At 61.7% G+C, this 57671-nt stretch carries 50 protein-coding genes, 1 tRNA gene and 1 pseudogene (2 of these 52 running past the window's edge); 16 read left to right on the forward strand and 36 right to left on the reverse strand.

Translation table 11 applies throughout. From position 1 onward, the window contains the following. The 3 genes in view from ABCV34_RS01335 to ABCV34_RS01345 are tightly spaced (at most 29 nt apart) and all read left to right on the forward strand, a layout consistent with a single transcriptional unit that may run on beyond the window. Positions 1–229, forward strand: partial view of an AAA family ATPase gene (locus ABCV34_RS01335; protein ID WP_345797459.1) — the 3' portion only. It extends 521 nt beyond the left edge of the window; only the last 229 of its 750 coding nucleotides appear in the window; its start codon lies beyond the left edge, outside the window; it ends in the stop codon at positions 227–229. Beyond that, positions 226–696, forward strand: a complete 471-nt coding sequence (locus ABCV34_RS01340; RefSeq protein ID WP_345797460.1) for a CYTH domain-containing protein — start codon at positions 226–228, stop codon at positions 694–696. The genes ABCV34_RS01335 and ABCV34_RS01340 overlap by 4 nt, the downstream gene beginning before the upstream one ends. 29 nt (positions 697–725) lie before the next feature. Further along, positions 726–1238, forward strand: a complete 513-nt coding sequence (locus ABCV34_RS01345; protein ID WP_345797461.1) for a histidine phosphatase family protein — start codon at positions 726–728, stop codon at positions 1236–1238. 77 nt (positions 1239–1315) lie between these two features. On the opposite strand, the gene ABCV34_RS01350 is transcribed toward ABCV34_RS01345, so the two are convergent. The 13 genes from ABCV34_RS01350 to ABCV34_RS01410 all read right to left on the reverse strand — a co-directional run bounded on the left by ABCV34_RS01350 (position 1316) and on the right by ABCV34_RS01410 (position 16194). Beyond that, a complete protein-coding gene (locus ABCV34_RS01350) occupies positions 1316–2404 on the reverse strand; it encodes an SDR family oxidoreductase (RefSeq protein ID WP_345797463.1) in 1089 nt (362 codons plus the stop codon). A gap of 25 nt (positions 2405–2429) precedes the next feature. Then, on the reverse strand, positions 2430–3068 hold the full coding sequence (locus ABCV34_RS01355) for a 3-oxoacid CoA-transferase subunit B (RefSeq protein ID WP_345797464.1): 639 nt from the start codon (positions 3066–3068) through the stop codon (positions 2430–2432). Further along, a complete protein-coding gene (locus ABCV34_RS01360; protein ID WP_345797465.1) occupies positions 3065–3739 on the reverse strand; it encodes a 3-oxoacid CoA-transferase subunit A in 675 nt (224 codons plus the stop codon). Before ABCV34_RS01360 ends, ABCV34_RS01355 begins: the two co-directional genes overlap by 4 nt. After that, the gene (locus ABCV34_RS01365) at positions 3736–4683 is read right to left on the reverse strand and encodes a hydroxymethylglutaryl-CoA lyase (protein WP_345797466.1); all 948 of its coding nucleotides are present in this window, start codon (positions 4681–4683) and stop codon (positions 3736–3738) included. The genes ABCV34_RS01360 and ABCV34_RS01365 overlap by 4 nt, the downstream gene beginning before the upstream one ends. A gap of 25 nt (positions 4684–4708) precedes the next feature. Further along, complete coding sequence (locus ABCV34_RS01370) at positions 4709–5437, reverse strand: enoyl-CoA hydratase/isomerase family protein (RefSeq protein ID WP_345797467.1); 729 nt, start codon at positions 5435–5437, stop codon at positions 4709–4711. Positions 5438–5481: 44 nt separating this feature from the next. Beyond that, positions 5482–7428 (reverse strand): acetyl-CoA carboxylase biotin carboxylase subunit, encoded by a 1947-nt coding sequence (locus tag ABCV34_RS01375; RefSeq protein ID WP_345797468.1) that lies wholly within the window; start codon positions 7426–7428, stop codon positions 5482–5484. A 35-nt stretch (positions 7429–7463) separates the two neighbouring features. After that, positions 7464–9086 (reverse strand): carboxyl transferase domain-containing protein, encoded by a 1623-nt coding sequence (locus ABCV34_RS01380; RefSeq protein ID WP_345797469.1) that lies wholly within the window; start codon positions 9084–9086, stop codon positions 7464–7466. Between the two features lie 84 nt (positions 9087–9170). Next, positions 9171–10037 carry a branched-chain amino acid ABC transporter permease gene (locus ABCV34_RS01385; RefSeq protein ID WP_345797470.1) on the reverse strand — a complete coding sequence of 289 codons (867 nt, stop codon included), beginning with the start codon at positions 10035–10037 and terminating at the stop codon, positions 9171–9173. A 138-nt stretch (positions 10038–10175) separates the two neighbouring features. Beyond that, entirely contained in the window at positions 10176–11375 is a 1200-nt protein-coding gene (locus tag ABCV34_RS01390; protein WP_345797471.1) for an ABC transporter substrate-binding protein, read from the reverse strand. 87 nt (positions 11376–11462) lie between these two features. Further along, positions 11463–13025, reverse strand: coding sequence for a class I adenylate-forming enzyme family protein (locus ABCV34_RS01395; RefSeq protein ID WP_345797472.1), 1563 nt, complete (start codon positions 13023–13025; stop codon positions 11463–11465). 58 nt (positions 13026–13083) lie between these two features. After that, the gene (locus ABCV34_RS01400) at positions 13084–13794 is read right to left on the reverse strand and encodes an ABC transporter ATP-binding protein (RefSeq protein WP_345797473.1); all 711 of its coding nucleotides are present in this window, start codon (positions 13792–13794) and stop codon (positions 13084–13086) included. Positions 13795–13803: 9 nt separating this feature from the next. Beyond that, positions 13804–15540 (reverse strand): branched-chain amino acid ABC transporter ATP-binding protein/permease, encoded by a 1737-nt coding sequence (locus ABCV34_RS01405; RefSeq protein ID WP_345797474.1) that lies wholly within the window; start codon positions 15538–15540, stop codon positions 13804–13806. Between the two features lie 48 nt (positions 15541–15588). Continuing rightward, on the reverse strand, positions 15589–16194 hold the full coding sequence (locus tag ABCV34_RS01410; protein ID WP_345797475.1) for a MaoC/PaaZ C-terminal domain-containing protein: 606 nt from the start codon (positions 16192–16194) through the stop codon (positions 15589–15591). Between ABCV34_RS01410 and ABCV34_RS01415 the strand changes: the two genes are divergently transcribed. The 3 genes from ABCV34_RS01415 to ABCV34_RS01425 all read left to right on the forward strand — a co-directional run bounded on the left by ABCV34_RS01415 (position 16188) and on the right by ABCV34_RS01425 (position 18356). Next, complete coding sequence (locus ABCV34_RS01415; protein WP_345797476.1) at positions 16188–16802, forward strand: TetR/AcrR family transcriptional regulator; 615 nt, start codon at positions 16188–16190, stop codon at positions 16800–16802. The genes ABCV34_RS01410 and ABCV34_RS01415 overlap by 7 nt on opposite strands. A gap of 53 nt (positions 16803–16855) precedes the next feature. Continuing rightward, a complete protein-coding gene (locus tag ABCV34_RS01420) occupies positions 16856–17764 on the forward strand; it encodes a LysR family transcriptional regulator (RefSeq protein ID WP_345797477.1) in 909 nt (302 codons plus the stop codon). A gap of 169 nt (positions 17765–17933) precedes the next feature. Continuing rightward, the gene (locus tag ABCV34_RS01425) at positions 17934–18356 is read left to right on the forward strand and encodes a DoxX family protein (protein WP_345797478.1); all 423 of its coding nucleotides are present in this window, start codon (positions 17934–17936) and stop codon (positions 18354–18356) included. Positions 18357–18380: 24 nt separating this feature from the next. Here ABCV34_RS01425 and ABCV34_RS01430 read toward each other — a convergent pair whose 3' ends face one another. The 8 genes and pseudogenes from ABCV34_RS01430 to ppk2 all read right to left on the reverse strand — a co-directional run bounded on the left by ABCV34_RS01430 (position 18381) and on the right by ppk2 (position 27740). Beyond that, positions 18381–18707 (reverse strand): metalloregulator ArsR/SmtB family transcription factor, encoded by a 327-nt coding sequence (locus ABCV34_RS01430; RefSeq protein ID WP_345797479.1) that lies wholly within the window; start codon positions 18705–18707, stop codon positions 18381–18383. Between the two features lie 125 nt (positions 18708–18832). Further along, positions 18833–22060 (reverse strand): efflux RND transporter permease subunit, encoded by a 3228-nt coding sequence (locus ABCV34_RS01435; protein WP_345797480.1) that lies wholly within the window; start codon positions 22058–22060, stop codon positions 18833–18835. Further along, a complete protein-coding gene (locus ABCV34_RS01440; RefSeq protein WP_345797481.1) occupies positions 22057–23127 on the reverse strand; it encodes an efflux RND transporter periplasmic adaptor subunit in 1071 nt (356 codons plus the stop codon). The genes ABCV34_RS01435 and ABCV34_RS01440 overlap by 4 nt, the downstream gene beginning before the upstream one ends. Positions 23128–23148: 21 nt before the next feature. Further along, on the reverse strand, positions 23149–23355 hold the full coding sequence (locus ABCV34_RS01445) for a DUF2892 domain-containing protein (protein WP_345797482.1): 207 nt from the start codon (positions 23353–23355) through the stop codon (positions 23149–23151). A gap of 62 nt (positions 23356–23417) precedes the next feature. Further along, positions 23418–24725: an FAD/NAD(P)-binding oxidoreductase gene (locus ABCV34_RS01450; RefSeq protein ID WP_345797483.1), complete on the reverse strand. Its 1308-nt coding sequence runs from the start codon at positions 24723–24725 to the stop codon at positions 23418–23420. A 137-nt stretch (positions 24726–24862) separates the two neighbouring features. Continuing rightward, positions 24863–26287, reverse strand: a complete 1425-nt coding sequence (locus tag ABCV34_RS01455; RefSeq protein ID WP_345797484.1) for a Cu(+)/Ag(+) sensor histidine kinase — start codon at positions 26285–26287, stop codon at positions 24863–24865. Further along, positions 26284–26877 (reverse strand): annotated as a pseudogene (locus ABCV34_RS01460) (heavy metal response regulator transcription factor); the annotation flags it as partial. The gene ABCV34_RS01455 and the pseudogene ABCV34_RS01460, both read right to left, overlap by 4 nt. A 17-nt stretch (positions 26878–26894) precedes the next feature. Continuing rightward, on the reverse strand, positions 26895–27740 hold the full coding sequence (ppk2, locus tag ABCV34_RS01465; RefSeq protein ID WP_345797485.1) for a polyphosphate kinase 2: 846 nt from the start codon (positions 27738–27740) through the stop codon (positions 26895–26897). Between the two features lie 205 nt (positions 27741–27945). On the opposite strand from ppk2, the gene ABCV34_RS01470 reads away from it, so the two are divergent. After that, positions 27946–28332, forward strand: a complete 387-nt coding sequence (locus ABCV34_RS01470) for a hypothetical protein (protein ID WP_345797487.1) — start codon at positions 27946–27948, stop codon at positions 28330–28332. A 27-nt stretch (positions 28333–28359) separates the two neighbouring features. Here ABCV34_RS01470 and ABCV34_RS01475 read toward each other — a convergent pair whose 3' ends face one another. The 7 genes from ABCV34_RS01475 to ABCV34_RS01505 form a co-directional block, all read right to left on the reverse strand. After that, a complete protein-coding gene (locus ABCV34_RS01475; RefSeq protein WP_345797488.1) occupies positions 28360–31803 on the reverse strand; it encodes a DUF748 domain-containing protein in 3444 nt (1147 codons plus the stop codon). Between the two features lie 147 nt (positions 31804–31950). Beyond that, entirely contained in the window at positions 31951–33315 is a 1365-nt protein-coding gene (locus ABCV34_RS01480) for a potassium transporter TrkG (RefSeq protein ID WP_345797490.1), read from the reverse strand. Beyond that, positions 33316–33972: a TrkA family potassium uptake protein gene (locus tag ABCV34_RS01485; RefSeq protein ID WP_345797491.1), complete on the reverse strand. Its 657-nt coding sequence runs from the start codon at positions 33970–33972 to the stop codon at positions 33316–33318. Between the two features lie 25 nt (positions 33973–33997). Further along, on the reverse strand, positions 33998–35293 hold the full coding sequence (locus ABCV34_RS01490) for a TRAP transporter large permease subunit (RefSeq protein WP_345797492.1): 1296 nt from the start codon (positions 35291–35293) through the stop codon (positions 33998–34000). Then, positions 35286–35792, reverse strand: a complete 507-nt coding sequence (locus ABCV34_RS01495) for a TRAP transporter small permease (protein ID WP_345797493.1) — start codon at positions 35790–35792, stop codon at positions 35286–35288. Before ABCV34_RS01495 ends, ABCV34_RS01490 begins: the two co-directional genes overlap by 8 nt. Further along, positions 35792–36772: a TRAP transporter substrate-binding protein gene (locus ABCV34_RS01500; RefSeq protein WP_345797494.1), complete on the reverse strand. Its 981-nt coding sequence runs from the start codon at positions 36770–36772 to the stop codon at positions 35792–35794. The genes ABCV34_RS01495 and ABCV34_RS01500 overlap by 1 nt, the downstream gene beginning before the upstream one ends. A gap of 272 nt (positions 36773–37044) precedes the next feature. Next, positions 37045–37716: a GntR family transcriptional regulator gene (locus tag ABCV34_RS01505; RefSeq protein ID WP_345797495.1), complete on the reverse strand. Its 672-nt coding sequence runs from the start codon at positions 37714–37716 to the stop codon at positions 37045–37047. Between the two features lie 115 nt (positions 37717–37831). Between ABCV34_RS01505 and ABCV34_RS01510 the strand changes: the two genes are divergently transcribed. Then, the gene (locus tag ABCV34_RS01510; RefSeq protein WP_345797496.1) at positions 37832–38596 is read left to right on the forward strand and encodes a 5-oxoprolinase subunit PxpA; all 765 of its coding nucleotides are present in this window, start codon (positions 37832–37834) and stop codon (positions 38594–38596) included. After that, complete coding sequence (locus ABCV34_RS01515; protein ID WP_345797497.1) at positions 38596–40257, forward strand: urea amidolyase family protein; 1662 nt, start codon at positions 38596–38598, stop codon at positions 40255–40257. The genes ABCV34_RS01510 and ABCV34_RS01515 overlap by 1 nt, the downstream gene beginning before the upstream one ends. A gap of 10 nt (positions 40258–40267) precedes the next feature. Here the strand turns inward: ABCV34_RS01515 and ABCV34_RS01520 are convergent, their stop codons facing one another. Continuing rightward, complete coding sequence (locus ABCV34_RS01520; RefSeq protein WP_345797498.1) at positions 40268–41200, reverse strand: LysR family transcriptional regulator; 933 nt, start codon at positions 41198–41200, stop codon at positions 40268–40270. Between the two features lie 255 nt (positions 41201–41455). Here ABCV34_RS01520 and ABCV34_RS01525 point away from each other — a divergent pair, with 255 nt between their 5' ends. From ABCV34_RS01525 to ABCV34_RS01555, 7 genes are all read left to right on the forward strand, one after another. Beyond that, complete coding sequence (locus tag ABCV34_RS01525; protein WP_345797499.1) at positions 41456–42805, forward strand: MFS transporter; 1350 nt, start codon at positions 41456–41458, stop codon at positions 42803–42805. A 206-nt stretch (positions 42806–43011) separates the two neighbouring features. After that, positions 43012–43728 (forward strand): isochorismatase family protein, encoded by a 717-nt coding sequence (locus ABCV34_RS01530; RefSeq protein ID WP_345797500.1) that lies wholly within the window; start codon positions 43012–43014, stop codon positions 43726–43728. Between the two features lie 64 nt (positions 43729–43792). After that, a complete protein-coding gene (locus ABCV34_RS01535; protein ID WP_345797501.1) occupies positions 43793–45940 on the forward strand; it encodes a hydantoinase/oxoprolinase family protein in 2148 nt (715 codons plus the stop codon). Then, a complete protein-coding gene (locus ABCV34_RS01540) occupies positions 45937–47709 on the forward strand; it encodes a hydantoinase B/oxoprolinase family protein (RefSeq protein WP_345797502.1) in 1773 nt (590 codons plus the stop codon). Before ABCV34_RS01535 ends, ABCV34_RS01540 begins: the two co-directional genes overlap by 4 nt. A 160-nt stretch (positions 47710–47869) precedes the next feature. Continuing rightward, positions 47870–49240, forward strand: a complete 1371-nt coding sequence (locus tag ABCV34_RS01545; protein WP_345797503.1) for an MFS transporter — start codon at positions 47870–47872, stop codon at positions 49238–49240. A gap of 187 nt (positions 49241–49427) precedes the next feature. Beyond that, entirely contained in the window at positions 49428–50144 is a 717-nt protein-coding gene (locus ABCV34_RS01550; RefSeq protein ID WP_345797500.1) for an isochorismatase family protein, read from the forward strand. Positions 50145–50512: 368 nt separating this feature from the next. Further along, positions 50513–51424, forward strand: coding sequence for an amino acid ABC transporter substrate-binding protein (locus tag ABCV34_RS01555; RefSeq protein ID WP_345797504.1), 912 nt, complete (start codon positions 50513–50515; stop codon positions 51422–51424). A 156-nt stretch (positions 51425–51580) separates the two neighbouring features. Here the strand turns inward: ABCV34_RS01555 and ABCV34_RS01560 are convergent. The 7 genes from ABCV34_RS01560 to nosZ form a co-directional block, all read right to left on the reverse strand. Continuing rightward, positions 51581–51657: transfer RNA gene (locus tag ABCV34_RS01560), tRNA-Arg, on the reverse strand. 69 nt (positions 51658–51726) lie between these two features. Continuing rightward, positions 51727–52731, reverse strand: a complete 1005-nt coding sequence (locus ABCV34_RS01565; RefSeq protein WP_345797505.1) for an FAD:protein FMN transferase — start codon at positions 52729–52731, stop codon at positions 51727–51729. A 20-nt stretch (positions 52732–52751) separates the two neighbouring features. Next, positions 52752–53300, reverse strand: coding sequence for a nitrous oxide reductase accessory protein NosL (locus tag ABCV34_RS01570; protein ID WP_345797506.1), 549 nt, complete (start codon positions 53298–53300; stop codon positions 52752–52754). After that, complete coding sequence (locus ABCV34_RS01575) at positions 53297–54127, reverse strand: ABC transporter permease (protein ID WP_345797507.1); 831 nt, start codon at positions 54125–54127, stop codon at positions 53297–53299. Before ABCV34_RS01575 ends, ABCV34_RS01570 begins: the two co-directional genes overlap by 4 nt. Then, the gene (locus ABCV34_RS01580; protein ID WP_345797508.1) at positions 54124–55026 is read right to left on the reverse strand and encodes an ABC transporter ATP-binding protein; all 903 of its coding nucleotides are present in this window, start codon (positions 55024–55026) and stop codon (positions 54124–54126) included. Before ABCV34_RS01580 ends, ABCV34_RS01575 begins: the two co-directional genes overlap by 4 nt. Further along, positions 55023–56297 carry a nitrous oxide reductase family maturation protein NosD gene (locus ABCV34_RS01585; protein ID WP_345797509.1) on the reverse strand — a complete coding sequence of 425 codons (1275 nt, stop codon included), beginning with the start codon at positions 56295–56297 and terminating at the stop codon, positions 55023–55025. Before ABCV34_RS01585 ends, ABCV34_RS01580 begins: the two co-directional genes overlap by 4 nt. An 18-nt stretch (positions 56298–56315) precedes the next feature. Beyond that, on the reverse strand, positions 56316–57671 hold the 3' portion of the coding sequence (nosZ, locus tag ABCV34_RS01590) for a TAT-dependent nitrous-oxide reductase (protein ID WP_345797511.1). 564 nt of this gene lie beyond the right edge of the window; 1356 of the gene's 1920 nt are visible here — the last part of the coding sequence; its start codon lies beyond the right edge, outside the window — the gene reads right to left on this strand; the stop codon is at positions 56316–56318.

Below are 57671 nucleotides of genomic sequence, written 5' to 3' on the forward strand. Positions count from 1 at the left end.
CGCCTTCTTCTCGATGGTGCAGGGCGTCAAGAATCTTCACCACGACGTGATCGCCGAGATGACGCAGGCGTGGCCCGAACGGTTCATGCAGTCACAGATCCCGTTCGCCTCGGAAATCGAACGTATGGGGCTGACTCGCGCTCCGGTCCTGGCGACTTCCTGGCAGGGTCCGGCCAGCCAGGCGTATCAGGCGCTGTCCGACGAACTCGACCGGCGGATGAACGAATGAGCGAGATCGAGCGCAAGTTCATCATCAAAGGTCCGGTGCCCGAGGGGCTGCCCGCCGTGTCGATCCGTCAGGGCTACCTGACCGCAGTCACGGATTCGGTCGAGGTCCGGCTGCGGCAGAGCGGAAACGAATATTTCCTGACTGTGAAATCAGGGGCGGGCATGATCCGCGAGGAACGTGAAATCGCGATCGACGCGCCTCGGTTCGAAACGCTCTGGCCCGCAACCGTGGGCAGGCGGGTCGAGAAAACCCGTCATGTCGGGCAGCTCCCCGGCGGACTTCAGTTTGAGCTCGACGTGTTTTCGAGGCACCTGTCGCCGTTGGTATTGGTCGAGGTCGAGTTCCCTACCGAGGCACAAGCCAGGGCTTTCCTCCCGCCAGCCTGGTTCGGCCCGGAAGTGACCGAGGACGCACGGTTCAGGAACAAGGCGCTTGCGCACGCGACGCCATGGGACGTGGGGACATGAGCACCGTAGAGCCATCGAGACGTCGCCTTATGCTGTTGCGTCATGCCAAATCCGACTGGCCCACTGGTGTCGATGACCATGAAAGGCCGTTGCGGGCGGGGCGTGGCCGGCAGGCCAGTGCGCTGATGGGAAAGTACATGGCCAGAGAGGGTCTTGCTCCCGATCTGGTCATTGTCTCCACGGCCCGGCGTGCTCAGGAGACCTGGGACCTGGCATGCTCCGCCTTCGCTCAACCCATTCCCCGGCGCAATGATCCGCGCCTCTACGAGGCCACTGCCGGGTCGCTCCTTCAGGTCGTTCATGAAACCCGCGACGATATTCATACGCTGCTGCTGGTTGGTCATCATCCGGGGTTTCAGAGCCTCGCCCTGGAACTGAGCAGAGATGCCAGTGGACCTGTTGCCACCCGTGTGCGGGATAAATACCCGACAGCCGGGTTGGCCGTCATCGACTTCGATGTCGCACACTGGAATCAAGTGCGTCCCGCTACCGGCAAGATCCGGCGGTTCGAGACGCCGAGGTTGATTGATTCGGGAAACTGAACGAGATCCTCGTGATCGCTCAGTTTTTGGAGTGACGCCTCACGCCGGCGCCTTGGGAGCGGGCTTCGATCATAAGGTCAGGGCAGGTATCCCAGCTGGCGCATGGATGCGAAGGCCTCACGAAACATACTCTGTGTGTCGATGCATCCCTGGAAGCCAGCTTGCCGCAGCTTGATTGTGCTGACGAGAGCGGGCGGTATGGCCTGCTTGGCACCGTAGCCGAAACAAAAGTCAGCGTAGTGGTGGGAATGGCCAACAAGCTGCCCCAGGTCGCCGCATCGCAGCCGCCTACGTTGCGCCAGGTTTTCCCAGGCATCGGCCTTTTCAGGGAACCAGCGTGCCAGGGCTCGAGGCTCCGGTTCGCCAGCTTCCACTCCGAGACAGTCAGCCAGCAAGGGCCATATGCCGCGCCAGGTGAACAGATCCCCATTGGTTATATTGAAAATTTCGTTTGCTGCGGTGGGGGCCTGCGTTGCCCACAGAAGCGCATCGGCAATCAGGCGAGAGTCGACTGCCTCAAGTAGATAGTCTGGTCCACCAGGAAAGGAAAATGGCAGCCCTTCCTGTTGCCGCAGTGCGGCATAGGCCCCGATCACGGGAATCAGGTTCATGGCCACGCCGACGACATCACCGAACACCACCTGGGGGCGAAAGATCGTGAACGCGATGCCTTCCCTTGCGCAGACATCGCGCGCGTAATCCTCCTGCAGCCAGTAGAAGTTCGGGTGGGGATCTCGGGGCAGATCTTCACGGGCCGGGATGGGGATGGGATGCAAGTGGGCGCCATACGCTTTGGTGCCCTGGAACAGCGACATGTGCGCAAGGCTTCCGGCCCGTATCAGCGGGTCGGTCAGGTTGCGCAGCATCCGCGCATTGGTTTGCATCTGCTCCGGGTTGCGCCAACCTTGCCTCAGATCGTTGCTTTCCTGGACGGCGCAGTACACTAAGTGTGTGACTGCGGGAAACGATGCGATGGCTGCGGTGCAGGCATGCGGATCAGTCAGATCGACTGGTAGATGGGTGACGTGCTCGGGGCTGGAGATGCGCGGTGCACGCCTGGACAAGGCAATGATGTCCCAGCCTTCACGTTCAAATCTGGACAGGGCGGCCTGCCCGATCACGCCTGATGCGCCCGCGATGAGCACTCGCTTGTTGTGTTGTTTCATGGCTGTTTACAGGCTCTCCCCAAAATCACGGTTTTACAAGGGTAACGTCAGTCGCCCTTTGAAGATCTTCAAAACTCATATCGACCAGGATTTCTCTGACAACGACGCCCTGCGAACAAATATCCATGACGGCTAGGTCGGTATAGATGCGATTGACGCATGCAACACCAGTAATCGGGTACGAACATTCGGGAACGATCTTGCTGACCCCTTTCTTGGTCAAGTGGTCCATCATGACAAACACGTGTTTGGCGCCCAAGGCCAGATCCATGGCTCCACCTACGGCCGGGATCGCATCGGGGGCCCCTGTGCTCCAGTTGGCCAGGTCGCCGCGCCGGGACACCTGGTAGGCGCCCAGCACGCAGATGTCCAGATGTCCGCCGCGAATCATCGCGAATGAATCAGCATGATGAAAGAATGCGCCGCCGGGCAGTAGCGTGACTGGCTTCTTGCCGGCGTTGATCAGATCGGGATCTTCGTCTTTGGGATCGGGCGTGGGGCCCATTCCCAGAATGCCATTCTCGCTATGCAGAATGACTTCGCGGTCCCGGGGCAGGTAGTCGGCTACCTGGGTCGGCAAGCCGATACCGAGGTTCACGAACGCACCCTCGGGGATATCTTGTGCCACCCGCTGCGCCATCTGCTCGTGTGTCAGGCCTTTCATGGGCGTGCCTCCTTGCAGACCACCAAGCGCTGGACGAAGATGCTTGGGGTCACGATTTGTTCGGGGTCGAGGGAACCTAGCTTCACGGCTTCCTCGATTTGAGCAATGGTGCATGCTGCGGCCATCGCCATGATCGGTGCGAAATTGCGCGCGGCTTTCCGGTAGACAAGGTTTCCCCAGCGATCACCGCTATGCGCTTTTATCAGCGCAAAGTCCGCATGCAGCGCCGACTCGAACACATGGTGCTTGCCGTCGATCACCCGTGTTTCCTTGCCTCGCGCAAGCTCCGTCCCGTAGGCGGTAGGTGTGAAGAAGCCGCCAATGCCGGCCCCGGCCGCGCGAATGCGTTCGGCAAGAGTGCCTTGCGGGGTCAGCTCAAGTTCGATTCGACCGTTTCTGTAGAGTTCGTCGAAAACGTATGAATCAGTCTGCCGGGGAAAAGAGCAGATCATCTTGCGCACACGGCCCGCCTTGAGCAGGGCAGCGAGCCCCGTTTCGCCGTTCCCGGCGTTGTTGTTGACGACAGTCAGATCACGGGCACCTTGTTCGAGCAGGGCATCGATTAATTGCGACGGCATGCCCGCATTGCCGAAGCCGCCAATCATGATCGTAGTGCCATCGGCGATGCCAGACACCGCTTCTTCGAGTGAGGAACAGATTTTGTCTATCATGGATTTACCAATGGATTCCAGCCTGTGCGGGTGACATGGCTGTGCAGTTGACGACCCAGGACGTCTTCGCAATGAGCGGATACTTGCAGCAGGCCGTCTTTGTCGACGCCAGTGGGTATGCCCATGCTTTCAAAAATGCCCACCAGATCCTCGGTGCATGCATTGCCCGTATAGCCTCCACCGTATTTGACCTGGTGCGGATGGCCGCCAACCCCGCCCATCGCGCTGTCGAAGTAACGAACACCGGCCTCGTATGCGGCAACATAATTGAGCAGGGCCGTGCCGCGCGAGTCGTGAAAATGGGCGATGGGGGTCACGTCTGGCACCGCGCGCGCCATTTCCAGGAACAGATATTTCGTCGTCTCAGGCGTCGCCATCCCGGTCGTATCGCCCAATGTGATGTATTCAACCCCCAGAGCCCGGAATTTCCGTATATCGTCGAGTACCTGCCCGACAGCAACCTGGCCTTCGAACGGACAGCCGAAAGCAACAGAAATGGTGCCAATGACACGGAACCTTCCGTTGGCCAGTGCGACCATATTCCGGACGTTGTCCCATTGATCAGCGCGCGAGCGCTTGAGGTTCTTTTGGGAATGCGATTCGCTTGCCGACACCAGGACGCTGATTTCGTTTGCGCCATAGCCCTTCTCGAGATCTGAGACAGCTCGCTCGACAGCCCGCAAGTTCGCGCAAGTGGCCTTGTAATACACCCCGCTTTTGCGCTGTATGTCGCGCAGCACATCGCTGGCGTCCGCAAATTGCGCAATCACGGCAGGGTTCGAATAGGAGGTGACCTCAATGCGTCCGAACCCGATCGCCGACAGGCGGTCCACAAGTTGCACCTTCGTGGCGGTATCCAGGATCGTCGGCTCATGCTGCAGGCCGTCGCGACAAAAACATTCACAGATGACGACCGGGGACTTGGCGGATGGTTGCTGTTTCATTTATGCTCCTTTCCGTCTCAATGCGCTACTGGTCGCGGGGGAATGTGCGCATCATCACGTTTGTGTCGCGACCGCATTCAAGCCCCTCCGTCAGGCTGAGGTCCACACAGCGGTAGAACAGACGCTTCGTTGCGCCGACGGCGTGCCTGGAATAGGAAGCCCATTTCCGCGCGACATCCAGGGCGGCTTGCAGCACTTGCGCCTCGCCGTCGAGACAGCTGTTTGCAAGACCCCAGCTTTCCATTTCCCTCCCGCTGAGCAGTCGTCCGGTGGACACCAGTTCAAACGCATGCTTTTGCCCCAACTGCCGAGTCAGGTTCGCCATGACGATTGCGGGACAGATGCCGTGCTTCAGTTCTGGATAGCCAAACCTCGTGCCGGACTCGGCAATGACCATGTCGCAGGCGACCGCCAGGCCCGCACCACCTCCCAGCGCATTGCCGTGGATGGCGGCCACCACGGGCTTGGCCAGTGTGCTGAAGATCTGATGGACTCTCATGGTGAGGTCCGCGCGCGCCAGGGCTCCTTCCGGGTGTTCGCCGAAGCCCCGGAATTCAGAGGTATCGGCTCCTGAGCAAAACGAGGGTCCCTCACCGGCCAGAACCACCGCGCGGCAGCTGGCAGCCTGATTCGCGTCCTCCAGAGCCTGTAGCAGCGCCTGGGTAAGAGCCGTATTCAAGGCATTGTGCCTGGTTGGACGGTTCATCTTCAGCAGCCAGATGCCGTCCTGTTGTTCAATCTTCAGTTCGTCCATTCGTGTACCTTTCTGCGCGACGCGAGTTCAATGACCGGCATGGCCTATGCCGGATCCAGCACGGCGAGTATGTCGCCTTCGGAGGCCTGATCGCCCACCTGCACGCGGATTTCGCGGACGGTGCCATCAAATGGCGCCACGTGCTGGTATTCGGTTTTCATCGCCTCCGTAGTCAGAATGAGGTCTCCACTTTTGACTGCCGCGCCGGCTTCGGATACCACGGACGCGACCTTGCAGCTGGAGGCGGCGCGTATCTGCCCGTCCGACGCGCTGTGGTTGCCCTGGTAGGCTTCCAGCGTCTGATCTACAAGCGTGTAGTCGCTGCCATCCCATCGGATGTAGATATGGACGCCTTCCTGGCAGGCCCAGATCCTGGATTCGCTTCCGTTGACTGTCACGCGGACGCCCGCGCCGTCTTTGGCAAGAATGGCTATCTGGTAGGTATCGCCCTCTAGGGCGACTTCATAGCGTCCCTCGCTTGTCCATGTCACCCGAGCTTCGACGGCGATGCCGAGTGCTTTGTCGAGCAGCTTGACCTGAGCCGCAAGCGTGCGCGGGATCCGTCTAGGGCTTGGCCGGTAGCAGCGCAGGACGGCGGCGATGGCCAATGGCTCGTGCCTGGTCACCAATGGCGGAAGCAGCGTGTCTTTGTTCTCTGCAATGAAGCCGGTGCCCACCCCCCCCTTAAGCCAGAATGGGTGGACCAGGCAGTTTTCAAGCAGGCGCAGGTTGGTGTTTAGGCCGAACATCACCGTATCGCCAAGCGCGCGTTGCATGCGGGCCTGCGCTGCATTGCGATCGGGACCATGCGTGATGATCTTGGCGAACATCGAGTCGTAATATGGTGAGATGGTGTCACCCGAACGAATTGCGCTTTCGACCCTGGCCTGCCGCGGGGCGTGCCAGAACGCGGCCCGACCGCTTTGGGGCATGAAATCGTGATCGCAGTCCTCCGCGCACAGCCGTACTTCAATGGCATGGCCCGTCAACCTGATGTCGCCCTGGCTCAGGGCAAGCTCGCTGCCTTGCGCGACCAGGATCTGTTGCTCCACCAGATCGAGGCCGGTGATTTCTTCCGTGATGCAGTGTTCCACTTGCAGCCGGGTGTTCATTTCCATGAAGTAGAACGAACCGTCCGTATCAAGTAGAAATTCCAGAGTGCCCACACCCTCGTATCCGATGGCGCGCACGGCATCCACGGCCGCCTTGCCCATGGCCTGGCGCGTGGCAGGATCCAGTCCGGGGGCGGGCGCTTCTTCGATGATTTTCTGGTGTCGGCGCTGCACTGAGCAGTCACGTTCACCCAGATGGATCGCATTGCCATAGCGATCAGCGAGCACCTGTATTTCGATATGGCGCGGGTGTCGTAGTGCGCGTTCCAGCAAGATGTGACTACTGCCGAACGAGGCAAGCGCTTCAGATTGGGCGGACGACAGCGCATTGCGAAACTGCCCGTCCGATTCGACCATGCGCATGCCGCGTCCGCCGCCGCCCGCCGTAGCCTTGATCATCACAGGGTAACCGATGCGGTCGGCCTCGACCTGCAGGTCGTCGGGCTCCTGGCTTTCTCCGTCATACCCCGGAATGCAGGGAACGCCGGCATCACGCATCAATTGCTTGGCACGGGCCTTGTCGCCCATGGACCCGATCACAGCGGGCGCCGGGCCAATGAAAATGAGACCATGCTCGACGCATGCCGCAGCGAACTCCTCATTTTCCGCAAGAAAGCCATAGCCAGGGTGGATGGCGTCGGCGCCGCTCTGGATCGCCGCCGCGATGATCTTCTGGATATTCAAGTAGGAAGACGAAGGCTCGGGATCGCCAATGCAGACGGCCTCGTCTGCTTGTCCGACGTGACTGGCGGCGCTATCAATGGACGAATATACCGCCACGGTCGCCAGGCCCATGCGGCGCGCTGTTCGAATGACGCGCAGAGCGATTTCCGAGCGATTGGCGATCAGGATCTTTCTGAATGGAGTGGGTGTAGGCATAAGACAGGACGCAGAATGTGTATGGACGGTGAGCCTCAGGGGTGCGGCACCGCGAACGACAGCGGATTCGTCGCGTGATCTTGCGCATCCAGGCAAATACGCAGCGCCTTTGCCAATATCGCCCGCGTATCGCGAGGGTCGATCACGCCGTCGTCGAGAAGGCGGGCACTCGTGGCGAATACGTCGGCCTGCTTTTCGAAATTTCCGACGATCTTGTTGCGTTGCGTGCTGAGCAGTTCCTCGTCCACCGGTTTATTCCGGCGTGCGAATTTGGCGCGCGTGACTGTTTCCATCGTATTGGCTGCCTGTTCCGCGCCCATCACCGCGCATCGCGCGTTGGGCCAGGAAAAGCAGAATCTGGGTGAGAATGCCCGGCCGCACATTGCGTAGTGACCGGCGCCGAACGAGGCGCCGCAAAACAGGGTGATCTGTGGCACGCTGGCGCTTGCCTCCGCTTGAATCATCATCGAGCCGTGCGTAATGCTGCCCGATTGCTCGTAGCTGCGGCCCACCATGAACCCGGTCGTGTTGTTCAGATAAAGCAACGGGGTCCCGGACTGGCAGCAGGCCTGAATGAAATGAGCCGCTTTTGCGGCACCCGCAGGGTCGATGGGGCCGTTGTTGGTAATGATGCCGACCGCTATATTATCGATACGGGCCTTGCCGCACACCGTTTCCCGCCCATACTGACCGGCGAAATCCTGGAAGTCGGAATCGTCGACGATGCGTGCGATGATCTCACGCATATCCACGGCACGGTTGCTGTCTATGGGCATGATGCCCATGAGGTCTTCTGCATCGTATCGGGGCGGACGATCGGGGCTGGGCATTGGCGACGACTGTTTGTTCCAATCCAGCAATGCGATTACCTCGCGCGCAATGCGAATGGCATCGCGGTCGTCATGGGCCAGATAGTCCCCAAGCCCCGATACCGAGCAATGCATCCTGGCGCCCCCCAACTCTTCTTCAGTGGCATCTTCCCCGGTAGCCGCCTTGAGCAAAGCGGGACCGGCAAGAAAAGCTTTGGCGTGGCCATCGACCATGATGACGTAGTCGGAAAGGCCTATCTGGTATGCGCCGCCGGCGGTTGCCGAACCGTGGGCTACCGTGATAACGGGGATGCCCGCGGCTGACAGCTTGGCAAGGTTGCGGTATTTCTTCCCGCCAATCACGAAGTTTTCCACCTTGTAATTCATCAGGTTGCCACCGCCGCTTTCGATCAACTGCACAAAGGGCAGCTTGTTTTCGAGTGCGATTTCCTGAATTCGAAGCAGTTTTTCCAGGCCCATGGGCTGGAATGCGCCCGCCTCGATGCCGGAATCGGACGCGCAGATCATGCAACGGGCACCGGCGATGACGCCAATGCCGGCTATCAGCCCGCCGCCCGCTATTTCCCTGCCTTGTCTGTCAGGCTGCTTGAATCCATAGCCCGCCAGCGAGGCCAGTTCCAGAAAGTCACTGTCGTGATCGAGCAGTAGCCCGACGCGTTCCACCGGCAGGAGTTGCCCACGAGACTCGAAGCGCTGGCGCGAGCTTTCTGATGCCTGTCGGGTATCGGCTTCAATGTGGCGTACGCGATCCAGCAGCGCCTGCATGGCCTTCTGGTTGTTCTTGAACTCTTCGGACGTGCGACGCAAACTCGATTCAATGACAGCCATGGATGTTCTCTTGGATACGGAAATTTGACGAAATGGCAGCTTTCGTTAGGACCGGGGACGTGTTGATGCGGGGCGTCACCAGGCTTATCGGCGTAATCGGAACAGGCCTTGTGGGCGCAGCATAAGGACAAGCACCAGAACTGAGAAGGCAGTTACCGTTTGCCATTCCCCTGACAGAAACAGGCCGCTGAGCTGTTCGGCCAGCCCCAGAAGCAGCCCCCCCAGCACCGTGCCGCGCAGGCTTCCCACGCCCCCCAGAAATGTCGCGGTGAAGCCGGCCAGAACGGGTATCAGCCCCATTTCCAGAGATGCTGTGTGGCTTAATGCCAGCAGATATCCGGCGATGCCGACCATGGCAGATCCGACGACGAATACTTTGATGTAAACGGTCTCGGCTGACACCCCTACCGACGCGGATAAATAAGGGTTGGTTGCCACGGCTCGAATGGCACGGCCCGAGCGTGAGCGGTTCAACCAAACAAACAGCGCGCCAATCAGCACCACACTCGAGGCCAGCCAGAAAAACTCATTTAAAGTGACGCTGATGGCTCCAAATTGAAAGGTCCGTGCAGACGAGCCGTTGACGGGAATCTGGTTCGCCCCCCAGATCAGCTGCATGGTGTACTTGCCCGCCTCAAGCAGGCCCAGGCTTGCCAGAAAGATATTCAATTGTGTTGCGTGAAACCGCCTCAGGGGGCGGTAAATGACTACTTCGCTCAGCGCCCCGAACACCCCCCCAACAACCGCAGCGACGACAAAGCCAGTCCAAAGAGGCGACCCGAAATCATTGACGACCATGATGGCCAGATAAGTGGCCAGAAGAAGCGTCAGCACATGGGCGAAGTGGAACACCTTTGATGTCGCATAGATGAGTCCCCAGCTGACCCCGACTAATGCATACAGGCAGCCGGTCAACAGACCGTGAACGAGCAATTGCCAGAAAAGTTCCATTGGTTCCTCAAGGAGTTACACGGAGTAGGGGATGCTCTGAAAGGCGCCTTTATCGCAAGGGCCTCTGGGACACGACGCCTGTCCCGGAAAGCCCCCGCACCAAGGCTCTACAAGCTGAAGAAATGGGACGATGGATAATCATTGCTTGGTCATGACGAACTTGCCGTCGTCGATGTGGGCGATAGGCACCGCCTTGCCGTCGTTTACCTGGAAGACACCCACAGGCTTTGTCACCGAGCCGTTCTTGTGCAGTTGCAGCTTCCCGCCATACACGCTGTCGAACTGGTAGTCCTGCTGGATCAGTTTTTCCATCTGGCTGTTCAGTGCGCCGATCTTGGTGGGGTCTTCGCCAGCCGCAATGGTTTTTTGAATCAGAGGCGCGAGTACGTCTTTGACGATCTCATAGTAGTTGGCGTCGTAGTAGTCCGGCACCTCTCCATAGGCTTCCTTGAATGCCTTCACGAAGGATTGGGTGGATGGGTTGTCAGCGTTGACATCGAAGCTGTCGAAAACCGCGGTATACCCGTCCATGCTTTGACCGGCAATCTTCAGTTCGTTGCTCAGGAGCTCCAGCCCCACGATTTTCGCGCGAATATCGCGTTCTTTGGCTTGCTTGACGATATGCCCGACATCAGCACCCCACGAACCGAGGATGATGGCGTCAGGAGCCGCCGCCTTTACGCGGGAAAGTGGCACGCTGAAATCGGTTGAGCCCAGCTTGTATGGTTCTTCGTCAATCACCTTGCAGCCGAGTTGTTCGCACGCTTTCTTTACCGCCTCGTTGGTTTCCAAACCCGACGAATCCGTGTAATAGACCGTGGCGATTTTCTTGGCTCCCAGCTTTTCCACCGCCCATTTGACGGCCAAGGGAGCCAATTGGCTGGCGACCATGCGGGTGTTGTACAGGTTCTTTTTGTCGATCAGGGTTGATGCCGTGCCGCCGCCATTGAACAGCAACACGTTCTGTTGTGCCGCCAGCGGCTGTATGGCTAGCGTAATGCCGCCGTAAGAACTGAGGACGACCGGTGTCTTGTCGATACTGACCAGCTTGCGCATGGCACTGTTTGCTGCGCGCGCGTCACCGCTTTTATGGTCTTCAATGTGAAGAGCAAGCTTGTAGCCTTTGAGCATGCCGCTGCTGTTTATCTGTTCGATAGCCAGCTTTTCGCTTCTGCTCATCACCTTGCCGTAGTAGGCGCCGGAACCGGTCATGGCAAGCACGGTTCCTATCGGAATGGTTTTATCGCTTTGCGCGAAGGCGGGCTGTGTACTCAACATGACCGATGCGCCCATCAATGCGCCCACAGATACCGAGAGTAACGTTCGACGGAAAATCATTTTGTGTCTCCTTGGTAGTTGCTATAAGCGGCACGATATATGCCGTATCCCCGAAACCGCGTCGTCAGGCAAATCGACTCCCGTACCTCAGGCGCCTTCGGCGCGTCCGCAGGCCGGATTGCCAGCCACCAATGCACGCAGTTGCTTCTTCTGGACCTTGCCGCTGTCGGTGAGCGGTATGTCCTTGCGAAAGATGATCCGCTTGGGCAGCTTGTAGGACGCAAGGTGGCCGCTCAGTGCCTTCATGATTTCGTCGGCATCGAGCTTGACGCCGTTCACCGGCTGGATGACGGCAAGCGGCACCTCACCGTAGACGTCATCCTCCATGGGAATGACTGCGGCGATGGCCACGCCGTGCAACTGGTGAAGCAGGTCCTCCACCTCCAGGGCCGACACGTTCTCACCGCCGACGCGAATGATGTCCTTGGACCTGCCTGCAAATTCGAAGTAGCCGTCGTGCCTTCTGCGCACCAGGTCACCGGTGTGCAGCCAGCCGTCGCGCAAGGCCTTTGCCGTTTCCTCGGCGTTCTTGTAGTAGCCCTGCATGACGCTGTAGCCACGCAGCACCAGCTCGCCGATTTCGCCGTCTTCGACGGGCCGGCCGGTTTCGGGGTCGCACACCTGCGCCCTCATCCATGGATGAAGCGTGCCCACCGTATCGAGGCGATGTTCACGGCTCTCCAGGTAGTGCGAAATCAGGACGTTGGGGGCTGCTTCGGAAATACCATAGACGCTGATGATTCCAGGCATGCCGACTTCATCTGCAATGCGATGCAAGACGGAGCGCGAGCCCGTAGCCCAGCCTGTGCGCACGGACCTGACCCGTTTGCGGTCGAAGTTCGGCGCGTCTAGCAGCCGCAGGAACAGGGTCTCGATGCCGTTGTAGATCGTGCATTGGTTGATTTCAATGGAATCAAGCACTTCAGAAGGGTTGAAATACGACACGGAATACGCCGTGGCACCATAGAGCACGGACAGCACTACGTGCATCGTCAGGCCGCCTGAATGGGCAAACGGCCCCGCGCTAAAGACTCTATCGTTTTCCGTCGCACCAAAGGCCTGGCCGACCATCAGCGCATTGGCGGTGACTGCATAATGGCTGAGCATCACTCCTTTGGGCAGCGACGTGGTGCCGGACGTATAGATGATGACGGCAAGCGACGATTCGTCAACGGGCGCCAGACCGTTGTCGCTGGTTCCAGGCTGCAACAGCCAGGCTTGCGCCTCCAGGCTGTTGCCCGGTTGTTCTTTTCCCCACCAGACGACGGCATCGCATTTTGGGCATCCATCCCGCAGCGCCTCGATCAACGCCTCAGAGTCCCGCTTGTATAGCGGGCCTGTCATCAGCACGCCGGTATCCGACTGATCGATCTGGAAGATCAGTTCGGATGTCGTAAGCCTCGTATTCAGGAGGACAGCAGCCTTGCCCGCAAGCGCCGCACCAAACAGGCAGACGACCCAGTCGATCGAATTCGGCAACAGTATGCCGACATTCTTTTCCGGGTATCGGGCCAGGCGTGTTGCGACTTGGGTTGCCCTGTCAAGCAGTTCCCGGTAGGTTATGGTGCCGTCCCCGCCGACAGAAAAGGCGGTCTTCTCAGGCGACCACTGGGCGGTTCTGTGCAATATGTCTGCGAGTGTGAATCTCATGGCAGGTACCCCAAAACCTCTGTGTGCATGGATGTCTCTTTCATTGTTCCGATATCGCTTAGAAAAGATCCCAAAGCTCGTCGTGTGAAGACAGTTCCCCACCTGGACGCTCGGCAATCAGGCGGCCTGCCCGGAGCACATGAACACGATTGGCAACGGCAAATGCCTTTTTTACGTTTTGCTCGACAAGCAGCACCGTCATGCCGAACCGCTTTGCCATGTCCTGCAACAGATCCATGGCCTGGTCAACCAGGCTGGGTGCGAGTCCAAGCGAAGGCTCATCCAGAAGCAACATCTTGGGCCTCGCTATCATCACCATGCCGAGGCTCAATATTCGCTGCTGCCCACCGCTCAGCGTCCCCGCCCGTTGGTTGCAGCGTTCCTTCAGTATGGGAAGAAAGTCGAAACATTCCGACAGTCGCTCGTTGAAGTCATCCTGGCCGCGAAGCACGTAGCCCGACAGGGCGAGGTTTTCCTGGACGGAGAGGTCGCCGAAGACAAACTGCTCCTGTGGGATGTAGGTCAAGTGATGTTGTACGCGCTCCGGCATGGACCAGCGGTCGATGGTGGCACCGCCCATGGATATGCTGCCGTGTTCTGGGGTCAGATGGCCGAATATCGTACGCAGCAGAGTCGTTTTTCCGGCACCGTTATGCCCTATCAGGGAGCTGATTTCCCCTTTGTGGATAGTGAGGGAAACATCGAACAACACTTGCTTCTTGCCGTACCCAGCATTGATATTCGACAGAACTAGAAATGGCTCGTTCATTGTCACGCCTCAGTCCTTGATGGCTTCTTGACCGAAGTAGATGTCGGCCAGCTCGGTGTTGCGCATGATCTCGTCGGGCGTGCCTTTTGTGACGATGTTTCCCACGTTCATGAAATAGATCACGTCGGCCAGTTCCCGCACCACGTTCAAGTTGTGTTCGACCAGACAGACCGCCTTACCCGACTGGGCCAGTGCCCGGATGATCTCGATCATTTTCGAGGCCCAGACGGCGTCGACCCCTGCTGCGGGCTCGTCAAACAGTAGGATGTCGGCGCCCGTGGCGACCAGGCGGGCAATGGCCAGAAGCTTCTGTTCGCCGTAGCTGAGGTCACCCGCCGACTCGAATGCCTTGTCGCACAGTCCCACCTGTTCCAGCAGGGCCATGGCCTTGCTCTGGTTCTGCTGCTCGAGCAGGCGCTGGCGAGAGGGCTTGAAGAAAAGATTGAATAGGCTTTCGCTATGCGCGCTTGGCAACGCGACCAGCACATTGTCGATGACCGAAATGTTTTCAAAGATCCTGACGTCCTGAAAGGAGCGACCGATACCTTCGGGTACTCGCCGCCAGGCTGGCATGGTCGTAATGTCGCGCCCGCGAACGGCGATGCGGCCGCTGTCGGGGCGCAGCGCCCCGGCAAGCAGGTTGAAGATCGTTGTCTTCCCCGCGCCGTTGGGTCCGATCAACGCCGTCACCATGCCGGGTTTCAGCACCAGGTTGACGTTCTTGGCCGTCACGACACCGCCAAACCTTTTGTTCAGGTCAACGGCTTCCAGGCTGGCTTGCCCTAGAGTCGCCGCGGACTGGCCGGGTTCCGGGCCGTCAAACGTGGAGTTGGTGCGGTTCGCACGCTGAGGGGGGCGCTGCGAGTAGCGCTTTTGGTTGAACGCCCTTTCCGGGATGATTCCCTGCGGCCGGAAACGCGTGAACAGGATCAGCAGCAGTCCGAAAATGATGCCCCGCGATGCGCTGACGGTGTCGGTGCTGCCGGTGTTGAAGAAAGTCAGGAGCTCTGGCAGCCCAAAGATCAGAATTGCGCCGACGATAGTGCCATACAGATTTGCCGCGCCACCCAGCGCCACCAGCGCTATGATCATGATCGAGGTATCGAGGTTGAAACTGAGCGGATCGATGAAGCCTTGGGCGCCTGCGAACAGTGCGCCGGCCACGCCGGCGATCAGGCCCGACACCCCGAAGACGATGACCTTCAGCAAGACGATGTTTTTACCCGCCGCGATAGCGGCGGATTCGTTTTCCCTCATGGCCTTGAGCGCTCGTCCGAAGGATGAGCAAGTGATTTTCTGGGCAACGAGAAACACCACTGCGGTAACGGCCAGCAACAATGGCAGCAACTGTATTGGGCTGATCAGAACGAGGCTTCCAATGCCGATGGGAGGAATGCCCGGTATGCCCGAGGGGCCCCCCGTCACCGAAAGCCATGCGTCCATGATGCCCGAGACAATCATCTGCAGCGCAAGGGTCAGCAGTATCAGATATTCGTCGCGCACGCGCAGCGCCGGAAAGGCGGTGATGGCGGCGAAGAGGCCCGCAAAAATAACGGCGATGATTGCCGCATACGGGAAGTCCATGCCCAGGTTGATCGATAACAGCGCTACGGCGTAGGCCGCGACGCCGAAGTACACAGCATGCGCCATGGAAACCATGCCCGAGAAGCCGAGAACCAGGTTCAGGCTTATCCCCAGGATGGAATAGATCAGAATGATGTTGACGACGTTGGCCCAGTAGTTCATGTCGCGGATCCGTCCTTTGAACAGGCTTGGCGCGGGTGGCGCGGCAGTCTAGTTGTTGGGTTCGGGTGCGAGGGCCACCATGACTGCTGATTCGCCTGACTGGACGACTTCGTCTTTTTGATTGATCAGATCGAAGTGGCGGCCAATAACGCCATGGCGCCCGTTGGACGTGAGACGCTTTTCGGTGATCCGGATGCGGACGTGAACAGTGTCGTCGATGAAGATCGGCTTCAGGAACCGCCAGCCATCGATGCTGAGCATGGCTACCGCACTGCCTTCGAAGATGTTGATGCGGGACATTAACCCCATGCAGTGAGAGATGCCCAGCAGGCCATGAGCCAAGCGCTGGCCGAAACGCGACTTCGCGGCGAATACGGCGTCTGTGTGAATAGGATTGACGTCGCCCGTCCATGCCGAGAATGTTGCGACATCGGCTTCCGTGATTGTGCGGGCAGGCGTCGTGAACTCTTGGCCGATGTTGAAGTCGTCGAAATACATCACCATGATTTTGTCTCCATGTGTATTGATCGGGCCTGGTAGCCGTTTGTTTCTTGTCATTTTTTTCAGTCTATCATAATACTGACGAAAGTCGTCAAAAAATATTTTTGGGTCAGGGTTAAACTCGTGCCAGAGCATGGAGATGATGTATGACAAGAAGTGTCGGCCGTCCGAGGGACCACACCCTTGAGCAGAGGGCGTTCGATGCCGCCTGCTCTCTATATGCAAAGCGCGGCTGGTCAGGCTTCAATTTCGACGAGGTGGCGAGGTGCTCGCGCGTCGGCAAGGGGTCTCTTTACCTGCGTTGGCACGATAAGGCCCATATGCTCATTGAGCTTGTACGGTCGCGAGCGTGTTTCATCTCGGGTATTGATACGGGCAATGTGCGTTCCGACCTGATCGAGTTCGCCCACCGCTGGCACGCACATATGGAAAGCGATGATGGCGTGCTCATATACCGCCTGATGGCCGACGCCCGCTTTTATCCCGACCTGCGCAAGGCGCTGTACCAGGAGCCCTACCCAGAATACGTCAGAAGCACCCGGCTGATCATTCGCAGGGGCATAGAGCGGGGCGAACTACCGCAGGAAACGTCGGTCGCCCTGATTGCCGACCTCGTGGCAGGCGCCGTTTCAAATCACGTGCGCAATACGCCCGAACATCTTCGCGAGAAATTTGCCAGCAAGCTCGACGGATACATCGAAAGCATCGTCGACACGGTTCTGCGGGGGGTGAAGGCTACGACGATAAGCTGCGATGCTTGATCGTCGCCAACTTGAAACGGCTCGCTGTATGTTTGAAGGTTTAAGAATAGACTATGGACATTCTGCAAGCCATGAGGACGTTTACCGCCGTGGTGGATGCCGGCAGTTTCGTGCGCGCCATGGACGCGACCGGTTTTTCGAAGCCCGCCGTCTCGCGCCAGGTGGCGGAGCTGGAAGCGTATCTGGGCGCGCGCTTGCTGCAGCGGACGACGCGCCGTCTGTCGCTCACCGATGAAGGGCTCACTTACTACCAGCGCAGCAAGGACATCCTGCAGGCCGTGGAAGAAGCCAGTGCCGAGGTCGGCGCCACCACTGCGCAGGCGCAAGGCCGCCTGCGCATCGGTGCGCCGCAGACTCTTGGGGCGCAGTACCTGGCGCCGCTGTGGGGCCACTTCCTGGCGGACAATCCCCTGGTCACGCTGGACGTCGTGCTGTCGGATCGCGTCGTCGACCTCGTCGAGGAGGGCTACGATCTGGTGGTGCGCATCGGGCGGCTGACGGATTCCAACCTGGTCAGCCGCTCACTAGCCCGTTCGCGTGTGGTGCTTTGCGCTTCCCCCGATTATCTGGCGCAACGCGGCAAGCCGGCGCATCCGCATGAACTGATGCTGCACGAAGTGATTTCCTACAGCTACTGGTCGTCCGGTGATGAATGGCACTTCACCGGGCCTGCGGGGGCGGTGGCAGTGCGGGTGCGCTCGCGCCTTCATGCCAACAACGGTGATACCTGCCGGGCTGCGGCGCTGGCCGGTCATGGGGTAATCCTGCAGCCGGATTTCCTGATCCACGAGGATTTGCGCAGCGGCAGGCTCGTCGAGCTGATGCCGGACTATCGTGCTCCCGAACTGGATATCCAGGCGCTGTACCCGACGCGCAAGCAACTGCCGCTCAAAGTCCGAAAGCTGCTGGATTTCCTGGTGGACGCATTGCGCGATCCTCCGTGGTCTTCCAGCCGACCCTAAGCGCATGTCGGGTATTGTCTATCCACATAAGACAATGAATCTATTGCCGGAGGGTTTATTGACAGACGGTGCGCGGATACAGTGTCAAGCAGAACTTGCTGGCCATCATGGCCGGCTTGGGGGTTCTTCATGAACCTGATCGTCAACTCCAACCCATGAGACTATCAAAATGGCACACTCTACCAACTCTGCTGTTGCCGATACCGCGCCTTATGCAGCCTTGCTGCTTCGCCTGGCAATCGGTGTCATGTTCCTCGCGCACGGCCTGACCAAGCTGTTCGTCTTTACGCCGGCAGGTACGGCGCAGTTCTTCTCCAGTGTCGGATTCCCCGGATTCCTGGCATATCCGGTGATGGCATTCGAGATCATAGGCGGCGCCCTGCTCATTCTGGGGGTCCTGTCGCGCTGGATCGCCGCGTTGGCCGCCATCGAACTGTTTGTGGCGTCCACGGTGCACTGGGGCAATGGCTGGCAGTTCGCCGCGCCCAACGGAGGTGGCTGGGAATATCCGGTATTCCTGGCGGTCGCCGCCGCAGCTCTGGCGCTGCTGGGGGACGGGGCTTACGCGATAAAGTCGTCCTCGCGCAAATAAGCCGTCTCGGGCAGTAATTTCCCGTTACCGGGAGCAGTAGATGCGATGCAACGTCGCGACCACTTGTTCCGCCGGACCGGGCCGCAGGGAATACCACATGGTCTGCGCTTCTCTGCGTGCCACGACAAGCCCGTCGTTTCTGAGCTTGGCGAGATGCTGCGACAGTGCGGACTGGCTTAGCGCCGGAAGGTGGCTGTGTATGCTGCCGACGGTGCGCTCGCCCTCGGTGAGCAAGCACAGAACCCGCAGACGGCGAGGATTCGCCAGTGCCCGCAGCAGGGCTGCGGCTTCGTCCGCATGCTCGTCCAGTCCCGATGCGTCAAGATCCAGAATTTTTTCCAATGTATCCATGTCCCGCCTATGTGGCCCGGAAGAAGAGGGCTTTGCCCCGCCCGCCTTCGGCTGCGCGGATGCCCGATCGACGCCTCGATCAGGACGCGTCGCATGGGGCGGGTTGCGCGTATCTGGGATCACGATCAGGCCATTCGGTTCGATGCGTCGCTGCGGTTCAGCCAGGCGAAATACAGCAACGGGATGATCAGAAGGGTCAGAAGGGTGGAGACCAGGATTCCGAAGACCAGCGATACCGCCAGCCCTTGAAAAATGGGATCGCCCAGAATGAAAAAGCCGCCGATCATGGCTGCAAAGGCGGTCAGCATGATCGGCTTGGCGCGCACGGCGGCCGCATCGACAACGGCTTGAGCCAATGGTGTGCCTTTGGCCAGGGACAGGTCGATGAAATCGATCAGCAGAATCGAATTGCGCACGATGATGCCGGCCAGGGCGATCATCCCGATCATCGACGTCGCGGTGAACTGCGCGCCCATCAAGGCATGACCGGGCATGACGCCGATGATGGTCAGCGGGATCGGCGCCATGATGATCAGGGGCAGCATGTAGCGCCTGAAATGCCCGACGACCAGCAGGTAGATCAGCACCAGCCCCGCGGCATAGGCGATGCCCATGTCGCGGAAGGTCTCGTAGGTGATCTGCCATTCGCCGTCCCATTTCACGGTGTAGGCGGTTGGATCGTCCGGCGGACTGACGAAGGTCTGCGCCAGCGTGTGGCCATCGATTTTTTCCTGGCGCAATGTCGATACCATGGAAAACATACCGTACAACGGGCTGTCCGTGCTGCCCGCATCGTCGGCGATGACGTAGGTGTAAGGTTGCAAGTCCTTGTGGTAGATCGCTTTTTCACCCGCTGCTGGTTGCGGCCTGACGACGGCGGCCAGAGGCACCAGGGCCCCGGTGCTGGTGCGTAGGCGCAGGGCCAGCAAGGCATCGAGTTCCGCCTGATCGCCTGCGGCCAGCCGCAGCCGGATCGGGACGGCCTGGCGCGTATGGCCATTCATCAGATAGGTGGCGTCAGCGCCGGTCTGCGACGAGCGGATTGCCTGCACGATATCGGCCTGGTCCAGTCCGAGGCGGCTGGCGCGGGTGCGGTCGACCGCGAGAATGGTCCGTGCCGAATCGGCTTCGACGCTGGTGTCGATATCCACCAGATCCGGTTCGCTCTGGAACTTGGTGCTTAGGTCGCGGGCAAGCGTCCGCAGCGTGGTGTAGCGGGGACCATAGATTTCGGCAACGATCGGGGACAGGACGGGGGGGCCCGGCGGCACCTCCACGACCTTGACCGAGGCGCCATACCGGGCGCCGATCCGGGCCAGCATGGGCCGGACCGCCCGTGCAATCGCATGGCTTTGGCGCGAGCGATCGCCCTTGTCCACCAGGTTGACCTGCAGATCCCCGACGACGGGGCCGCTGCGCAAGTAGTACTGGCGCACCAGCCCGTTGAATGTCACCGGCGCACTGGTGCCCGCGTAGCCCTGATAGTTCAGGACCTCGGGGACGCCGTTCAGTGCCTGGCCCATCTGAACCAGCAATTGATTCGTGGTCTGCAGCGTGCTGCCTTCGGGCATGTCGACCACGACCTGGAATTCGGATTTATTGTCGAATGGCAGCATCTTCATGGTCACCGCCTTCACGGCGACCAGGCCGATGGCGGTGAGCACTAGCAGGCCCATGGCGCCAAACAGCAGCACGCGTCGGCGCGCGGCATGCTGCCCTTCAAGAAAAGGCGTCATCACGCGCTTGAATATCCGTGGCAGACGGTCTTCGTGCTGGATTTCCGCAGGTGCCGGCGCAGCGGGGGTGTCGTGTCGCCGCAGCAGCCTGAGCGAGAGCCAAGGCGTTGCGATCAGTGCCACGACCAGCGACAGCAGCATGCCCGCCGAGGCATTGATGGGAATCGGACGCATGTAGGGGCCCATCAGGCCCGAGACGAACGCCATGGGCAGCAGGGCGGCAATGACCGTCAAGGTGGCAAGAATGGTCGGCCCGCCGACTTCGGAGACGGCCTCCGGGATGACTTCGATCAGCTTGTGCCCGCCCAGTGCCATGTGGCGATGGATGTTTTCCACCACCACGATGGCGTCGTCCACCAGAATCCCGATGGAAAAGATCAGGGCGAACAGCGACACCCGGTTCACGGTGAACCCCATCGCCCAGGATGCGAACAGCGTGAGCATCAGCGTGATGATCACGGCGCTGCCGACCACGATAGCCTCGCGCCAGCCTAGCGTCAGCAGGACCAGCGCCACAACCGACAGGGTTGCCAGAAACAAGTGACTCAGCAGGCTTTCGGCCTTGTCGGTGGAGGTCTGGCCGTAATCCCGCGTGACGGCGACATGAACCCCTGACGGAATGTCGATCCCCTGGAGGGTATCGATCTGTTGGCGGACCGCCTGGGTGATGTCGGCGGCATTGGTGCCGGACAGTTTCGTGATGGCCAGCGTCAGGGCGGGTGCCATACCCGTTGTGGGGCCACCCCGGCCCGGCGGCGTCCCGAACCAGGCATAGCGCTCGGGATCGTCCGCGCCGTGCCTGAGGGTTGCGACGTCGGACAGAAGGACGGGCCGGCCCTTTTGGGTGCCAATGACGAGACCGGCAAGGTCGCTCTCGACAAGATGCGTTCCGGCTGTCAGGGGGATATCGTGATTGTCCGCAACACGGCTGCCCGCCTGTGCCACGACGTTGGCGGACTGCAGTGCCCGGATCAGGTCGGCGAGCGTCAGTCCGTGAGCGGACAACTTCGCCGGGTCGAACTGCAGGACGGTTGCCCGGTCGGGGGTGCCGATCGTGTAGACGTCGCGGGTGCCGGGGATGCTTTTGATGCGCGATTCGAGCGTGTGGGCGACCGCGGTGAGATCCACAGGGCCGAGCCCCGGATCGTCGGTCCACAGGGTCAGGGCCATGATCGGGACATCATCGATACCCATGGCGTGGATCAGCGGCTGGCCCACCCCCAAGCCGGCGGGCCAGAGATCACGGTTCTGGGCGACCTGATTGTGGAGACGCACCAAGGCGGTCTGCCGTGGCACACCCACCTGGAATTCCACCGTCAGCAGGGCGCCCCCGGGCCGGCTGACGGAATAGACGTGCTTGATCCCCTGCATGCCGGCCAGGCGTTGTTCCAACGGGGCGGCGACGAGGTTTTCGACGTCGCGCTCGTTGGCGCCGGGGAATGGCACCGTGATGTTCGCCATCGTGACGTCGATCTGCGGCTCTTCTTCGCGGGGCGTGATGAGGAGCGCCGCCAGGCCGAGCAGCAGGGCGGCGACGGCCAGAATCGGCGTCAGGGGATGATTCTGGAAGACGCGGGCGACCCGGCCGGCGAAACTCAGCGGTGAAGCAGCGGTCACGGGTGCGGCCCCCCGGCAGCCTGTCTGCGAGCGAGATATTGTGCGGCGGCCGTGGTGTCCGTCACGATGGTTTCACCGGCCTGCAGACCGGCCAGCACCTCGATCCCGATGCGCGATTCGCGGCCCAGGCGCACCTGACGCAGACTCAAGTCCTGGTCCGGCCCAAGGACGTATACGCCCGTGAGTTCGCCTCGGCTGACGACGGCGCTGGCCGGCACGAGAAGCCGTGGCTTGCCTGGGGTCGAGAACGCGACGGGGACGGTCATCCCGGGATAGAGATTTTTGACCCCGTCGGGCAAATCGACGCGAATATGGAAGGTGTGACTCGCGGGGTCCGCATAGGGGAGGATTGTAATCCGGTGGCTGGTGATTTCCGGCGCCCCGTCAAGCTGGATCGTGGCTTCGTTCGATGCGCGAATCGCGGCCGCCGCGCTTTGAGGAACGACCGCGTCCACTCGTAGGGAATCCAGGTCTGCGATGGATAACAGCGGCTGCGGCTCGGGGGGGCCGGATTGCACGGCCTGGCCGGCCCGCACGAATCGGCGCAGGACGATGCCATCGAACGGCGCCTTGATCACGGTATAGCCGACCTGTTGTTCCGCATTGCGGACGGCGGCCTGGGCGGCGTCCAGGGCGGCGCTGCTCGTATCGCGACGGGCAATCGCGGTATCGAGCTGGGCATGGGATCCGGCGTGCTGCTTGAAGAGTTCATCCGCGCGTCTCCATTGGATCCCGGCGTCGCGGAATTCGGCCTGGGCGGCGGTGAGCCGGGCCCGTGCGCTGCGCAGATCCGCTTGTTGTTCGACGTCGCTCAGGCGTGCCAGCACCGAGCCCCGGGTGAACGAGTCGCCGGCCTCGAAGGGAAGTTCGAGCACTTTCGCCTGGGTTTGCGCTGCGATCGTGGTGTCTCTGATGGCCTCGACGACACCGTCCCACACCTGGTGGCCCGCTGGTGAAGCAAGTTCGACAGTACGGGTCGGCAGCGGGGGGGGCGATGGTTGAGCGACGCACAGGGATGCCAGAGGGGCCAGGGTCAGCAGCAACAGGCAGCGTGAAATTGCGAGCATGGGATATCCGCGCCTGAAATGTCAGGATGGAAATGCGCAGCCCGGTTTCAGGCCGATTTTTTTCAGGATTTTGGCCAGTGGGCAGAACCCGGTGAAGGCCGACTGGAACAGATTCAGGCCGACGAAGGCCGTCAGCCAGAACCAATAGGGCGATACGTAATGGCCCAGCGCCAGGCTGATCAGGATCACGGCGCCTGCAAAGGCCATGACTGCGCGTTCGATTGTCATAAGGATTCTCCAGGAAGGTACTTGGTGTGGCGGTGGGCCCCGAAGGGCCCTGTCCGCGGTTTTTAACGGTGTTGTTGGTCTGGCTGATCCGCGTCTTCGGGGGTCAGGCGTTCGATGCCGAGTGCTCGCATGATGTATTTCTCGTAGATGGGTTCCCCCTGGCCCTTGCGGATCTTTCGCAGGAAGTATTTCTCGTAGATCTCCTTGGCCTGATGGACCCACTTTCCTGTCATGGTCTTGGTGACATTGCGTGGCGGGATCTGTGGCAGGGCGATGAAGGCGAAACCCGTGTCGCCCATGTCAGCCAGGCAGACCGCGTTCCAGGTGGCTCGGGCGTGCACCGGCTTGCCGGCGATGGTGTCGCGCAGATTCTGTGCGATGGCGCTGACCATGGACTCGATCATCAGTCCCGTCTTCGGCACGCCGATGGGTACGGGGGTCGCCTCCAGCGGCGGTATCGCGACGCAGACGCCGGCGGCGTAGATATTGGGAAAGGCGGGGTTGCGCTGGTGGGCGTCGATCAGCACGAATCCCCCCGGATTGACCAGACCCTCGATGCCTTTGACGGCATCGACTCCGGCAAAGGACGGCAGCAGCATCGAATAGCTGAACGGCAAGTCGTGCTTTTGATGAACCGTGCCGTGCTCGTCGATTTCCTCGGCGTGGATGATGCCCGGTTCCACAGAGGTCACCCGCGCGTTCGTAACCCATTTGATGTGGCGCTTGCGCAGCTCGGATTCGAGCAATGCTTTTGAGTCGCCGACGCCGCCAAGGCCCATGTGACCGATGTACGGTTCGGATGTCACGAAGGTCATCGGCACCAGATGGCGGATTTTGCGGCGCCGGAGATCGGTGTCGAGAATCATGGCGTATTCGTATGCCGGTCCGAAGCAGCTGGCCTGCTGGACCGCCCCTACGACCACCGGCCCTGGATGTTTCAGAAATTCCTGATAGGCCAGCCAGGCTTGATGCGCGTGCGGCCCTGTGCAGACCGATTGCACGGCCCGGCTGTCGGGAGCGCTGCCGGCTATCCGCTCGAATGCCAGGCGCGGCCCGGTTGCGATGACCAGATAGTCGTAGTCCAGGGTGCGGCCGTCGCTGAGGGTGACCTGGTTGTTTTCCGGAGATACCCGGGTCGCCTGGGAATTGATGAATTCGATTCCGCGTCCCGCCAACGGCTGGGTGACATCCACCCGGATGTCGTCGAGCGCCCGCCAGCCGACCGCTACCCAGGGATTCGACGGCGTGAAGTTGAAATGAGATCCCTCACCGACGACTGTCACCGTATGGTCCTTGCCCAGGGTGTCGCGTATTTCATATGCAGCCGACATGCCGCCGATGCCGGTGCCCAGTATGACGATGCTACTCATGGATGTCTCCTTCCCCGCTTGCGCTCTGAACCGTCCTCCGCCCCGGTTTCCGCAGGGGGCGGGTGACGAGATAGATCATCATTTAGTAAAGGCTAATTTAGATTTTTCTAATTTAGCATAAACCGGACCGGTGGTGGCTACCTTGAGGGGTCGCAGGGCACGAGCGGGACGGACAATTCAAATACCGTGGCTTCAGGGGTCGATTGGACGCCGATCGTGCCGCCATGGGCTTCGATGACCGATTTTGCGATGGCCAACCCCAGGCCCGCCCCTTCGCCTTTATGCTGCCGTGACGCATCGACGCGGTAGAACCGGTCGAAAATGCGCGGCAGGTGCTCTGTGGGGATGGCGATACCGGGGTTTGAGATCCGCACCGTGACGACATTCTTTGTCGACGAAATGCCGACAGTGACGCGGTGCGCCGGGGGGGTGTATCGAATGGCGTTGGATAGCAAATTGCTTAAGGCGCGACGGATCATCAGGGTGTCGCCGAGGGTGCATGCCGGATCTCCGGTCATTTCCAGGCCGACTCCGCGTTCTTCCGCCCAGGCGCCGAAATAGTCGAAGAGGATCTGGATCTCGGTGGCAAGGTCGATGGTGACCAGCTCGGGTTTCAGCAGTTTGTTGTCGGCCTGGGCCAGAAACAGCATATCGCCGACCATCTTTGCCATGCGCTCGTATTCTTCGAGATTCGAGTAGAGGATCTCGCGATATTGCTCGATGTCGCGCGGCTGAGAGAGTGCGACTTCCGTCTGAGTCTTCAGGTTCGTGATCGGTGTGCGCAATTCGTGGGCAATGTCGCCCGAAAAATCCGACAGGCGTTGGATGAGTGCTTCCAGTCGCCCGATCATGTCATTGAAGGCGGAAACCAGTTCCACCAGTTCGGCCGGTACCGTCCGCAGTTCCAGGCGGACGTGCAACTGGTCCGTCCTGATTTTCCGGATTTTCCAGCTGATGCGCCGAATGGGGGCGTGCCCCTGGTAGACCGCGATCCATGTCGCCAGAATCGCGACCAGGCAGGCAACGGCGGTGAGGATCCAGAGATAGGTGTGGAAACGCTGCAGATAGTGCAGATGGAAGTCGATACTGGTGGCGATGGTCACGATCAGTGGCTCCGCGCCAGGCTCGGTTTGAGGGGCGATCAGAACCGAGGCTGCCCGTAAGGTTTCGGCACCCGCGGCCCAGAGACTTGCATTGTTTGCGGTGATCTGCCCGACGGGCTGGGCGATCTTCGCGAATCCGCTCAGGTCGGCGTCTGGCGTTGCATAGAGCAGGCGCCCATCCACCGTGGATATCTGAAACTGGGTATTGTGGTGGCCGGATACCGCGCTGGCCAGCCGCTGTTGCAGCGCATCTGGCGGGATGCCGGGCGGCAGCGTGGCAAGGGTGTGTTTTAGAGCCTGGACGACGATGTTGAGTTCATCGACGTCCTGCTGGACGAAGTGGTTGTTGATGGATCGTTGGACGATCCATCCAAACGCCAGCAGCACGATGGTGATGACCACCCCGATGGAGACGGTCAGCCGTACTGCGAGGGACGCAGGGCGCCTGTCCAGGCTCATTCCGGCGCCATCGCGTCGAGCATGTATCCCATGCCACGGATCGTGTGGATGAGCTTGGGCTCGAAATCATCGTCGATTTTGGCTCGAAGCCGCCGGATGGCGACGTCGATGACGTTCGTGTCGCTGTCGAAGTTCATGTCCCAGATCTGCGATGCAATGAGCGAACGGGGCAGCACCTCGCCCTGGCGGCGCACCAGAAGCTCCAGCAGTGCGAATTCCTTGTTGGTCAGGCTGATGCGTTTGTCTTGGCGTTGAACGCGGCGGCGTGGGATGTCGAGAACCAGGTCCGCGACGTGCAGTTGATGGCCCAGGCTCGGGGCGTTGCCGCGTCGCAGCAGGGTGCGCACGCGCGCCAGCAGTTCCGAGAAGGCAAACGGCTTGACCAGATAGTCGTCCGCGCCCAGTTCCAGTCCTTTGACGCGGTCCTCCACGCTGTCTCTTGCGGTCAGAAAGAGGACGGGCACGGCCGATTTCGCTTCGCGCAGGGCCCGCACGATGTGCCAGCCATCGACGTCGGGCAGCATCACGTCCAGGATGATCAGGTCGTAAGAGCCCGTGAGCGCCAGGTGGTGGCCGTCCAGACCCGTACGGGTATGTGCTTCGGTTGTCAAGGGGCCAGGCGGCCCGCCTTGAGGCGGTCCGGCGAGAACTCGAACACGATGTCGGGATCGGGACGCACAAGCTTGTTCTTCTTGCCCGCGTAGTGCAGTCGCGACAGGATGTCGCGCATCAGGTTGAGCCGTGCAAGTCGTTTGTCGTCGGCGCGCACGACGTGCCAGGGGGCCACCGCGTTGTGCGTGCGCATCAGCATCTCGTCCCGTGCTTGCGAGTAGGCCCTCCAGTGCTTCACAGCGACGGCGTCGATCGGGCTCGATTTCCACTGTTTCAGCGGGTCGCGACGCCGATCGCGCAGGCGCTTGATCTGTTCATCCTTGCCGATGTCCAGATAATACTTGAGCAGCTTGATGCCCGAGCCGACGAGCATCGCCTCGAAGCTGGGGACCGACTGCATGAATTCCTCGTGCTCGTCGGGCGTACAGAAACCCATCACGTGTTCGACTCCCGCGCGGTTGTACCAACTGCGGTTGAACAGCACGAGTTCCTCAGCCACCGGCAGGTGCGGCACGTAGCGCTGGAAGTACCAGGCACTGCGCTCGCGGTCGGACGGTTTGCCCAGTGCCACGACGCGGGTCTCGCGAGGGCTGAGGTTCTCGACGATGCGCTTGATGCTGCCATCCTTGCCCGCTGCGTCGCGGCCTTCGAGGAGGATGAGGATACGGTCATGGCACTCGATGAAGTGACGCTGCAGCTTCACAAGTTCGATTTGCAGCAGGCGCAACTGAGCCTCGTATTCGTCCCGGCCGAGTGCCTGAGCAGCGGCGGCATCGTCCTCGTGCCGACGGGGTTGCGCGACGTCGGTACGAATTGCCTTGTCCTTCTTGGTCTTTGTCATGCGTTTCTCCGTCAGGTGGGTGGAATCGGTTGCCCGGCCGGGTTGGCATTGGCGTGCCGTTTGATGACACTACTGTAAGGCGTGCGCAGCGAGCAAAATGGGTTCAGTATTGTCATGCTTGTTCTCGCGGTGATCGTGCTCATCCGATATATTTTCAAGCAGTGAAGGTCGTTTGCAGGCTTTGTTTGATAACCAGGAGCTATCGATGAATACCAAGATGATTGTGATTGCGTCCTTTGCCGCGCTGGCGATCGGCGCAGGTGCGCCCAGTGTCGCTGCGACAGATGCCCCGGCCCAGGCCGGTGGCCCCGGCATGATGCAGCAGGGGCAGGCCGGCAGTGGCGTTCCTCCGATGATGCGGGGGGGCGGCTCGTGGGGCATGATGGACGGCCAGCAAGGCGGCATGAGAAGCGGTCAGTGGATGCGGGGTGGCATGATGGGCGGCGGCATGATGAATGCGTGCCCGGCCATGGACGGTGCGGGCCTGGATCCCAAGACGATGATGCAGATGCGCGGCGAAATGATGCGGGCGATGGGTGACATCCTGGTCAAATATGCCGACAAGATCCAGCCGCCCGCAGCGAAACCGTAACGGAAGCGATGCGCCCGTCCTGGCTGGCTAATGCAGGGCAAAGTCCACGCTCGTCGCTGAACCGCCGTCATTGGCGTCCGCCGCGCCGATCTTGGGCGCCACGATGAAGATCCGGTCGGTCAGGTCCTGGGCGGTCGTCAAAAGCTGTTCGTATACGGCCTGAGCGCGTGCCTCGGCGAGTGCGTCCAGGGCCTGTTTGCCCACAGGAGCCGCCGCCAGCAGCAGGGTGTTCATCTGTTCGGGCGGCAGCGATTTGGCGAAACCTATGGCGTTGCGCGGCTTGTCCTTGATCTTGGTGTTGCTGTAGACCTTTTCCAGGTATTTGGCGCGGTCGGCATCGGTTAGCGAGACGCTTCCCGGATCCGTTTTTTTGCCGCGGCCGGAGGTGTCCCGCGCCTTGGCCGCGCGCATCTGATCGTCCACCCAGGCTTGGCGCAGGCCTTCCTCGTCGGCTTGCGGGTCGGCACGCCCGATGATGTCCATTTTCAGCGAGGGGCGGTCGGATAGCGCCTTGACCAGGGTGGCGATGTTGGACTTGGCCGTGTCATCCAGCGTGGCGCTGCCCGGTGCGAAGTCGACGCGCGACAGGTCTTCGCTGCCGCCGCCAAAGGCGGAGGCCAGCAACTTGAAGGGCGCGGTGACCGCCTTGGCCAGCGTGTTCAGGATGACCCTTACGATGATGCCGCCGACCGAGAACTGCGGGTCGTCCAGCGATCCGGAGATCGGCAGGTTGATGTCGATGTTGCCGCTGGAGTCCTTCAGCAGGGCGACGGCCAGCAGCACCGGAAGTTTGATCGCGTCGGGACTGCCGGATGGCTTGCCGAAGGTGAGCTGGTTGAGCAGGACCTTGTTGCTGGCCTGCAAGGCCCGGTTCTTGATCTGGTACTGCAGATCGACCGACAGCTTGCCGCGTTCAATCGCGTAGCCGACGTATTTGGACGAATACGTGGTGAAACGGGGCAGGTCCACGCCTTTGGCGGATGCCTTGAGATCCAGCGCCAGGTAGCGCGAGAAGGGCTGCACCGTGCCCGAGATCGTCAAGGGGGCCGTACCATACACGCGGCCCGAGACGCGGACCTTGGCCGGCGTGGGCCGGGTCGAGGAGACGGCGGTCAGGGTGCCGTCGATGGATGACAGCTCGGCGCGGTAATTGGGCCGGACGAAATGGTCGTTGAACGTCACGCGGCCACGCCGGAGCGTGATGCTGGCGATCGAGATGTCGGGTCCGGCGCTGACCTGCCGGACAGCGGATTTCCCCTGTTTACCCTCGTGGCCCCGGCGGGTCTGCGTGTTCTGCGTGATGGATCCGGCGGCCTGGCCCTTGTCCACCAGGACGTCCATGACGTTCAGGCGGGCGTTGCTGCTGAGCAGGATATTGCCGTAGAAATTGTCCAGCAGGATGTGACCCAGTCCCAGGACGAGCCGCGATCCCGACATCGAGACCTGCATGTCATTGAGGCCCAAGTGTTTCCAGTTGAGGAATGGCGCCTTGTTGACGCGGTCCTGGAAGTCGAAATCGTTGACCTGAATCGCGCCGCGCCAGTCCGCCTGTATGGGTTTGTTCTGCGCCAGCGTGACTGCGGCGTTGCCGTGCGCACCCAGGGACAGGCTGCGAACCGTCGCGTTCAGACGGGAGGCGAAATAGGGTGCCAGGGAGGCTGCGTCGAACTTGCCCAGATCGACCGAGGTCTTCAGCGACAGCGGCTGCACAGTCAGGGAGCCCTTGAGCGCGAGCGTGCCATGCTTTTGGACGCCGTTGGCCTGCAGGGTGAAGTTCGTCGGTTTGGCGTCCAGGGCCAGACGGTCGGCGACCAGATCCAGTGTGCCGATGGATAACGGCACACTCGGTTTGACGGAGTCGTCGCGTGCGGCGAACTGCCGCAGGCCCAGTTTCACGTCGCGGGCTTCGACCCGGGAGTCCGCCACCTCGACCTTGCCTTCCAGGGTGAGGCGGCCATCCTGCAGCGTCACAGGGGCAAAATGGCGGATTGCCGCTGCGAATGGTGCCAACGTCAGCTTGTCCAGCCGCACCTGGGCGTGGATCGAGAGGGGCTGCAGGACGATGGGCGCCTGGACCTGCAGTGAACTGCCGTCGGCCTGATTGCCCATGCTCAGCTGTGCGAGCATGGGCTGATCGGCGTTCTGTGGCAGAGTGATGTGCCGGATCTCGGCGCCCAGGCCATTGAGCGTGTGATCCAGGCCGATCGGCTCGTCATGCAGATGCGCCTGGCCTGCATCCAGCCGGAAGGTGTCGATGGCGATTTTCCAGCCGGGCGCCGCGGGGCTGGGCGCTTCCGGCTGCGCGGAAGCCGGAGTGGCCGGTGCGGCGGGTGATCCGCTGGCCGGGTTGGTCGAGGTCCGGGTGGGTGTCGGTTCGGTGGGCTTTTCCGGGGGGTGGCCCGGACCGGCCAATTTGGCGAAGCCATTGGCCACGCGCTGCCAGTTCAGCTGATGCGCGTCCCGGTGCGCTTCCACGTGCGGTTTTTCCAGGGTGATGGCACCGATGGAAACCGTCCGCGCGGTCACGTCGGCCGCCAGCCCATCGACCTTCAGGCCATCCCAGGTCAGAAGCGGCGATCCTGAAGACTCGGTCACATCCAGCTGGCGCAGGCCCGCGTCACCCTGGACCTGGATGGTCGGTGCGGTGTTCGGGGGCAGTTCGAGCAGGATTTTCAGCCTGGAATCGAGCTGGGCGCTCTTGAGCTGGACGGGCAAGGGCATGGGCCAGAAATCGGCCCATTTGTCGAGCGCCAGGCCATCGAGCGTCGCGTCCAGACTGAAGGTCGGGGTGGCGTCGAACGGACGTGCCGTGCCGGAAAGGTCGAAGGGGCTGCCGTTGATGCGCATGTGCATCGTGGGCTGCACGTCCGTCTTCCTGGCGAAACCCAGAGACGAAAGGGAAGGAATCGCCAGCGTCAGGTCATCGATCGTCTGCTGGCGACCGGTGACGTGATCGTCCAGACTGATGACGCCACCGGTCAGCGACAGATTGTTCAGGGAAAATCGCGGCACCCCTGTCGAGGCAGGCGTTCCGTTATCCGGGTGCCCGGCCGATGTGCTGGCAAACCGCTCGACGATGTCGGAAAAATTGAAATGCGTGGCGTCCTGGCGCGATAGGGCCACCTGGGGCTGAGCGATGCGGAGCCGGTCGAGCACCGGTGCGAACAGCACGATGGAGCGCCAGGCCACCCTCAGGTCGATCTCGTCGATTTTCAGGAGCGGCGCCGACTGGGGCTGAGCGATGACGAGGTTCTGCGCACTGAGCGCCAGGGTGAAGGGATTGAAGCGGATCTCGCCCACATCCACCTGGCGGCCCAGCAGTTCGGCGACGTTTTTGGTGAGTGCGTGGTGCACGGCCTTCGGGACCAGCCAGGCTGACAGCGCAGCCAGGACCAGCAGTGTGAGCGTGATGCCCGCCAGAATTCTGCGTGTTCGCCGGCTGAGTTTCAGGACTGGCATTCGCAAGTGCATGGCACGAACTCCCGTGTATGGCGTCATACGCCCCCGAACCGGCTTGTGCGTGTCAAAGTGGCGCCGTCCGTGGCTTTTCGCCCATTATCTCAGCCGGGTTCCAGCGCGTCCATTGGGAATGGATCTGTCGGGTTGGCAATGCAGCGTCTACCCGATCTGGATGCTCGCCTCGGGGTGACGCACGCGGCTTTGGTGTTGCTTGCCCAGGCTATAGACCAGAGTCAGGGGACCCAGGCGCCCGATGAACATCAGGACCATCAGCAGGACCTGGCTAGGCGGGCTGAGCCGTCGGGTCAGGTCCGGGCTGAGCCCCGTGGTGCTGAAGGCCGACATGATCTCGGTGACGATATCGATGAACGGCAGATCCTCGAGCAGGCTCATCAGGAAAATCCCCAGGCAGACCAGTGTCCCGGATACGACCAGCAGAGCCAGCGCTTTCTGGATGGTTTCCTGGGGCACCGTGCGGTACATGAGTACCACCTCTTTGCGCTGCAGGATGTAGGCTCGCACGGTTGCCAGCAGCACGAGAAAGGTCCCGAGCTTGATGCCGCTGGCGGTGGATAGCGATCCTCCGCCGATGAACATCAGAAGGGTCAGCAGGAAGCGGGAGCTGTCGCGCAGCTGGGCGACGTCCGTGGCGGCGAAGCCCGAAGTCCGGCTGCTGACGACCTGCGTCCAGGCCGCCAGGCCTTGCTGGGCGAGCGGCATCGGCCCCAGCGTGCCCGGGTTGCGTGCCTCGATCAACCAGAAGACCAGCAGTCCGGTCAGGTTCAGCAACGCAGTGCCGATCAGTATCAATCGGGAATAATAGGCGAGGGCTTTCCAGGCCCGGCTGTGGTACAGATCGGCCAGGACGCTGAAGCCCAGACCGCCCAGGATCATGCAGCCGGTGATCACGAAAATCGATACCGGATCGCGGGTCAGGCCGGCCAGACTGTCCGGAAAGAGGGTGACGCCCGCATTGTTGAAGGCGGAAACCGCATGGAATCCAGCCATCAGGAAGGCGCGCTTCAGTCCTTCGGGGTGCCACCACCACAGGGTCAGGACCAGGATTGCCGCAGCCTCGATGGCGACCGAGAACTTCAGTACCGTCAGGGCGGTGTGCCGGATCCGTTGGACGCTGGTCTGGTTGAAGGCTTCCAGGGCCAGGGCCTGGTATTTCAGGCTGACGCGCCGGCCCAGGGTCAAGGCGGCGATGATGGCAAAGGTCATGAAACCCACACCGCCGATCTGGATCAGGGCCAGGATGACCGCCTGGCCAAAGAACGTCAGGTCCTGGCTGGGGTCGATGACGGTCATGCCGGTTACCGTGACCGAAGACGTCGCCGTGAACAGGGCTTCGAACAGCCCGAAGGGGCGGCGCTGCGCAATCGGCAGGGACAGCAGGATCGTCCCCAGCGCAATGAGCGCCAGAAAGCTGCCTGCCAGTACGGCGGGTGGGCTTGCCTGCAGCTGGCCGGAATGTCTCAGGTGACGGTAGGCGTGGACGGGATGGACGGGAAAGCGGGCCATTCAGCGCAGTTTTGGCGCAGCGGTCTTGAGCTGCTGCAGAGGACCATAAAGGATCAGGGTGTCGTGGGGGCGCAGGATGAATGTGTGTTCGGGGTTGAGCGTCGTTTCGCCTTTGCGCCGGATGAGCAAGGCACGGATCAACCCTGGTGGGTTCGTGGTCAGAACGTCTCCGAGGGTGCGGCCGTCGAGCGGTTCGCTGGTTTCGATTTCGACGACAAAGTCGCCGTTACCCAGTGAAATGTAGTCATTGACCATCGGGTAGCTGAGCACCTGCGCGATCCGGACACCCATTTCTTCCTCGGGGTGAATGATGCGGGTGACGCCGAGTTTTGCCAGGATCAGGTGGTGGGCGCGTGACGATGATTTGACCCAGATGGCTTTCACGCCCAGGGTTTTGAGCTGGACGACGCAGACGAGACTGGCTTCGATATCCTCGCCGATGGCCACCAGCACGACGTCGTAATCCCCCAGGCCCAGTTCGCCCAGTGCGTCATGATCGGTGGCGTCGGCGATGGCTGCGCGCGTGATCTGGTCGGCGTATTTTTCCACCAGCCGGCTGTTGGAATCGATTCCCAGGACGGAGTGCCCGAGACGGGAGAGTTCCAGTGCGGTGGCGGCGCCGAAGCGCCCCAGGCCGATGATGGCGAATTGTCCCATGGGTCTTCTGTGCGGAGTCGGTGGATCACATATGTGACGGCAGCCAGGTAGCCAGCCCAGGGAAGAACCATAACACGACCAGCAGCAACATCATCAGCCCGAAATACGGCGCGCAGACCCGGGCGATGTAGGTGATTTCCTTGGCTGTCATGCTCTGCAGCACGAACAGGTTGAAGCCGACGGGGGGTGTGATCTGCGCCGTTTCCACGGTGATGACCAGGAAGATGCCGAACCAGATCGGATCGATGCCGGCCGCCTGGATGATGGGCAGCACCACCCCCATGGTCAGTACGATGGTGGAGATGCCATCCAGGAAACAGCCCAGCACGATGTAGAACAGACCCAGGGCGACGATCAGCATGGCGGGCGACAGATGCAGGCTGCCGACGAATTCCGCCAGCTGGCGCGGCAAACCGATGTAACCCATCGATAGCGTCATGAAGGCCGCGCCCGCCAGAATCAGGGCGATCATGCAGTACAGCCGGGAGGCACCCAGCAGGGAATCGCGGAAGGATTGCCAGGTCAGAGATTTCTGCCAGGCCGACAGCAGAAATGCGCCCAGCACGCCAATGGCGGCGGATTCCGTGGCTGTCGCGACGCCGGAATAGATGCTGACAATCACGCCCAGGATCAGCAGCACAACCGGAATCAGCTGGCGCGATTCGCGGAGTTTTTCGAGCAGGGACAGGTTGCCGGCGGATTCCGGAACCTGCGACGGATGCAGCAGCGCCCAGCCGGCGAGCCAGCCGCTGAAAAGCGCCGCCAGCAGCAGGCCGGGGATGACGCCGGCGATGAAGAGCTTTGCGATGGAAGTTTCCGCCGCAACGCCATACACGATCAGGATAATGGACGGTGGGATGAGCAGGCCCAGTGTGGCCGGACCGCCCAGCGAGCCGATGATCTGCGCATCGGGATAGCCGCGCTTGCGCAGTTCGGGCAGGTTCATCTTGCCCACGGTCACGCAGGTTGCGGCCGACGAGCCGCAGACCGAGGCAAATATCGTGCAGCCCAGCACGTTGGTATGCAGCAGGCGCCCGGGCAGGCGGTTGACCCAGGGTGCCAGGCCGCGAAACAGGTTTTCGGACAGATTGGTGCGGTACAGGATTTCGCCCATCCAGATGAACAGGGGCAGGGCGGTCAGGGTCCAGCTGCTGGAGCTGCCCCAGATCGTGATTGCCATGGCGTCGCCCGCGGGCCTGGCCGAAAAGAATTCCATGCCGAACAGGGCGACGCCCGCCAGGGCCAGGCCCACCCAGACGCCGCCGCCCAGCAGAGTGAACAGGACCACGATCAGGGCGATGCTGGCGGTGATCTCATTCATGATGCAGGTCCTCGGTGGACTCCTGGCGGCGCTTGCCCAGGATTTCCAGGCAGAACTCGTCCAGGAAAGCGATAAAGAAGACCAGGGTCCCGGCAGCCATCAACAGCTGCGGGATCCACATGGGGGTGGCGTCGATGCCGGTGGAAATGTCCTGGAAGGCCCAGGACTGCCAGACCAGACGCGCGGAATAGAACGCCAGGAAACCGGCCAACAGGACGGCGATCAGCAGGGCGGCAATTTCCAGCGCCCGGCGCCTGGCGCCCCGGAGCATGCCCAGCACCAGCGTGACACGGATGTGTTCGCCTTTTTTCAAGGTGCTGGCCAGCGCCAGGAAGCCCGACCCGGCCATGGCGTAGCCGGCGTAGGCATCGATCCCCCCCACGGGAAAGCCCATCAGCCGCCCCAGGATGGTCACGGTGACCGCGATCAGGACCACGATCATGCACAGGCCGGCCAGCCAGGCGCTGGCGTCATAGAGTTTATCGAGCCAGGGACGCATTATCGGCTGGCGCGGTAGATTTCCAGGACTTTCTTGCCGTCATCCCCGGCCTTGGCCGTCCATTCCTGGATGACCGTGTCGCCGACCTTCGCCAGGCCTGCGCGCAGCTGGTCGGATGGTTCCACGATCTGCATGCCCCCCGCCTTCAGTTTGGCGATGGAGTCGGCGTCCACCTGGCGGGAGTTCTTCCAGCCCCGGGTCTCGGCGTCGGCGGCGGCCTTCAGGACGGCGTCCTGTTCGGCCTTGGGCAGGGATTCGAAGGCGCGCTTGTTGACCACGACCGCGTTCTTTGGAATCCAGGCCTGCACATTGGTGAAGTACTTCAGATTTTCGTAGAGTTTGTTGTCAGCCCCGGTGGCGCTGGAGGTGATCAGGCCTTCGATGACGCCCGTGGCCAGGGCCTGGGACAGTTCGGCTTCCTGGATGGTGACGGGTTGCGCGCCGACCAGTTCACCAATGCGTGCGGTGGTGGGGCTGTAGACCCGCCATTTCATGCCTTTCAGGTCGGCCACGGAATTGATCGGTTTATTGCTATAGATGCTTTGCGGGGGCCAGGCGACCGCGTAGAGCAGTTTCATGTTCTGCTGGTCGAGTTTCTTTTCCAGCGCGGGGCGCTGTGCCTGATAGAGCTTCCAGGCATCTTCGTAGTTGCCGGCGAGGAATGGCAAGCCATCCAGCCCGAACAGCGGCCATTCGTTCTGGAAGCTGACCATGAAGAATTCGCCGGCCTGCGCCTGGCCGCCCTGCACAGCGCGCTTGATTTCCGGCATCTTGAACAGGGATGCCCCGGAATGGACAGTGATCTTCACCTGGCCCTGGGTCGCGGCATTCACGTCCTTGGCGAACTGTTCGAGATTCTGGGTGTGGAAATTGAAGGCCGGGTAGGCCGAGGCCAGATCCCATTGAGTGGCGGCGTGGGCATTGAGGGCCAGGCTCAAGCCAGTGGCCAGGGAGGCGGCAAGGAAAATGCGGCGTTTCATCGGGAGGTCTCCTGGAGGCAGGTCGTTGCGTGAGGAGGCATTGCCGGCGGGTGCTGGGCGACGACGGGCCAGATCCGGTCCGGGCGATGACCAGAATGAAAGGTAGCGGAATCCCGACAGATCAGCCATCAGGGTTTTCAACAATAAGAATAATTTTGTAGTGGATATAGCCTGTTAATGTTGATCAGTTAACTAGTGATTGTTGAACTATTTTTGAGATGAGAGACCGGGTCTGTCGATATCGTGCCAGTAAGTCGCGCTCGGGTGACCGTTCAGTCCACATGTTCGGCGTATACCGACAGCACCATGCGCTCTGATTGGATAAGGTAGCCTTCCAGCGTCTTGGCTGCGGCGGCTGTATCGCCGGATTCAAATAATGTCAGCAGGTGGATGTTCTGGTCCACGAAAGGCGCATGCAGGTATTCCGGGTCGTCCAGCAGGCCAAAGGCCAGCCGCAGTTCGGCGGCAATGTCGGCGAACATCACCGACAGGCGCGCGCTGTCGGCCAGCGCCACGATTCCGGCATGAAAGGCCATGTTGGCCGAGCCCACACCCAGCCAGTCGCCGGTCTCGCGCATCCGGCTGGCGTCATGGGTGGCCTGGATCAGCCGTTTGTGCGCCGGGTGGCGCGGCCAGGCCTGGACCAGCGCCTGACATTCGATCAGGCGGCGCACCCGGTAGATGTCGATGATGTCGGCGATGCTGGGTACCACCACCGACACGCCCCGGTTGGGTTCGTGATGCAGCAGGCCTTCCTTGACCAGGATGCGGAAGGCCTCGCGCAGGGTGTTGCGCGAGACGGCCAGTTGGTCGCTCAGACTGGCTTCGGACAGGCGCTGTCCGGCGTGCAATTGACCGTGGATCAGTTGCTGGCGGATATTTTCGGCCACGGTGTCAGCCAGGCTCAGAGGGCTTGGGGTGCTGGGATAATGCCGGGATCGCATGAGAATCCTGAGAATGGCGCGGGCGTCTGGTCCGCAGGGCTGGAACAGCGTGTTTTTTTGCCTGTGCGGATTGTTGAGCAATCCGCACAACGTCTTGGAATGATAAGGAAGACTCATGGACTTGAACAGTGATCTGGGCGAAAGTTTCGGGGCCTGGCGGATGGGGGATGACGCCAGCATGCTGGACATCGTCACCAGCGCCAACGTCGCGTGCGGCTTTCATGCGGGGGATCCCGCCGGCATCCTGGATACTTTGCGGGCGGCTGCCGCGCGGGGTGTCGTGGTCGGCGCCCACGTGGGGTATCGGGATCTGGTCGGGTTCGGGCGCCGTGCCATGGATCCGACCAGCCGGGAACTGGTTGCCGACGTGATCTATCAGATCGGTGCCTTGCGGGGGTTGGCCGACGCCGCCGGCACCCGGGTGCGCTACGTCAAGCCCCACGGTGCTCTGTACAACACGATCGCGCACGATGCGCGGCAGGCGGCCGATGTCATCACCGCGATCCTGGACCTGGATCCGGACCTGATCCTGATGGGGCTCGCGGGTGCACCGCTGCTGGACTGGGCTCGCCAGCGCGGCTTGCGGGTCGTTGCAGAGGCCTTTGCCGACCGGGCTTATACCGCCCAGGGCGTGTTGGTGTCGCGGCGCGAACCGGGGGCCGTGCTGCACGATCCGGACCGGATCGCGGACCGGATGCTGGATTGGGTGCGGACCGGCGAGATCACGGCGATCGACGGATCGCGGGTGCGCCTGCGGGCCGATTCGATCTGCGTGCACGGCGACAGTCCCGGAGCCGTGGCTATGGCTCGCGCTGTGCGGGCCCGTCTCGAATCGGCCGGCGTGGTGCCGCGGCCGTTTGCCGGAACCCCGGGCGTCTGATGGCGCATCCGCGGATCCTGTTGGCGGGTGACGCCGCGCTGCTGGCGGAACTCGGCAGCCTGGATGCCGTGCTGGCGCTCTTTCAGGTGACCCGTGCCCGGCGACTCGCCGGGGTGACGGACCTGGTGCCGGCCGCCCGGACCCTGCTCGCGCAGTTTGAGCCGTCGGTGGTGACCCCTGATGCGGTGTCGGCATGGCTGCGGCGCTGCTGGCAGGAATCCAGGGGCCGCATGCATGTGTTGGCGAACGCCCCCGCCGGGGCAGGCCTTCCTGCCAGAACCATCGAGATTCCCGTGCATTACACCGGGGACGATCTGGACGAAGTCGCCGACCGGCTGGGCCTGTCGCGCGCCGAGCTGATCGAGCGCCACACCGCCCATGATTTCCAGGCGGCATTCGCCGGCTTCGCCCCGGGCTTTGTCTACCTGACGGGGGGCGACGCCTGTTTTCATGGCCTACCCAGGCGCCCCAGCCCCCGCACCCGCGTTCCGGCCGGCTCCGTGGCGGCAGCGGGTGAATTCAGTGCCGTGTATCCGGCGGAAAGCCCGGGGGGGTGGCAGTTGCTGGGTATCACGCCGTTGCGCATGTGGGATCTGGCCCGCGCCGAACCGGCCCTGGTGCAGCCTGGGTTTCGGGTGCGGTTCCGGGATCTGGGTGCGCCGGAAGTCGTGGTCAGCCTGCCTGCGCCGTGCGCGGTGACCGCCCGCATCTCCACGGCTGCAGAGTCGCCGGGCGCGGTGCCAGGGGCTTTCGCAGCCGCCGTGCCGCATCTGGAAGTCCTCGGCGCCGGCTTGCAGACGGTCTTCCAGGATCTGGGGCGGCCCGGGCTGACCGGCATGGGTGTGTCCTGCTCCGGGGCGCTGGATCGTGGCGCCCTGCGACGGGCCAATCGGCTGGTGGGCAATCGATCCGATGCGACTGTGCTGGAAAATGCTCTGGGTGGATTGCGGCTGGCCTGTCACGGCCGGGCGGTCGTCGCGGTGACCGGGGCCCAGGTGCCCGTGGCCTTGACGACCGCTTCGGGGGTTCGCCTGCCTGCGGCGGGCGGGCGCGCCCTGACGATGGAGGACGGTCAGGTGCTGCGTATCGGCCAGCCGCGTGCGGGCGTCCGATGTTACGTGGCCGTGCGAGGCGGTTGGGCGGTGCCGCCCGTGCTGGGCAGTTGTGCGACCGATGTGTTGGCCGGCATTGGTCCCGACCCGGTACGCACCGGCGATCGCCTGGTGGTGGGGCGGGAAGCGGTCGCCGGCGACCCGATGTGGCAGTCGAAAGTCGATCCCGAATCCGTTCGCCCGCATCCTCGTCCGGGGGACGTCGTGACGCTGGATGTCGTTCCGGGGCCGCGTGACGATTGGTTCGAACCCGAGGCGCTGGCGCGGCTGCAGTCCCAGGAATGGCTCGTCACGCCGCAATCGAACCGGGTCGGGATGCGGCTGTCCGGCCACGAGCCACTGCCGCGCCGCCGGAAGCGGGAACTGCCCAGCGAGGGGACTGTGACGGGGGCCATCCAGGTGCCGGCCAATGGCCAGCCGGTGCTGTTCCTGGCGGACCATCCGCTGACCGGCGGCTATCCCGTGATCGCCGTCGTGCATAGCCGGGAACTGGATCGCCTGGGCCAAGTACCAGTGGGCGCGCGCCTGCGTTTTCGATTTGTTAACTGATGGTGAGTCCTTATACCCCGTGTTCGCGGATGTGGCCCACCAGAAATTCCGTGAAGCCTCGCAGCGTTTCGGAGGGGTTCTCGGTCGACCAGATGGCGCACGTGGGGATGCGGTCGGCAATATCGCTCAGCGGTCTGACGGCCACGCCGGTGCGTACCGCGTTGCGTACGCAGCTGGCATACACGCTGACTCCGACCCCTGCGGCGATCATGCCCATGATGCCGCTGGTGTTGGAAGCCTGCTGCACGATGTTGGGGAAGAAATCGGCGTTGTGGCATAGCGGGAACAGGAGACGGCGAAACGCGCCGAACGCGCTTTCCGTCCCGATCACGAAAGGCTCGCCGGCCAAGTCCGCCAGTTGCAGGGAAGCCTGCGCGCTCAGGGGATGCGTGTCGGGCAGCAGGGCCACGTATTCGTTTTGGTCCACCAAGAGGCTGCGCACCTTCTGGCTGGGGAATTCCCCGATGACGAAGCCCACGTCCAGGCGGCCTTCGAGCAGGGCGAGACATTGCCGGGCGCTGGGGTTGTATTCCATTTCCACGCTGACGTCGGGATAGAGACTGCGGTATTCGCGCAGCAGCGTGGGCAGCCGTCCATTGATCGCAAAATCCATGTAACCCACCCGCAATTGCCCGCCACGGCCCGCCGCCGCATCCATGGCCGCCGGCTTGGCGCGTAGCAGGTGGCCGTAAGCCAGGCGGCATTCGGCGGCAAAGGCCTCTCCTGCCGAGGTGAGTCGCACGCGCCGGGTGGAGCGTTCCAGCAGGGCCACTTCCGTGCCCTGTTCCAGGGCCCGGATCATGCGGCTTAGCGCCGGTTGGCTGGTGAAAAGACGTTCGGCGGCCTTGCCGAAATGCAGCTCTTCCGCCACGATCAGGAACGCCCGGATGTGCCGTACGTCGAAGCGCAAGGCGGGCAGGGTTTCCACGGTGGATTTGGCCATCCGAGTCTGTTTCCCGAAGGTGATGGATGATTAATGCCATGATGAGTATTAATCATCACGCAATTCACATCAAAAATAGTCGCGTACCTGATTATATTGTTCTTATCGGCAATTGACACAGACCCTTGTACCCTGTGAACACGGCCGAAAAAACCGGTAGGGACCTAGCCATCCGGTCCCGCCGAATCCTAAAAAAGAGATCGCATCCGGTATTTGCAAATCGGATACCCGATGCAAGATTATCTGGAGACAAGCATGTCACAGCGTACAACGCACGCGGCGCCGGACCCTGCCTTGCGCAAGGTCACGGTTGCCGCCATCGCCGGGACCGTCATCGAATGGTTCGATTTCGCGATCTATGGGTTTATGGCGCCCGCCATCGCCCTGGCATTTTTTCCTGAAGGCAATCCGGTGACGGCATTGCTGCAGACCTTTGCCATTTTTGCGGTGGCCTTCGCCCTGCGCCCGATCGGCGGAGCCTTCTTCGGCATGATGGGCGACCGCATCGGGCGCAAGCGTGTCCTGGCCCTGACCGTCTTGCTGATGTCTTGCGCCACCGCGGCGATCGGCCTGATTCCGAACCATGAATCCATCGGCATCTGGGCGGCTGTCCTGCTGACCGTGGCGCGGTGCGTCCAGGGCTTCTCCGCCGGCGGCGAATATGCCGGCGCGGTGACCTACGTGATCGAGCATGCGCCCGACCATCAGCGGTCGCGCTACAGCAGCTGGATGCCCTCGGCCACCTTCGCCTCCTTCGCCTTGGCGGCTCTGATCTCGTATTTCCTCGCCGTCGGCCTGAGCACAGCGGAAATGAATGCCTGGGGCTGGCGCGTGCCATTCCTGGTGGCGGCGCCGCTGGGGCTGGTGGCGTTTTATATCCGCAGCCATCTGCGGGAGAGCCCTCTATTCCAGAAAGTGCTCGAAAGCTCGGGAGTGCCGCATTCCTCACTGGGGCAGACGTTGGCGGTTCAATGGAAATCCATGCTCCGGTTGGGGGGCTATATCAGCCTGACCGCAGTGTCCTTCTATATCTTTTCCACCTACATGACGACGTTCCTGAGATCCGTCATGCACATGCCTGCGGACCGGGTGCTGATGAGCAATGTGGTGGCCTTGACCTTCGCCGCCGCTATCGCGCCGGTGATCGGACCCATCTGCGACCGCGTTGGGCGACGTGCGACGATGTTCGCGTCGGTCGTCCTCCTGGGCGGACTGTCGGTACCCGCCTATATCCTGGCGTCCAGCGGCACACTCGGTCATGCCCTGGTGGCCCAGCTGGTGCTTGCGCTCGGCGCCGTGACGGCGAATGTGGTGACGGCTGTTCTTCTGAGCGAGGTCTTTCCCACGAAGGTGCGCTATACCGCTTCGGCGGTGACCTACAACATCAGCTATGCACTTTTCGGTGGCACGGCCCCCTTCATCGCCACCTATCTGATCGACGTCACGGGCAACATCCTGGCGCCGGCAATCTATATCACTGCGCTGGCGGGCCTGGCTTTCATTGCGGCCTGGTTGTTGCCCGAAACTGCTGGCCGTCCGCTGGACGGGCTGGATCAGCCCGTTGGCGCCCCGCAGCCTTCCCGGGCCCGGCTGTCGGTGCAGTAAGCCGAAGACGCCATCGAGTGGGCGCGACAGCGCCCTGGAAGCAGGTATGGATCAATTGGATTGATGATCATATGGCATTAATAATCATTCAATTGATATCAAATAACAATCGATGTTCTCTAAGCTGAACCTGTGCATCCGCCCTTCGTTACGCGGCGGATCACGCAAGACCCAACGATATTTTTCTACATCAAAGGAGCCACATCATGTCCGACAATCTTGAACAAGTCCTAGAAGCCGCCTTCGCCGAAGCCACCCGTCGTTACCAGTCGCGGGGTTTCCAGCGCCGCGTGGGCTTTGGCAAGCGCCCGGCGCTGATCAGCGTGGACCTGGCCAACGCCTGGACGCGTCCGGGCAACCCTTTTACTTGCGAACACGTTGATGACCAGATCATTCCGTCGATGCAGGCGCTGCTCAAGGGCTTTCGCAAGTACAACTTGCCCGTGGTGCACGTGACGACCTGCTACGAGATCACCGATCGCGACAACCAGAACACCGACATGGGCTTGTGGCACAACAAGATCCCGATCGACGTCGTCAGCCAGGGCAACCCCGACATCTGGGCGATTGATTCGCGCATCGCGCCGATCGAAGGCGAGCTGACCCTGATCAAAAAGCGCGCCAGCGCGTTCCACGGGACGTACCTGGCGGGTTACCTGCGCGCCGCGGGGGTGGATACGATTCTGGTGACCGGCGTGACCGCCTCGGCTTGTGTGCGCGAGACGATCTGCGACGGCCTGGCCGACGGATTTCGCACGATCGCCGTCAAGGAAGCGATTGGAGACCGGGTGCCGGGTGCCGTACTCTGGAACCTGTTCGATATCGACGCCAAGTTCGGCGATGTCGAGACGACCGAGACCTGCCTGAAATATCTCGACCGCATCGGTCAGGAACAGGAGGTCCCCGAGAAAGCGGTGGCCTGAGGCCATCAGGCTTCACACGCACCACCCCTGTCGGGTGGTGCGCATAAACAAGATGGAGGAGACCATGGCAAGAATAGGCGTCGATGTTGGCGGAACCAACACGGACCTGGTGCTGGAGACCTTTGCTGATGATCCGGTGGGGGCCGGCATTTATCAGCACAAGGTGCCCAGCACGAAGCAGGATCAGTCTGAAGGTGTCGTGCGCGGCATCATCGAACTATGCGGCAAGGCGGGCATTGCCCGATCGGCCGTCAAGCAAATCATGCACGGCACCACGGTGGCGACCAACGCCACCCTGGAGTACGACGGGGCGAACGTGGGCATGCTGACCACGCGCGGTTTTCGCGACATCCTGCACATCGGGCGACACAAGCGCCCGCACAATTTCTCTCTGCATTTCGACGTGCCCTGGCAGTCACACCCGCTGGTCAAGCGCCGCAACCGCCTGCCGATCACGGAACGGATCCTGCCACCAGATGGCCGCATCGTCACACCGCTGGTGGAGGACGAGGTCTACGAGGCTGCCCTGCGCCTGCGCGACAATGGCGTCGAGGCCGTCATCGTCTGTTTTTTGTTCTCGTTCCTGAATGATGCTCACGAACGTCGCGCACAGGAAATCGTCCGCGAAGTATTGCCAGGGATGTACTGTTGGCGCTCGTCCGAAGTGGTCGACGTGATGCGTGAATTCGAACGCTTTTCCACCACGGCGATGAATGCCTTCGTGGGGCCGAAGACGGCGCGCTACATCAGCCGCCTGGAAAGCCGGCTGCGCGAAAACGGTATCGAGGCGGATCTGCGCATCATGCAGTCCAATGGGGGGCTGGCCACGGTCGAACAGTGTATCGACCGACCCGTCAGTATCCTCATGTCGGGCCCGGCGGGTGGTGTGATCGGCGGGCGTTTCTTCGCCGATATGGTGGGCCAGAGCAACATCCTGGCGGTGGACATCGGTGGTACCTCCGCCGACATCGCGGCCCTGACCGCAGGCGAGCTGCGCATCAAGAATCCGCGCGACGCCGTAGTCGCGGACTATCCGGTGATGGCACCCATGATCGACATGATCACAATCGGTGCGGGCGGTGGATCGGTGGCCTACCTGGATTCCGCAGGGGGCTTTCACGTCGGCCCGCGATCCGCGGGATCCGAGCCCGGGCCGGCCTGCTACGGGCGCGGCGGCACCGAACCCACCACGACCGACGCCAATGTGGTGCTTGGGCGCCTGGATGCTGATCAGATGCTGGGCGGTGATCTGGGAGCCACGGCTTCCCTGGCCGAACAGGCCATCCGCGAGAAGATTGCTGAGCCCCTGGGCATGAGCGTGACCGAGGCGGCGCTGGGCATCCTGCGGGTGGTGAACAACAATATGTCGCTGGCCATCCGCTCGGCATCCGTAGCCCGGGGCCTGGATCCGCGCGAGTTCGCCCTCATGCCTTTCGGCGGCGCCGGCCCCGTGCATGGTCCATCCCTGGCGACCGAAGTCGGCGCAAAGTATGTCCTGGTGCCGCCCATGCCCGGGATCACAGCGGCGGCGGGGCTGCTGGCCACCGACCTGAAATACGAGTACACGCGTTCACAGCTGTGCAACCTGTGCACGGCGGGGGTTGATGAACTCGCCGCCATCAACCGCACCCTCGCGGCCTTGGAGGTTGAATGTCGCGATCGGCTGGTCGCCGACCATGTCGCACCCGAGGACATGGCGCTGCGGTATATCGCCGAATGCCGCTACCACGGTCAGGGCTTCGAACTGCGCGTCGATCTGCCCGCATCCACCATCGAGGCCAGCCATCTCGAATCCTTGATTGAAGCTTTTCATACTGTGCACGAGAAAGACTATGGCTATGGCTTCCGTGGCGCCGATGTGGAACTGGTGACGTTGCGCCTGATCGGCACCGGCCGCTTTCCGCGTCTGGACTGGTCGCAATGGGGCAAGGGTCGCCAGGTGGATAACGGCCTGGAGCAGGCTTATCTGTATACGCGGGACACCGTGTTCGATGACGGCACCCGTCTGCCCACGCCACGCTATGACCGACAGCGCCTCGCGCCCGAACAAGTCATCGATGGCCCGGCGATCATCCTGCAACATGACTCGACCTCCCTGGTGCCTCCGGGCTGGCAAGCCTGGGTCAGCCCCTCGGGCAACATGATCGTCGGTGTCCGGGCCGCGACCGAAAAAAAGACGGCCGGCAAGCAACTCGAGGAGACACTTCAATGAGCAAGGAATTGACACTCGACCCGATCACCCTGCAGGTGATCAGTGGCGCCTTGGACACTATCGCCGAGGAAATGGGGCATGTGCTGTATCGCATGTCGTTTTCTTCCATCATCCGCGAATCGCAGGACCTGGGCGCGGGCCTGTTCGACCTGAACTACCAGACGCTCTGCGAGTCCGAGTCGACTCCCATGCACATCGGTTCGATCCCGGCCTATCTGCGCGGCATCGAGAAGACGTTGCAGGGCGGCCAATGGAACGAGGGCGATGTGGTTGTGCACAATCACCCCTACTACGGATCCAGCCACACGCCCGATCTGGCGATCGTCATCCCCATCTACTATCAGGGGGAAAGGGTCGGTTTCGCCGCAAATACGGCGCACCACATCGATATCGGCGCGGCCACTCCGGGCCTGATCATCGATGTCACCGACATGTATGCCGAAGGCATGCTGCTTGCCGGCCTGAAGCTGTACGACCGAGGCCAGCGCAATGAGGCCCTGGTGCAGATGATCACCAGTAATAGCCGCGCCGGTGACCAGCTGATGCATGACATCGATGCGCAGATCGCGTCGGCGCGCCTGGGGGTGAAGCGCTTTCAGGAACTGCTCGACCGCTATGGACGCGATATGGTTTTCGCCGCGGCCAACCAGCTGATGGACTATAGCGAGATGCGCATGCGCCAGGGAATCGCGGCCATACCCGATGGGGAATACCGCGCCGAGGGTTTCCTGGATGACGACGGCCGGCGCCGTGACGTACGCCTGCCCATCGTCGTCACCGTCAAGGTGCAGGGTGATTCGGTCACGGTCGACCTGACCGGTTCAGCCGAGCAGACGCCCACGGCCTATAACGTGCCTTTCGAGGGTTCGTGCAAGGTCGCCGCCTATGCGGCTTTTCGCAAGTTGCTGCTGGACGTGTGCACCATTGACAGCCGTGTGCCATCGAACGAAGGCTCCTTTCGGCCGATTCATGTGGTCGCGCCAGAGGGAACGATCTTCAATCCAAAGGCGCCGGCAGCGGCGGAGGCCCGTTTCACACAGTGCAATCGCATGATCGACTTGATCTTGCAGGCCTTGGCGCCAGTGCTGCCCAACAAGGTGATCGCCGGCAGCTCGGCGTCCATTTCGTTCGCTTCCTACTCGGGTACGCGCGAGAACGGCGACTACTGGGTGTTTCTGGAGGTCAACGAGGGTGCCTACGGCGGTCGGCCGCGATCCGATGGTCCGGACAGCATCGACAACCTGATGGCCAACACGCGCAATAATCCGATCGAGGACCTGGGCATGCATCTGCCCATGGTGTGCGACCGCTACGAGTTGCGCGATGACGTGCTGCCGGGTGCCGGACGGTTCAGGGGCGGTCTGGGTGTAGTCAAGGCCCAGCGCGTGCTCACTCCGGGCTTCATCACGCACGAGAGTGAACGCCACCTAGAGGCCCCGCGCGGCCTGTTTGGCGGTCACGACGGCGTGGTTGGACGCAACATTATCCACAACGTCGACAGCCCGGATGAAGTCATCGAGATGTACTCGAAGTTCTCCGGCTTTCAGACGCGCGCCGGTGATGTCATGACCTATTACTCGCCCTGCGGCGGGGGCTATGGCAATCCGCTCGACCGTCCGGCCGAGACGGTGCGCGAGGACGTGCTCGATGACTTCTGCACCCGCAAGGCGGCCTACGAGGTCTACGGTGTCGTCCTGGACGACAGTCTGGTGCTGGATCGGGCGGCAACCACCCGCCGGCGCGCGAAATTGGCTGCCGCAGCCCACTGACCGAAGATGACGCGCATTCTGCGCGTCATGCTCTAACGCCTGGCAGTACTCCGTGTCCGGCCGTAGCCCTTCCATGGGCTGCGGTCCGGAGATCACCGGCCCGCTTTCCGCAAGCGGCTGCCGGGCGGGATCCCTTCACCCTATTCGAGGGAGTACACAAATGGATACCACGCTAGTTGCAGACTTGCCCCGGGTGCACAAGGTCACGCCGAAGGATGTCGTGATCGCCTCCTGGATCTGTTTTTTTGCCTGGACCTTCGCAGTCTATGATTTCGTGCTTTTCGGCAACCTGCTGCCCGTTCTGGCGCACGATTTCGGCTGGAGCGCGGCCACGGCCACGGGAGCCAATACCTGGGTGACCGCCGGTACGGCCATGGTGGCCTTCGGCGTTGGTCCCTATGTGGATCGTGCGGGACGCAAAAAGGGCATTGTGGTGGCCGTCATCGGTGCGGCCATCTTTTCGCTGTTGACCGCTCCTATGGGGTGGGTGATGGGCCTGACGGGTGGGCTCGGATTCGTCCTGCTCATCGTCATCCGTTCCCTGGCTGGCCTGGGCTATGCGGAACAGGCGATCAATGCCACCTATCTGGGTGAGATCTTTGCCCTGCATTATTCCAGTCCGGATCAGGCGCGCCGGCGCGGCTTCATCTATTCGCTGGTGCAGTCGGGCTGGCCCGTGGGTTCAGTGCTGGCGGCGGCCTCGATCGCCGTCATCCTGCCAATGGGGGGCTGGGAATGGTGCTTCATCGTCGCTGTTTTTCCGGCGGTCTTCATGGTGATCGCCGCGCGTCATCTGAAGGAAAGCCCCCAATTCCTGGCGCGTCGCCATGCGGAGGAGCTGCTCGCGGCCGGGCGCAGGCCGGAGGCACTGGCCTATGCGCGGGCCAGCGGCATCAGTCTGGAGGAAACCAGTACGCCGGCGGCGGCCGCCTTCAAGGGGGAATCCCTGCGCTCGACCCTGGTTATCGGGATCTCGTTCATGCTGAACTGGTTTGGCGTACTCGCCTTCCTGATTCTGGGGACTTCGCTGCTGACTGCGGAAACTGGCAAGGCCATCGCCTTTGACAATGCCCTCACCATTTTGATCATCTCCAACGCCACGGCCTTCTGCGGCTACCTGTTCTTTGGCTGGTTGGGGGACCGGATCGGCCGGCGCAATGCCATCGGCCTGGGCTGGCTGCTGTGTGCGGCTTCTTTCCAGGCCATGCTGATGGCGCCCAACGGGGACTTCAACCTGATCATTGCGTTTTATAGCGCTGGGCTGTTCTTCATGATCGGCCCGTATTCGGCCCTGCTGTTCTTCAGTGCGGAAAGCTTTCCCGTGCATACCCGTGCCACGGGAGGATCGCTGATCAACGCCGCGGGTCAGGTGGGCTCGATTATCGCGGGCATGCTGATTACGGCGTCTTTGACTCGGGGCTGGAACTGGATCGATGCAAGCTTTTATTGGGGGGTGCTGCCGATCCTGGCCTCCGGCCTGCTGATCTTTGCGGCCCGCAACGTCGATCCGAGGCACGTCCGGCGCGATTGAGCGGCGGATGATTTGAGATCGCCGAATCGTATTCCGGAGATTGTTGTTTAAAAAGCATTAATGAGGTCTTTATTGATATCAAATAACGGCCACTATTTCTCTAAACTGAACCTGTGAATCCGCCCTTCGTTACGCGGCGGATCGCTCAAGACCCAACGATATTTTCCTACATCAAAGGAGCCACATCATGTCCGACAATCTCGAACAAGTCCTGGAAGCCGCCTTCGCCGAAGCCACCCGTCGTTATCAGTCGCGGGGTTTCCAGCGCCGCGTGGGCTTTGGCAAGCGCCCGGCGCTGATCAGCGTGGACCTGGCCAACGCCTGGACGCGTCCAGGCAACCCTTTTACGTGCGAACACGTCGATGATCAGATCATTCCGTCGATGCAGGCGCTGCTCAAGGGCTTTCGCAAGTACAACTTGCCCGTGGTGCACGTGACGACCTGCTACGAGATCACCGATCGCGACAACCAGAACACCGACATGGGCCTGTGGCACAACAAGATCCCGATCGATGTCGTCAGCCAGGGCAACCCCGACATCTGGGCGATTGATTCGCGCATCGCGCCGATCGAAGGCGAGCTGACCCTGATCAAAAAGCGCGCCAGCGCGTTCCACGGGACGTACCTGGCGGGTTACCTGCGCGCCGCGGGGGTGGATACGATTCTGGTGACCGGCGTGACCGCCTCGGCTTGTGTGCGCGAGACGATCTGCGATGGCCTGGCCGACGGGTTTCGCACGATCGCCGTCAAGGAGGCGATTGGTGACCGGGTGCCGGGTGCCGTACTCTGGAACCTGTTCGATATCGACGCCAAGTTCGGTGATGTCGAGACGACCGAGACCTGCCTGAAATATCTCGACCGCATTGGCCAGGAACAGGAGGTCCCCGAGAAAGCGGTGGCGTGACGGGTTGGGCGGGGCGTCATCGGCGGAACCGATGAATCTGCTCCCCTGAACGCCAGGGACTGCGGCGCCATGATTGGCGGCTGCGTTTGTGCCGGACTGCCTTGATAGGGCAGGCGCGCCAAAAACGAAAAATGGCTTACTGACCGAGGTCAGTAAGCCATTTGATTTTGAAGGCCAATGTGACGCCCGGGTACGTCATCCCCGAGATGATCCGTGCATTCTGTCGGGGCCTATCGCGACGGAATTTGCATATTTCCATAAGGAATTAATCCGTACCAGAATATTTCCTAAAATTCTGATGATTCATCGAGATTGGCGCACTGGATGTTCTGGTTTGCCGCCGACCTTGTTGAAAAGCAGGAGAATTCATGAAAGCATTGCCCCTCGTTCTGGCCGCTGCGCTGACAGTGGCCGGTATCGGTTCCTCCCAGGCCGCTGACTTCAGCCGGCTGGACCGGATCAAGTCGACCGGAGAAATCGTCATCGGCACGCGGGATGCCGCGATTCCGTTTTCTTATCTGGATGATCACCAGAAATCTGTCGGTTACACCATGGACATCTGCTATGGCATTGCCGATGCCATCCGGAAGGATCTGGGCCTGTCCTCCATCCACGTCAAGGAAGTCCCTGTCACCGGGTCAACCCGCATTCCGCTGATCGCCAATGGCACGGTCGATCTGTCCTGCGGGCCCGACACCAACAACGTCCAGCGCCAGAAGCAGGTCAGCTTTGCGCCCGCCACCTTCGTGTCCGCCACGCATTTCGCGTCCTTGAAGCAATCGAATCTGCGTCATCTGCGGGATTTCCAGGGGAAGACGGTGATTTCCGTGTCGGGCAGCACCAACCTGAAGTGGCTGACAGAAATCAATGCGCAGAAACAGCTGGGCATGCGGATCATCACGGCCAGTGACCATGCCGAGGCCTTCCTGGCAGTGGCCAATGGGCGGGCGTCAGCGTTCTTCATGGATGGCATCCTGCTGGCAGGGCTGGTGGCAAATTCCCATGATCCCCAGGCCTGGTCCATCAGCAAGGAAGCCTATACGTTCGAGCCCTACGGCATCATCGAGCCCAAGAACGATGCGCGCTTCAAGACGGCTGTCGATGACGCCGTGAAGGCCATGATCAAGGACGGTCGGGTCGATACGCTCTACACCAAATGGTTTACCCAGCCCATTCCGCCCAAGCATGTCAACTTGAACTGGCCCATGACGCCAGAACTGAAGAAACTGCTGGCTCATCCGACTGATTCGCCAGAACCCGAGGTGCTGAAGCAGGACTGAGGAATGCCCGTCCACCGCTGATGGGGTAGAGCCGAGCCATGGGTAGGGCTCCCCATCAGCCGACGGTGATTACCCAGAATTCGCCCAGCCAAAGAAAAACCGCCTAGGCGTTGGACCCTAGGCGGTTTCTAACCTGTTAAGAAAACAGGGTAATTCTGGTGCGGCTGGCAGGATTCGAACCCACGACCCCTTGGTTCGTAGCCAAGTACTCTATCCAACTGAGCTACAGCCGCTAAAGAGGCGTAAATATAACATGCTTTTTCTGGCTTGTCACATCACGCTTTTTCCAGCGAGTTTTTCAATCACCCCAGGTGGATCAGTGTCCCGGAATCCGGGGGCAACAGCCATGCCTGAACTGGAAAGCGCGAAATAATACCACGGATTGCGGATTCCGGCATCTGAGACAGGGCAGTGGACAGTGCATCGGCGGTTGTCGCGTCGGCGGCGCGTACCGTGACGCTACGCCAGACCGGCGTGGCCTGACCCGTATGCGGGTCGAACAAGTGCGTATAGTGGCCGGCAGGGTCGAAGGGAGTGCCATAGCCGCCGGAGGTCGACAGTGCCTGGTTTCGCAGATCGACGGTATCCAGGGCTTGGTCCGGATGCGCCGGATCGGCGATTCCCGCGTGCCACGGGTGGCCGGGCGACCGTTGCCCGATCGCGCGGAGCTCGCCCATATCGACGATGGCGTGCTCCAGGCCGTTGCTGCGCAGCAGGTCCGTGACCCGGTCCGTGATATAGCCCTGGGCAATACCATTCAGTGTCAAGGCCATTCCCGGGCGATCCAGCGTGATCCGATCCTCTTCGAGGCGGATGGCGCGATAGTCGACGCGCTGCAGCACAGCATGGAGCTTTGCCGGTGCCGGCGGCAGCGGCGTGCCCTGGGTCACACTTTGTGCGTACAGATCCCACAGCACCTGGACCGTCGGATCGAACATGCCATTGGTGGCTTCGGCAAAGCCCACTGATTGGCTGAGCAGGCGCGACAGGTCGGGTGGTGGCGCATCGAGCCGTCCGTCGCGGTTCAGCAGAACCAGCGCGCTGTCTTCCTGATACAGGCTGAAGATCTTCTCCAGCCGATGGACCTCGGCCACGGCCATCTGCACGAGTGCCTCGGCGTGCTTGCGGTCGGGATGCAGCAGCTGCAGCTGGGCGTCCGCGCCCAGGGCCACACCGCGCCAGATGACGGGATCCGGCAGTGCATCTTGTTGTTTGAGGGCGGCCCACAGCGGTGTGGACCCCAGCAGTGCCGCACTGGCAGCGACGATGCCGAGAAACCGGCGCCTGGGAAGCAAGGAGGTATTCATGATGGGTTCCAGCTGGTGCATTATCCGCGTGGAGAGGATGGTTCGACATACCGCAGGACATAGTCCTCGGGCATGCCCTGAAAATCGACGATCTGGCCGCCGTGTTGCGCGGCAAACCGGCGGGCGTCATCCATCCGGGCAAACGGGAGCGCGTCGGGCGCCCCCATGCCGCCGATGGCGTCGCCGTGAATGACGTAATGGGCCTGATGGGCGTCGATCCAGGCGTCAGCCGGCGGGTTGCCGTCGGGCCCGGCGCGGCCCATGTCCTGCACATAGATGGCCAGGATGGCCTTGGGCTCCTCGGGCAGCAATGTATAGGCAAAGACCTCGCGGATCGTCGAGAACCAGACCGGCCGGGGGTCGTCGCGCAGCAGGATCTGGCCCTTCGGGCCGACGTGTTCGTTCAGGTTCATGCCGCAGTAATGTCCGATCGACTGGTCGGTCATGGCTGCCGGCGTGGGGGGCGGCGTGGACGCGTCCGACTTGCCGCCGCAGCCGGTCAGCGCCAGGGACAGGCCCAGCGCCAGGCAGGCCAATGGGACGCGGAGTGTCAGGGGAAAGCCGTTCATAGCGCCCTCCGGTTGAAGGCAGCCGAGGCCAGGCCGAAGGGGATGGCGATCCACAGAACCTGGGCCAGCAGCAGGGTCCCGGTCGATAGTGTGGCCTGGTCGCTGAGGCCCGCCATGCCGGCGAACATGGCGATGTTCTCGTGGCCGGTCAGGTTCAACAGCCGATACACGTCGGTCGGGTTGAACAACAGAATGGTGTTCAGCAGCGGTGCGGTGATGGAGCGTCCCTGATCGACGACCAGCACGCCCAGCAGCACCATGTCGTAAATGACGACCAGGAACAGCCAGACCCCGATTGCGATGCCTGCTGCGGTGGCCCGTTCCTGCACCAGAGAGCTGATCAGGTAGCCCAGCGACAGAAAGCTGGCTCCCAACAGGATGCTGGCGGCGATCAGCAGGGCAAACGGCGCCCAGGCCGAGAAGTCGAGCCCGCCATGCGCCAGCTGCAGGGTGACCCCCGCGATGCCGTAGCCCGCGATCGTGGCGATCGACAGGATGGCCAGATGGCCGCAGAACTTGCCCAGCATCACTTGGCGGCGGGCCACCGGGTAGCTCAGCAGCAGTGCCATCGTCCCGCGATCGATTTCACCGACGATGGCGTCGTAGGACAGCAGCATTGCAATCAGCGGCACCAGAAAAATGGACAGGCTCGAGAGGCTGACGACGGTGACGGTCAGGGGATCGACTTTGACAGTGCCGGTGGGGCCGCTGCCCAGGAATCCCAGGGACAGCGCCAGCATGGCGAGCAGGATCGTGACCGCCAGCACCCAGCGGTTGCGCAGGCCGTCGCGGATTTCCTTCTGGATCAGGATCAAGGTCGGATTCATGCGTCCTCCCGGCGCAGAAACTGCGCATACATTTCATCGAGGCCCGGATGTTCCAGCTCGATGTCGCTGACGTTGGGGATGGTTTGGGCCAGATGCAGCTGCCGCAGCTTCTGGGCCTGAGGGCAACTGATCTCGATGCGGTGCGCCCCGCTGCGCTGCCAGCCGTCGGGAATGTGGACGGGGTCCGTATCCAGGGTCAGCCGGATGCGCACGGGCAGATCGGCATCGCGGCGCAATTCGCTCAGGCTGCCGTCCGCGATCTTGCGACCCTTGCGCATGACGATGACGCGGTCGGCCAGCCCTTCCAGTTCGGCCAGGGCGTGAGTGGATAGCAGGATAGCCGCTCCGGCGGCCCGCAATTCACCCACGATGGAGTAGAACAACAGGCGCGACGCGGGATCCAGGCCGCTGGTGGGCTCATCGAGCAACAATACCCGTGGATGGCCCAATAGCGCCTGTGCCAAGGCCAGACGTTGACGCATGCCTTTTGAATAGCCGCCCACGCGTCGCTTGGCCGCATCGGCGATGCCGACGCGGGACAGCAACGCGGGGTTGCCTGCCGTCGACAGGCCTTTCAGGCGCGCGTAGAAGGCCAGCGTTTCGACGCCTGTCAGGGAAGGATGCAATGCGACCGTTTCGGGCAGATAGCCGATCTGTCGGCGGCTGCGCGTCGATGCCTCGGTGCCGGGCACATCGCCCAGTACGCGCACCGAGCCGGATTCGGGGCGGATCAGCCCCAGGATCAGCTTGATCAGCGTGCTCTTGCCCGCCCCGTTGTGGCCGGCCAGGATGACGCATTCGCCCGGTTCGATCGATAGACTGACGTTATCGACAGCGCGCAGGGCGGCGTAGCGTTTGGTGATGGATCGCAGATCGATCGGAGAGCCTGTGACAGTCATGGCAATGCCTTGGATTTTTCCCAGGTGGGGGTCACCGGAGCGACCATCAGAGGGGTGCTGTCGATCACACCACCCGGCAGGATGGCGGGAAATTGGGATTGGGCCCAGCGTACGATGGTCACGGCGGGGCTGTTGAGCAGCAGGCGTGCGTTGGGTGCGCGCCAGATGACCTGATCGATCAGGCCATTGGGTCGGTAGGCGGTATCGGCGATGCCGTCGCCATCCAGATCGAAGGCTGCCATATCCGACCAGTAGTTGCCGCGTCCCTTCTCCGACCACTCGATAAAACGGGTGCCGACGTATTTGACCTGGTTCTGGTTGTTGACGAATGCGTTGCCGTAGATCTTGTTGCCTTCCGACCCGGTGTAGTGGACGCCGATCTGACAGCCCTGAAAGTGGTTGTCGGCCAGCGTATTGAAATTCGAGTTGTAGACGAAGACGCATTTCTCGGCCCGGTTCATGACGTTGCCGGTGATGGTCGAGTCGTCTGTCGCGTTGAGCATCAGGCCTTGGAACTGGCTGTCGAGGGCAATGTTGTCGCGCACGGTCAGGCGCCGCGAAAACATGATTGCATAGCCGATCTCGTTGCCCAGCGACACATTGTCGCTGACTTCGCTGTCGTTGGTGTACATGTAGTGCACGGCATAGCGAAGATGGTGGAAGACATTGCCGCTGAATACATTTTCGCGGCTGTTGTTCGAGAAGATCCCGTCCCGGCCTTCGGAGATGTCGTTGTTCAGGACCTTGGATCCCGGCGCATTCCAGACGGTGATGCCGTTGCCGCGTTCGTTGACGCGCAGCCCCGTGTTGCCGACGATACGGTTGTGTTCCACCCGGGCATCGCGGACGCCCCACAGGTAGACACCCACGGAATTGTCGATGATGTCGTTGGATAGAATCTGGGCACCGGTGGCGGTTTTGTCCAGAAAGACGCCCGCGTCCATGTCCGACAGGCTCAGGCCGGAATGCTGGATGGTCAGGTGCTGAAGGGTGACGTCCTGGGCCTGGACCCAGATTGTGCGGCCCTTGCGAGTCCCCAGAATGTGTGCGCTGCGGTCCGCCGGGCCGATCAAAGTCAGCGGCTTGTCGATGCGCAGGTCGCCGGTGTAGTCGCCAGCGGCCAGGCGCAGGGTGTCCCCCGCAGTCGCCGCCGTGATCGCGGCCTGCAGGTTGGTTCCTGCCGGCACATCGATCACGGCGGCACCGGCCGGCACGCTGACACCGACAGCGATGGCCAGCCCTGCGGCCATCGCTGCCAGTTTGCGAGTCACGGTCGGGCGCCACATGGTTTAGGCCTGCTTCGGCTTGACGTTCATCTGACCCGACATTTCCATGTGCAGGGCATGGCAGAAGAACTGGCAGTAGTACCAATGAACGCCTGGGCGGGAAGCCGTGAACGTCACGGAGGACGTAGCCTGAGGTCCGATTTCCATGGCAAGGCCGTGGCCGCTGAGGGTGAAACCGTGCGTCAGGTCCTCGATGCGTTCCATGTTGGTCACGAATACTGTGACCTCGTCACCTTCGTTGACTTCGAAGTGCGACAGGCTGAACACGGGCGCGATGGCAACCATGTAGACCCGGACCTTGTTGCCGTCGCGGATGACGTTGGCCGCCGATTCCAGCGTGACGCCGTCCTTCTTGGCCCATTGGCGGGCATCTTCCCACATCGGATCGTTGCGGTCCCAGATCTGCTTGGGGTGGACCTTCGAGCGATGCACCAGCAGCATGTCGTGCGGCTCGGCGAAGCTGGGGCCGTCATGCGCCAGCCGCATCTCGTCGCCCGAAATGTCGATCAGCTGATCGTTTTCCGGTTTGAGCGGTCCCGTGTTCAGGAAGCGGTCCTTGGAGAACTTGTTCAGCGACACCAGCCACTTGCCGTCGGCTTCCTTGGTCTCGCCCATGGTCGTGTGATTGTGGCCGGGCTGGTATTGCACGTCCAGCTTCTGGATGATGGGATCGACCTTTTCGCCTTGATAGGCGCGTTTGGCTTTTTCCATATCCCATTTTACGATCTGGCTGTCGATGAACAAGGTCGTGTAGGCGTTACCGCGGCCGTCGAAGGCCGTGTGCAGGGGGCCCAGGCCCAGTTGCGGTTCGGCCACCACCACGTCGCGTTCCTTGATCTTGCCGGCGAACAGGTCGTCCAGCTTGCGCACGTCGATCATCGTGATGGTCGGCGAGAGCTTGCCGTTGAACACCACATGGATGCCATCGGGTGCGGCATTGCAGCCGTGCGGTGAATTTGGAACCGGGATGTAGCGCGTGTATTTGGAACCGTGGCGCCCGTCGATGACAGGAACGCCGTTCATTTCCTTGTAGTCGCCCTTCTTGACCGCTTCTTCGATCAGCTTGAGGTTGAACACGACGGCCCAGTCCTGTTCGGCAGCGGACATTTCCGTCACGGTCAGACCCTTCTCCGAGTTGTAGCAGGTGGCGAAGGAATATTTGCCTTGATAGTCGGCGTCGCCGTTGTCCAGGTTGCCATCCACCAGCACTTGCCAGGCGATCTTCATGGTCTCGCCGTCGACGGCGGTATAGATGGCCCAGTAGTTCTTCTTCGGGTCATCCATGACTTTGCCGTCGTTAGGCAGCGGGACGATGTGTTCGCCGTTGCAGAACACGTAGCCGGTTTTCGGATAGCGCTG

The organism is Castellaniella sp. MT123 (assembly GCF_039614765.1).
GTDB lineage: Bacteria > Pseudomonadota > Gammaproteobacteria > Burkholderiales > Burkholderiaceae_B > Castellaniella.

Excerpts from the sequence above, each read along its gene's own strand:
- ABCV34_RS01510 (WP_345797496.1), top strand. The coding sequence starts at position 37,832 with ATGGACTTGAACAGTGATCTGGGCGAAAGTTTCGGGGCCTGGCGGATG.
- ABCV34_RS01515 (WP_345797497.1), top strand. The coding sequence starts at position 38,596 with ATGGCGCATCCGCGGATCCTGTTGGCGGGTGACGCCGCGCTGCTGGCG.
- ABCV34_RS01425 (WP_345797478.1), top strand. The coding sequence starts at position 17,934 with ATGGCACACTCTACCAACTCTGCTGTTGCCGATACCGCGCCTTATGCA.
- ABCV34_RS01365 (WP_345797466.1), bottom strand. The coding sequence starts at position 4,683 with ATGAAACAGCAACCATCCGCCAAGTCCCCGGTCGTCATCTGTGAATGT.
- ABCV34_RS01525 (WP_345797499.1), top strand. The coding sequence starts at position 41,456 with ATGTCACAGCGTACAACGCACGCGGCGCCGGACCCTGCCTTGCGCAAG.
- ABCV34_RS01375 (WP_345797468.1), bottom strand. The coding sequence starts at position 7,428 with ATGCCTACACCCACTCCATTCAGAAAGATCCTGATCGCCAATCGCTCG.
- ABCV34_RS01555 (WP_345797504.1), top strand. The coding sequence starts at position 50,513 with ATGAAAGCATTGCCCCTCGTTCTGGCCGCTGCGCTGACAGTGGCCGGT.
- ABCV34_RS01480 (WP_345797490.1), bottom strand. The coding sequence starts at position 33,315 with ATGGCCCGCTTTCCCGTCCATCCCGTCCACGCCTACCGTCACCTGAGA.
- ABCV34_RS01535 (WP_345797501.1), top strand. The coding sequence starts at position 43,793 with ATGGCAAGAATAGGCGTCGATGTTGGCGGAACCAACACGGACCTGGTG.
- ABCV34_RS01520 (WP_345797498.1), bottom strand. The coding sequence starts at position 41,200 with ATGGCCAAATCCACCGTGGAAACCCTGCCCGCCTTGCGCTTCGACGTA.
- ABCV34_RS01570 (WP_345797506.1), bottom strand. The coding sequence starts at position 53,300 with ATGAACGGCTTTCCCCTGACACTCCGCGTCCCATTGGCCTGCCTGGCG.
- ppk2 (WP_345797485.1), bottom strand. The coding sequence starts at position 27,740 with ATGACAAAGACCAAGAAGGACAAGGCAATTCGTACCGACGTCGCGCAA.
- ABCV34_RS01420 (WP_345797477.1), top strand. The coding sequence starts at position 16,856 with ATGGACATTCTGCAAGCCATGAGGACGTTTACCGCCGTGGTGGATGCC.
- ABCV34_RS01430 (WP_345797479.1), bottom strand. The coding sequence starts at position 18,707 with ATGGATACATTGGAAAAAATTCTGGATCTTGACGCATCGGGACTGGAC.
- ABCV34_RS01490 (WP_345797492.1), bottom strand. The coding sequence starts at position 35,293 with ATGAATGAGATCACCGCCAGCATCGCCCTGATCGTGGTCCTGTTCACT.
- ABCV34_RS01485 (WP_345797491.1), bottom strand. The coding sequence starts at position 33,972 with ATGGGACAATTCGCCATCATCGGCCTGGGGCGCTTCGGCGCCGCCACC.
- ABCV34_RS01530 (WP_345797500.1), top strand. The coding sequence starts at position 43,012 with ATGTCCGACAATCTTGAACAAGTCCTAGAAGCCGCCTTCGCCGAAGCC.
- ABCV34_RS01400 (WP_345797473.1), bottom strand. The coding sequence starts at position 13,794 with ATGAACGAGCCATTTCTAGTTCTGTCGAATATCAATGCTGGGTACGGC.
- ABCV34_RS01380 (WP_345797469.1), bottom strand. The coding sequence starts at position 9,086 with ATGGCTGTCATTGAATCGAGTTTGCGTCGCACGTCCGAAGAGTTCAAG.
- ABCV34_RS01405 (WP_345797474.1), bottom strand. The coding sequence starts at position 15,540 with ATGAACTACTGGGCCAACGTCGTCAACATCATTCTGATCTATTCCATC.
- ABCV34_RS01565 (WP_345797505.1), bottom strand. The coding sequence starts at position 52,731 with ATGAATACCTCCTTGCTTCCCAGGCGCCGGTTTCTCGGCATCGTCGCT.
- ABCV34_RS01360 (WP_345797465.1), bottom strand. The coding sequence starts at position 3,739 with ATGATAGACAAAATCTGTTCCTCACTCGAAGAAGCGGTGTCTGGCATC.
- ABCV34_RS01385 (WP_345797470.1), bottom strand. The coding sequence starts at position 10,037 with ATGGAACTTTTCTGGCAATTGCTCGTTCACGGTCTGTTGACCGGCTGC.
- ABCV34_RS01345 (WP_345797461.1), top strand. The coding sequence starts at position 726 with ATGCTGTTGCGTCATGCCAAATCCGACTGGCCCACTGGTGTCGATGAC.
- ABCV34_RS01355 (WP_345797464.1), bottom strand. The coding sequence starts at position 3,068 with ATGAAAGGCCTGACACACGAGCAGATGGCGCAGCGGGTGGCACAAGAT.
- ABCV34_RS01545 (WP_345797503.1), top strand. The coding sequence starts at position 47,870 with ATGGATACCACGCTAGTTGCAGACTTGCCCCGGGTGCACAAGGTCACG.
- ABCV34_RS01455 (WP_345797484.1), bottom strand. The coding sequence starts at position 26,287 with ATGAGCCTGGACAGGCGCCCTGCGTCCCTCGCAGTACGGCTGACCGTC.
- ABCV34_RS01550 (WP_345797500.1), top strand. The coding sequence starts at position 49,428 with ATGTCCGACAATCTCGAACAAGTCCTGGAAGCCGCCTTCGCCGAAGCC.
- ABCV34_RS01540 (WP_345797502.1), top strand. The coding sequence starts at position 45,937 with ATGAGCAAGGAATTGACACTCGACCCGATCACCCTGCAGGTGATCAGT.
- ABCV34_RS01440 (WP_345797481.1), bottom strand. The coding sequence starts at position 23,127 with ATGCTCGCAATTTCACGCTGCCTGTTGCTGCTGACCCTGGCCCCTCTG.
- ABCV34_RS01580 (WP_345797508.1), bottom strand. The coding sequence starts at position 55,026 with ATGACTGTCACAGGCTCTCCGATCGATCTGCGATCCATCACCAAACGC.
- ABCV34_RS01495 (WP_345797493.1), bottom strand. The coding sequence starts at position 35,792 with ATGCGTCCCTGGCTCGATAAACTCTATGACGCCAGCGCCTGGCTGGCC.
- ABCV34_RS01395 (WP_345797472.1), bottom strand. The coding sequence starts at position 13,025 with ATGAGATTCACACTCGCAGACATATTGCACAGAACCGCCCAGTGGTCG.
- ABCV34_RS01500 (WP_345797494.1), bottom strand. The coding sequence starts at position 36,772 with ATGAAACGCCGCATTTTCCTTGCCGCCTCCCTGGCCACTGGCTTGAGC.
- ABCV34_RS01390 (WP_345797471.1), bottom strand. The coding sequence starts at position 11,375 with ATGATTTTCCGTCGAACGTTACTCTCGGTATCTGTGGGCGCATTGATG.
- ABCV34_RS01370 (WP_345797467.1), bottom strand. The coding sequence starts at position 5,437 with ATGGACGAACTGAAGATTGAACAACAGGACGGCATCTGGCTGCTGAAG.
- ABCV34_RS01450 (WP_345797483.1), bottom strand. The coding sequence starts at position 24,725 with ATGAGTAGCATCGTCATACTGGGCACCGGCATCGGCGGCATGTCGGCT.
- ABCV34_RS01470 (WP_345797487.1), top strand. The coding sequence starts at position 27,946 with ATGAATACCAAGATGATTGTGATTGCGTCCTTTGCCGCGCTGGCGATC.
- ABCV34_RS01505 (WP_345797495.1), bottom strand. The coding sequence starts at position 37,716 with ATGCGATCCCGGCATTATCCCAGCACCCCAAGCCCTCTGAGCCTGGCT.
- ABCV34_RS01575 (WP_345797507.1), bottom strand. The coding sequence starts at position 54,127 with ATGAATCCGACCTTGATCCTGATCCAGAAGGAAATCCGCGACGGCCTG.
- ABCV34_RS01415 (WP_345797476.1), top strand. The coding sequence starts at position 16,188 with ATGACAAGAAGTGTCGGCCGTCCGAGGGACCACACCCTTGAGCAGAGG.
- ABCV34_RS01340 (WP_345797460.1), top strand. The coding sequence starts at position 226 with ATGAGCGAGATCGAGCGCAAGTTCATCATCAAAGGTCCGGTGCCCGAG.
- ABCV34_RS01350 (WP_345797463.1), bottom strand. The coding sequence starts at position 2,404 with ATGAAACAACACAACAAGCGAGTGCTCATCGCGGGCGCATCAGGCGTG.
- ABCV34_RS01475 (WP_345797488.1), bottom strand. The coding sequence starts at position 31,803 with ATGCACTTGCGAATGCCAGTCCTGAAACTCAGCCGGCGAACACGCAGA.
- ABCV34_RS01445 (WP_345797482.1), bottom strand. The coding sequence starts at position 23,355 with ATGACAATCGAACGCGCAGTCATGGCCTTTGCAGGCGCCGTGATCCTG.